Source organism: Brachybacterium sp. B718/18, from assembly GCF_055454375.1.
Genome location: NZ_JBVDDO010000001.1, coordinates 390,448 through 446,294 on the forward strand (window position 1 = coordinate 390,448; position 55,847 = coordinate 446,294).

Here is a 55,847-nt window from a genome sequence, read left to right on the forward strand (position 1 = left end):
CTCCCGGAGGTCCTCGCCGGCATGGGCGAGGACGTCGACGCGGCGCCGGGCACCGCCGCGGGCCACCACCCAGTCCTCGCCCTTGGTGTCCAGGGCGGGCTTGACGGTGAGGGTCGCGAGGCCCCGCTCGTCGTAGTTGTAGGCGGTCTTGATCAGCGTGTCGGACTTGCCGGAGTTCATCGCTCCGTACTTGAAGTGCAGCTTGGCCATCGGGCCGGGTCCCTCCCGGGGATCGGGGTCGTGGTCAGAACTGGTCCATGACGGCAGGCCGCGGACCGGAGAGCAGCGCGTCGAGCAGTGCGCGGGCCGGGGCGTCGGCCCGGGCGCCGAGGCCCAGCCGTTCGGCGTCGGCGATCGAGCGCCCGCCGATCAGCAGCAGCGCGGCGGCATGCACGTCGAGATGTACAGAGCCGGACACTCCGCCGACGTCGGACCCGTCGGCCGCACCGTCCAGGTCCACCGCGACCCGCCCGTCGGCGATCCGCACGACGAACTCGCCCGCGGCCCGGGCGGTGCCGGCGGGGACCGTGTCATCGGTGACGACGAGGCGCAACGTGCCCTCGAGCCCCGCGGGCGCCGGACGGGCTGAGAGTGCGGCGGCGGTGTCGATGACCCGCACCATCACCCAGGGCTGCAGCTGCGGATCCATGCGCGTGCGCCCTCCGGGGAGGGCGTCGAGCAGGGGATCCTCGGCCCGCACGCGGATCCGCGCCTGCTCGGTCACCGTGGACCAGGTGCCGAGCGAGCGGAGCAGGGCGAGGCGGTCCTCGCGGGTGCGGCCGAGCACCTCGTGGACCTCGAGGCCGATGCCCTCCTCGCCGCCTGTGCGGGTGAAGGAGAGGTAGCCGCGGTCGGTGCCGTCCTCGCCGGCCAGCAGCACCGCCTCCCAGGTGCCGCCCGGGTGCCCGGTCGGGAACAGCGGCCCCTCCCGGGTCAGCATGCCGTTGTCCCCGGCGGTCAGCTCGCGGTAGAGGACGCGGACCCGCTCGAAGGACTCCGCGGTCACGGGCTCGAGGCGGGTCCCGGGCACGGGCCGCAGGCGCTGCAGGTCGAGCAGCGGCACCTGGATCTTCTGCACCTGGGTGACGATCTGATAGCCGAGCGCGCGATAGATCGCGACGTTCGCCGGGTAGAGCATCGAGAAGGCCATGCCCTCGGCGGCGCAGCGGGAGATCACCGCGGTCATCAGGTCGCGGAAGAGCCCGCCGGCACGGTGCGCGGGATGCACGGCGACCCCGCCGATCCCGCCGCAGTCGGCCGTGCCGCCGCCGAGCGCGATCCGGTCCCGACGGATCTGCGCCCCCGCGGCGATGACCCCGTCGGCCCCGCCCGGCAGATCGGCGGACGAGATGCCCAGCGGGATCAGCCCGGGGGAGAAGGGACGGGCCTCCTGCTCGGGGACCGGGCCGCCGCCGAAGGCGAGTCGGGTGAGCCGCTGATAGGGGAGGAGGTCGTCGGCGGTGAGCTCGCGTGCACGCATGCCGAGGAGTCTAGGGGCGGTGCTGTTGCATACTGACCTCGGCCTGATCCCGACCGAGGAGGCGCCGTGAACCCACGCCGAGACCGTCCCACGACGGGGACGCCGCGCCCGGCCTCGCGCAAGCCGTACACGCGCCCGAACCGCGCGCAGCGGGCGGGCCGCGAGGAGCTGTTCAAGCGCCTCTCCGCCGGGGACCCGCGCTCCGAGCAGAACCCGCAGCGGCGCATCCCCGTGGGCCTGTCGACCTCGTCGGTCTTCCCGGCCGGTGTCGAGGAATGCTTCCGTCTCGCGGCCGAGATCGGCTACGACGGGATCGAGGTGATGGTCTCCTACGCCAAGGACAGCCAGGACCCGGACCGGCTGCGCGAGTACGTCGAGCGGTACGAGCAGCCGATCCTCTCGCTGCACGCCCCGACCCTCTTCCTGCTCCAGGGCCTGTGGGGCCGGGATCCATGGGTGAAGATCGAGCGCACGGTCGAGCTGGCGAAGGAGCTGGAGGTGCCGACGGTGGTCGCGCACCCGCCGTTCCGCTGGCAGGGCTCCTATGCGAAGGAGTTCGTAGCGGGGGTGGCCGAGCTCGAGGCGCGCCACGGCATCGCGATCGCGGTCGAGAACATGTACCCGTGGCGGCTCGGCGTGCGGGAGCTGATGACCTACCTCCCGGACCACGACCCCACCGACGAGGACTACGAGCACGTGACCGTGGACCTCTCCCATGCCGCGACCGCGGGCGACGACGCGCTCGCGATGATCGATCGTCTCGGGGACCGGCTCACGCACCTGCATCTCGCCGACGGCTCCGGACGCACGACCAAGGACGAGCACCTCCCGCCCGGCGAGGGCAACCAGCCGTGCGCCGAGGTGCTGCGCCGTCTCGCGAACCGCGGGTGGCAGGGATCCGTGCTGCTCGAGGTCTCCACGAGCGGCAACGCCGAGACGCGCGAGCAGGTGCTGCGCCAGTGCCTGCTGTTCGCCCGGCACCACCTCGGCCACCACCTCGACGACGGCGACCAGGGCGAGGACTCGCGGGGTGGGGCGCCGCAGGGCGGGGGAACCGACCGGGCCGAGGGCGGCGACCCCGCCTGAGCGACGTGGGATCCGCCACCCCGTCGGACACCCTCCAGGGGCGGGTGTGACAATGGCCGATGCATGCGCCGGGCGGCCATGCGACGAGACACGGCACGGAACGAACGAGGTACAGCGCGCAGATGGCCAGTGGGAACGGGAACACGGGATTCGTCCATCAGAACGCGAGCCTGCTCTCGGTGGAGATGTCGCTGCCGCAGGTCACGGTCACCTCCGACGAGATCGACGAGATGCTCGCGCCCGCCCGCAAGCGGCTCCGTCTGCCCAGGGGCGTGCTGCAGCGCGTGGCCGGCGTCTACGAGCGCCGCTGGTGGCGTGATCGGGAGAACGGCTGGCGGCAGGGCGTGGTCCTCGCCGCTGAGCGCGCCATCGCCAAGGCCGGGATCGTCCGCGACCAGGTGGACCTGATCATCAACGCCTCGGTGTCCCGCCAGCACCTCGAGCCCGCGGTCGCCACGACCGTGCACCACTCGCTGGGCCTGCCCACGAGCGCGATGAACTTCGACATCACCAACGCCTGCCTGGGCTTCGTCAACGCGATGACCATGGCGGCCGGCATGATCGACTCCGGCCAGATCCGCTACGCGCTGATCGTCGGTGCGGAGGACGTCGAGCGGGCCCAGCGCGGCACCATCGATCGGCTGAACTCCAAGACCGCGGTGCGCGAGGATTTCAACAACCAGTTCGCGGCGCTCACCCTCGGATCCGGGGCCGCGGCCGCCGTGCTCGGCCCGGCCGACGCCCACCCCGAGGGTCACCGCCTGATCCGCACCGAGGCGCGGGCCGGCACCCAGCACCACGAGCTGTGCATCGGCGACATGCACGACATGCGCACCGACTCCGCGGGACTGCTGGAGAACGGGATCAGCCTGATCCTCGACACCTGGAAGGCCGCCAACGAGGCCGGTCACGACTTCCGCTCGATCGAGCACATCATCCCGCACCAGGTCTCGATGGTGTACACCCGCAACTTCTCCACGATCACCGGGGTGGGCATGGATCGCATCCCGGTGACCTTCCCCGACTGGGGGAACATCGCCGCCGAGGCGGTGCCGATGACCCTCGCCCACCACCAGGGCAACATCGCGCGCGGGGAGCGCGTGCTGCTGCTCGGCGTGGGCTCCGGACTGAACACCGCGATGATGGAGGTCCAGTGGTGACCGAGCGACAGAGCGGCCGCCGCCGCGCGCAGGCCCCCGAGATCCCCGCCCTCCCGGGCGTCGACGCCCGGCTCAGCCGGACCCTCGAGGTGCGCGACCACACCGGCACGCCCCGCCGCTGGCACCTGCTGGATTCCGCCCCGTGGCTCGCCGAGCGCGGCATCGCCCCGCGTGGCACCCTGCTCGCCGTCCACGGCAACCCCACCTACTCCTTCCTGTTCCGCTCCCTGATCCGCGAGGACATCCCCTGGCGGGTCATCGCCGTGGACCAGCTGGACATGGGCTGGTCCGAGCGCACCGGCGTCACCCGCCGGTACCAGGACCGCATCACCGACCTGTCCCTGCTCACCGACGCGCTCTCCCTGCGTGGCCCCGTGGTGACCGTCGGGCACGACTGGGGCGGTCTGATCTCCTCCGGCTGGGCGCTCGACAACCGGCACGACCTGGCCGGGATGGTCCTCACCAACACCGGGGTGCACCAGGAGATCGAGGAGGCGCTGCCGAAGGCGCTGCAGCTCGCCTCGGCCCCCGGATTCCGCACCGCCTCCACCTCCCTCACCGACGCCTTCCTGCGCACGACCCTCGCGCTGTCGTCGCCGCCGCTGCCGAAGGAGGTCCAGGACGCTTATCTCGCCCCGTACCGCGGCCGCTCGCGCCGCCTGGGCATCGACCAGTTCGTCGCCGACATCCCCGCCGCCGCGGACCATCCCTCGCGCGCGACCCTCGAGCGGGTCGCCCAGGGCCTCACCGAGCTCCACGTCCCGACCCTGATGGCGTGGGGGCCGCGGGACATCACCTTCTCCGACCGCTTCCTGCGGGACCTGCTGACCCGGGTGCCCCATGCGGACGTGCACCGCTTCGAGGGCGCCTCCCACCTGGTGTGGGAGGACGCCGACGTCGCGGGCCTGGTCGCGGACTGGCTGCGCGCCCGTTTCGGCGAGTCCGAGAAGCCGCTGGATCCCGCGGCGAGCACCGCCTGGACACCGGTGTCGGCCGCCGCCGAGCCCGCCCCGGAGCGGCACGTCGGCGAGCCCATCGCACGCCTCGCTGCCGATCCGCGGCACGCCCACAGTCCCGCCGTCGTCGAGATGGACGGCGGGGACGGCGAGCCGCGCGAGATCTCCTGGTCGCTGCTGAACCGTCGGGTGGACGACATCGCCGCGGGTCTCCTCGGCCACGGCGTGCGCCCCGGCGACCGGGTGAGTGTGCTGATCACCCCCGGCGCCGATCTGACCGCCGTGCTCTACGCCTGCCTGCGCATCGGCGCCGTCGCGGTCATCGCCGACGCGGGCCTCGGGGTCGCCGGACTGTCGCGCGCCGTCATCGGCTCGCACCCGGACTGGATCATCGCGATCCCGAAGGCCCTCGCCGCCGCGCGGGCGCTCGGCTGGCCGGGCCGCCGGATCAGCGTCGAGCAGCTGCCGACGCTGGATCGCACCGCCTTCGGCGTCGAGACCTCGATCGCGCAGCTCGCCCGCTCCGGCTCGCTGATGCGCGATCTGGGCGCGCCTCTCGAGGCGAGCTGGCCCGATCCCGAGGACGACGCCGCGATCCTGTTCACCTCCGGCTCGACCGGGCCCGCGAAGGGCGCCGTCTACACCCATCGGCAGATGAGCGCGATGTTCACGGCGGTCGGCGACACCCTCCAGCTGGACCCGGAGCGGGGACTGGTCGCGGGCTTCGCGCCCTTCGCCCTGCTCGGTCCGGCGCTCGGCGCCCCCACCGTGGTGCCGGACATGGACATCACCCGGCCCGGGGAGCTCACCGCCTCCGCGCTGGCCGATGCGATCGCGGCCCTCGGCGAACCGGCCGTGTTCACCGCCCCCGCCGCGCTGCGCAACATCCTGGACACCGCGAAGGACCTCGACGAGCACGGCCGGGCCGCCCTCGCCTCCGCCGCGAGCTTCTTCTCCGCCGGCGCCCCGATCCCCGCGCACCTCCTGCGCGGGCTGCGGGACCTGATGCCCCACGCCCGCGCGCTCACCCCCTACGGCATGACCGAGTGCCTCGCCGTCGCCGCGATCGACCTCGAGGGCATCGAGGCCGCCGGGGAGGGCTCCGGCGTGTGCGTCGGCACCCCTGTCCCGCGGGTGCAGGTCGCGATCGCCGCGATGGACGCCGAGGGCCGCACCACCGGCGAGATCACCACCGCGCCGGGCGTCACCGGTGAGGTGCTGATCCGCGCCCCCCATGTGCGCGACCGCTACCTCATGCTGTGGGGCACCACCCACGCGTCGATGCGCTTCGCGGGATGGCACGCCTCCGGCGACGTCGGCCACCTCGACGAGGCCGGACGACTCTGGATCGAGGGCCGCGCCGCGCACGTGCTCGCGACGGCCGCCGGTCTGCTCACCCCCGTGCAGGTGGAGGAGGCCGCCGAGTCGGTGCCGACGGTGCGCCGCGCCGGCGCCGCCGTCGTCGGCCCCCGCGGCACCCAGCAGATCGTCGTGATCCTCGAGACCGAAGACGGCTACCGGCCCGGAAAGGCGGGGAAGCCCCGCGCCGCCGAGACCTCCCTGCAGGAGGCAGTGCGCCGCGCCGTGCGCGACCGCACCGGGGCCGAGGTCGTCGCGGTGTTCACCACGCGAGCCCTGCCCACCGACATCCGCCACAACTCGAAGATCGATCGCGCCGCGCTGTCCCGCTGGGCGGGGCAGACCCTCCGCGGAGAGCGGGCGGACTCCTTGTGAGCGGGATGAAGGTGCTGGTCACCGGCGCCTCCGGGATGCTGGGCGGTGCCGTCGCGAGCCTGCTGCGGGATCGTGGGGCGGAGGTCTCCGCGTTCCAGCGCCGCCCGGCCGGGATCCGGGGCGTCACCGACGTGCGCGGCGACCTGACCGATGCGGAGGACGTCCGGCGCGCCGTCGACGGGGTCGACGCCGTCGTGCACCTCGCGGCGAAGGTCTCGATCTCCGGACCGGAGGAGGAGTACCGGGCGATCAACATCGGCGGCACCTCCCACGTGGTCGAGGCACTGCGCTCCCGGGGCGGCGGCGCGCTCGTGAACGTCTCGTCGCCGTCGGTCGCGCACCTGGGCCGCGCCATCGAGGGGCTCGACGCGACCGCGGCCGATCCCGAGCGGGCCCGCGGCCCGTACTCCCGCACGAAGGCCTCCGCCGAGCTGCTCGCGATGGCCGCCGACGGGTCCGACGGACTGCTCGTGACCAGCGTCCGCCCGCACATCGTGTGGGGTCCGGGGGACACCCAGCTGGTGGGGCGGATCGTGGACCGTGCCGCGAGCGGGCGACTGCCTCTGCTCGACGAGGGCATGGCCCTGATCGACACCACCTATGTCGACAACGCCGCCTCCGCGATCGTCGCGGCGCTGGACCGCATCGAGGACGTGCACGGCGAGAGCTTCGTGGTCACGAACGGGGAGCCCCGCACCGTCCGCGACGTCTTCCACGGCTGGTGCGACGCCGCCGGCGTGCCCCGGCCCCGTCTGCGGGTGCCCGGAGCCGCCGCACGCCTCGCCGGTCGGGTCATCGAGCGGCTGTGGGAGGTGCGGCCCGGAACCGACGAGCCGCCCATGACCGAGTTCCTCGCCGAGCAGATGTCCACCGCTCACTGGTTCGACCAGCGGCGCACCCAGGAGCGCCTCCACTGGAGGCCCGAGGTGTCCCTCGACGAGGGCAACGAGCGCCTCGCCGCCTGGTTCCGGGAGCACCCCGTGCGCGGCTGACCCTCCCCGTCCCGCGCGCCCGGCGCCCCGTCCCCTCGTTCCCGTCCCCTCGTTCCCGTCTTCTCCCGTTCCTACGTCCTGGAAGCGCAGCCCATGAGCGACACCGCCAGCCCCGCAGCCTCGTCCGACGCACCCCGAGGAGCGGCGACCGATCCCGAGCAGGGCTCGGACGTTGAGCACGATTCGGACGTTGAGCACGATTCGGACGCCGAGCTGCTCGCCGAGGTCGAGGCCGAGATCGTTGCCGCACGCGCCGCCCGACGACGCGCTCCTGCCCGCACCACGGGCCTGGTGCTGCTGATCGGCGGCCTCGTGGGCTGGCTCGCGGCGTTGACGCTGATGATCGACAAGGAGTACCTGCTCGAGAACCCGGGCGCCTCCCTCTCCTGCGACATCAACCCGTTCATCTCCTGCGGCAACGTGATGATGACCTGGCAGGCGAGCGCTCTGGGCCTGCCGAACCAGGCGATCGGCCTGGCGGGCTTCGCGATCATGGGGGCGATCGGCGCGCTGATGATCTCCGGCACGACGCTGCCGCGCTGGTTCCGCTGGGCACGGCTCGGCGGCATGACCTTCGCCTTCGGGTACATCCACTTCCTGGCGATCTCGGCGATCTTCGTGATCCGCGCCCTGTGCCCGTGGTGCATGGTGGTGTGGACGGTCACGGCGCCGATGTTCTTCGCGACGCTCGCCCACACGATCGAGGCGGGGGACCTGCGCCTCCCGACGCCCCTCGCCCGCGTGCTGCGGCACTGGGTGGTGCTGACCCTCGCCTGGTACCTGCTGGTGATCCTGGTGATCGCCGCCGGCTTCTGGCGGCAGTGGCTCGCGACCTTCGGGCTGATCTGACGAACTGATCTGAGAGCCTGATCCGATGGGCTGATCTGACAGGCTGATCAGAGCCCGCCCCTCAGCGGGCGGCGCGTCGAGCCCGGCAGATCTCCATGACCATGCGCTGCACCGACCAGCGGGGATCGCGGCCGGCACCCTTCACCTCATGATCCGCGCGCGCCACCGCCTCGAGCGCCCGGGCGAGGGAACGGTCGTTCCAGGCCCGCGCCTCGCGTCCGAGGTTGCGCAGCATCCAGTCCGGCATGCCCAGGGTGCGGGCGCTCGCGTTCGGGGCGGTGACCTTCGCGAGCGAGCGCATCTTCGAGGCGATCGCGGCGACGATCGGCACGGGATCGGCCCCGGCGAGCTGAGCCTGCTGGAGGAGCTGCAGCGCCTCCTGCTCGCGCCCGGCGATCGCGGCGTCGGCCACGGCGAAGGCGGTGGACTCGACACGACCGGCCGTGAGGGCGTGGACGTCCTCGAGGCTCACCACCGGTGCCTGCTGCCCCGGCTCGGGCATGGAGTCGTGGATGAGCTGACGGCTGATGGCGGCGAGCTCGGAGAGATCGGTGCCGAAGGCGTCCACGAGCGCGCCGAGAGCCTCCGGCTGGATCCGGCGCTCGGCGCGGGCGAACTCCGCGGCGACGAAGGCCTGCTTGTCCTGCAGGCGCTTCACAGGGCTCGCGTCGACCCGCGGCACCCCCGCCTTCTTCAGCGCGTCCAGCAGCTTCTTCCCGCGGTTGCCGCCGCGGTGGATGAGGACCAGGGTGACATCCGATTCGGGCCGCGGCAGGTAGTCGAGCAGCTCGCCGACCAGGGCGTCCGGGGCGGACTGCAGCTCGGGCACCACCACGAAGCGCGACTCCCCGAAGAGCGACGGGCTCGCGACCTGCGCGAGTGCTCCCGCCCCCGCGGACTCGCCCACCAGCTCGTGGACCGCGACCGAGGGATCGGCCTCCTGGGCGAGGCGCCGCAGCCGCTCGAGGGCGCGCGAGGCGATCAGCGGCTCGGTGCCCTGGAGGAGCACGATCGGGGCGAGGGGGACGCTGTGCCACTCGACATCGCTCACGGGAGCTCCTGACTGCTCGGGGACCCGCACGATCCTAGCGGGCGGGGCCGACGGAGCGTGGCGCCCCGGGGTCGTCGGCGGGGAGGACGACGGTGCCGTGTCGGTCGGTGCGCACAGCCCGGGTGCCCGTGTCGGCGAGCAGGTCCAGGAGGTCGTCCGTGGGATGGCCGAAGGTGTTGTCGGCGCCTACGGTGATCAGAGCGAGGTCCGCGTCCAGCTGGGCGTACAGACCCGGATCCTGACGCCGCGAGCCGTGATGGGCGACCTTGAGGAGGTCCGTCGGCCCGGGATCGAGCGCCGCCAGCTCGGCCTGCGCGACGGGCTCCAGGTCGCCGAGACTCACCAGGCGCGTGCCGTCGGGCCAGCGCACGGACAGGGCGAGTGAGCAGTCGTTCGCGGCATCGCCCTCCCCGGAGCCGTCCTCACGGGCAGCGGCCGATTGTGCCGCCTCCGCGCTCGGCGGCCACAGCACCTCGAGCGCGAGCCCGTCCCGCTCCCAGGCGTCCCCCGTGCGGGCGGCCCGCGCGGCGGGACCGGGCACGACCTGCCCGGCGGCCTCGGGCAGCGGACAGATCCACTGCTCGGCCGGGAGGCGGGCACCGGAGAGTGCGGCCCGGCCCCCGGTGTGGTCCGCATGCGGATGGGACAGGACGAGCAGGTCGATCCGCTGCACCCCCAGCCGATCCAGGCACTCGCGCAGCGGCTCGGGCTCCGGTCCGGTGTCGATCAGGACGGTCACCGCCCGCGCCGGCGGCCCGATTGAGCGCAGCAGCACCGCATCCCCCTGGCCGACGGCGCAGGCGGCGACGATCCACTCCGGGGAGCTCGTCCCGGGCAGCACCACCCGTCCGACGGTCGGTGCCAGCAGGGCGACCAGTGCGGCCGCGCTCGCCCAGCGCACCAGCCGTCGTCGACGGCCAGCGATCGCGAGGGCGAGGCCGAGGATCGCCGCGATCGCGAGGAGCACCCCAGCGGTCCCCTCGGGCACGGAGATCCGTGAGCCGGGCAGGGCGTCCGCCGTGCGGGCCACGAGCAGCACCAGGTGAGCGCCGCCCGCGGCGACCGTGAACAGCACGGCGGCGACCCCGGGCAGCACCGGGCCCAGCACGAGGGCGACGAGGCCGATCACGGTCGAGGGCACGACGAGGGGCCCAACGATCATGTTCACGGGGACTGCCCAGACGGACACCTCGGGGGAGAGCAGGATCAGCAGCGGGGTGCAGGCGAGCTGGGCGACGAGGGGCACGGCGAGGACGAGCGCGGTGGTCTCCCCGATCCGCTCGCCGCTCATCGCGACCAGCGCGCGGCCGAGCGGGGGCGCGGCGAGAAGGATCGCGGCGGTCGCGAGGGCGGAGAGCAGGAAACCGATCGAGGCGGCGGTGACGGGGTCGAGCACCGACCACAGCGCGATCGTCAGCGCGAGGGCCGCGACGGGGGAGGCGCGCACCCCAGCGAAGCGGGCGGCGAGGAGCGGCGCGGCCATGGTCGCGGCGCGCTGCACGCTCGGCTCGTCCCCGACGATCCACACGTAGCCGGCCATCGCCAGGCCTGCCAGGGCGATTCGCGGCCGTCGGCGCACCCCGGCGAGCAGCAGCGGCCCCAGCACCGCGGCGAGCACCAGGGCGATGTTCGCGCCGGAGACCGCGACCAGGTGCGAGATCCCGGCGCGCTGCATGATCTCCTCGCTGCGAGCGCTCAGGCCCGCGGTGTCCCCGGTGGTCATGCCGCGGGCGAGCGCGGCCTCGTCCGGGGGCAGGTGGGAGGTCGCCTCCCTCGCCTCGGCGCGCAGCCGGTGCCGCAGTTCCTGGGCGTGGCCCACCGGACCGCCCCGGCCGAGCACCGTCACCTCGTGCGCGCGCAGGACCAGCAGGCCTCCCGAGGCGGAGAGGGTGCCGCGCACGAGGAGGTGGTCGCTGTCCCGGGCCCGGCCGAGGTCTTCGGCGGCCGCTCCGTCGGCGCGCAGCAGCAGGGGGACGGAGGCGGGCAGGCGGCTCTCCTCACGGCCGATGCGGACGGTGCCGCGGACGGTGCGCGCCATCGTCTGCAGGCCGCCGCGACTCCACGCGGGTCCGCTCGTCGGCGCTGCCGGGTCTCCACCGGCGACGAGCGTGAGCTCGACGATCCGTCCCGACGCGGCGGCGTCCTCGAGCGCGGTGTCGGTGCCGCTGTGCCGGAGCAGGGCGGGGAACAGCAGCGCCCCGGCGAGGACCACCACGGCCACATGCGCGAACAGACCTTGTGCGGTGCTGGTGCCGCCGGTCAGCAGGATCGCGGTGAGGACGAAGGCGATGAGGACGGCGCACGCGGCGATCGCGGCGGCGGCCCCCGCGGTGACGCCGAGGACGGCGAGAGCCCAGACGGCGGTGGCGCCGGGGAGCAGAAGCAGGTCGGAGCGGCGCATCGGGAGCTCACACGGTGGCGAGAGGACGGATCTTCTCGAGGGTCGCGGGGCCGATCCCCGAGACCTCGAGCAGGTCGTCGACTGAGGTGAAGGGGCCGTTCGCCTCGCGATGGTCGACGATCCGCTGCGCGATCGCGGGGCCCACCCCGGGCAGCTCGTCGAGCTGCTGCACCGTCGCGGTGTTGAGGTCGATCGGAGACGCTGCGGAGGCGGGGGCGCCGTCTCCGGCGCCGGGCTCCCCGGAGGACCCCGCCGGGGCCGCGGCCACGGGCGGCGGCTCCTCCCCGGGCCGGGGGACGTGCACCTGCTCGCCGTCGGTCAGGGGCCGGGCGAGATTGATCGCCGAGAGGTCCGCCTCCTCGGTGGACCCCCCGGCCGCGCGCAGCGCATCGTCGACGCGGGACCCCGCGGGCAGGCGCACGAGACCCGGCGCCGTGACCGCGCCGGAGACGTGCACGACCACCTCGTCGGTGCTCTCCGCTTCGTTCCCGGCCGAGTCCTCCGGGGCGGTCGGGGGCTGCGCTGAGGGAGTCGCGGACGTCGCCCCGCTCCCCGCACTGCTCCCGGCACCGCTCGCCGTCTCCCCGGCGCCCGTGGGTACCGCCGCGCCCGTCACGGCGGTCTCGTCGAGGGGGACGGCGGTGCCGGCGCTCGAGAGATGGATGACGCCGCCCCCGATGAGCACGAGCACCGCGAGGCCGACGAGCGCCGCGGGCGTCGGCGCGGGGAGGCGGCGCAGGCGGGAGGGCCGCTGCGGGGCGTGGTCGCGGAGACGGACCATCGGCTCGTCCGCATCGAGCGGCTCCGGCTCGTCGCGCGGGACGGTTCCGGGCCCCGCCGGCGCCCGCCGGTGGCGCGCGGCCCGCCGGGACCCGCGCCCTGCTTCTCGTGATGATCCCATGGCGCGACCGTAGATCGGGGCACCGCTGAGCGCGTCCGGAGCGTGACGGTTGGGGACGGACCGCCCTTGGGGAGGAACAATCCGGGCCGCCGGTGGCGTCCGGGATGCCGATGGGGGAGGGGGCCGCGGTTGTCCCGCGGCCCCGGGGACGCAGCCCGCCCCGTCGGATCATCGCGCGCAGCGGACCCGGACGCGGAAGAGCCCCGCATGCCGGGGCATGCGGGGCTCTCCCGAGGCGTGGTGCCGGGTGATCAGGCCTGGACGGAGGCCACCAGCTTGGCGAGACCGGACTTGCGGTTCGCGGCCTGGTTCTGGTGGATGACGCCCTTGGAGACGGCCTTGTCGAGCTTGCGCGTGGCGAGCTTCAGCGCCTCGCCGGCGGCGTCGGCGTCGCCCGCGGTGACGGCAGCGCGCACCTTGCGCACGTAGGTCTTGAGCTCGGACTTGTACGCACGGTTGCGCAGGCGCGCCTTCTCGTTCGTCTTGTTCCGCTTGATCTGGGACTTGATGTTTGCCACGAAGACTCTTCTCTTGTGATGCTCTGGTGGATCTCCCGCGGCGGCCGAGGACCGGCATCGACGGGGACGGCGGTGGGGATTCGCCTGGAGACGTCGGTACCGGGACGCTGCCACGAGTACTCATCCGGGTCGCAGATCCCTCGACCCTGACACGGCGGGTCGATGGCTTGCGCACACCGAACGGTATGTCACACATACGGAGAGGGACTCTAGCAGAGCGGGACCCCGCCACGAACCCTATGTGCGGCGTGTCTCGTCGATGATCGGCCTGGTCATCGGCCTCACCAGCCGTGCACCTGGCGCACCGCCTCGGCGACGCGGTCGTAGCGGTCGCGGTCCAGCCGGGCCCCCTCGCGGCGCACCGTCCCGGGTGCGATCCGGAGCAGCCGGTCGGCGCGCACCTCGGAGGGGCGCCCCTGCGCGTCCCAGTCCCCGGCGCCGATGTCCACCCACGTCGCACCGTGCTCGTCGGTGGAGACCCCGCCGGTGGCGGCGCGGTCGCGGGAGGTGAGCATCAGGGCGATCAGCACGTCACCGCTGCCGTCCCGTCCTCCGACGGCGGCGTCCTCGTGACCCAGGACCAGCACCGGGCGGTCCTTCCCACGGGTGATGTCCTCCTCGAACGGCACCCAGGCCCAGGCGATCTCGCCCGGATCGGCGTGATCGTCCTCCCGGGGCGCGTACTCGAGCGCGAGCGGGTCGGAGCCGGTGCGGTCGTGCAGCGCGCCGGCGCTCTCGGCGTCGTCCGAGGATCGCTGTCCCGCGGACTCCGGTCCGGGACGGTCCGGGGTGTCGGTCCGGCGGGCCGGGGAGTCGGACGCGCCCGGGCGGCGCGCCTCCTGCGGAGCGTCGCGTCGGCCCTCCCGGACGGTCTCGAGCGCCTCCCGCCCGAGTCGCGTGACCCCGCGACGGATCTGCGGATCGCGGGCGAGGGTGCGGGCGAGGGAACCGAGCCGGGACAGCAGCGACATGGGTCGTCTCTTCCTGGGCGCTCTCGCCCGAGCCGAGGTGGGGACGGTGTTAGATGGTACGCATGACCTCCACCCCGCTGTTCCGGAGCGTCGACCCCAGCGCGGGCAACGACGAGATGTTCGCGCCCGACGGCGTCGTGCGCCCCACCTACGCCGCCCTGCACGAGGCGCTCTCGGGGCTCGGCCCCGAGGAGTTCCGCGCCCGCTCCGAGTCGCTCGCCCGCAGTTATCTCGACCAGGGCATCACCTTCGACTATGCGGGGGAGGAGCGCCCCTTCCCGATCGACGCGATCCCCCGGGTGATCGACGCCGAGGAGTGGGCGCGCGTCTCGCGGGGCATCGCGCAGCGCGTCCGCGCCCTCGAGCACTTCCTCGACGACCTCTACACCGAGGAGCGCGCGGTCGCCGACGGGGTGATCCCCGAGCAGCTGGTTCGCTCCTCGACCTATGTCGTCGACGCGATGCGCGGCTACCGGCCGCCGAACGGCGTGCGCATCCATATCTCCGGCATCGACCTCGTGCGCGACGGCTCGGGCGAGTTCCGCGTGCTCGAGGACAACGTCCGCACCCCCAGCGGGGTCAGCTACGTCCTCTCCAACCGCCGCGCCATGGCGCAGACCTTCCCGGAGCTGTTCACGAGCCGCCCCGTGCGCCGGGTCGGCGAGTACCCGGGCCGGCTGCTCTCCGCCCTGCAGGCCGCCGCCCCGGACACCGCGGAGGAGGACCCGACCATCGTCGTCCTCACCCCGGGCCGCTTCAACAGCGCGTACTTCGAGCATTCCCTGCTCGCACGGACGATGGGCGTCGAGCTGGTCGAGGCCGGCGACCTCGTGGAGCGCAATGACCGCATCTACATGCGCACCACCGCCGGACTGCGCCGCGTCGACGTCATCTACAAGCGCACCGACGACGACTTCATCGACCCCGAGGTGTTCCGCCCCGACTCCATGCTCGGCGTGCCCGGTCTGGTCCGGGCGATCCTCGCGGGCACGGTCGTCGTCGCGAACGCGATCGGCAACGGCATCGGCGACGACAAGCTGACCTACACCTACGTGCCCGACCTGGTGCGCTACTACCTCTCGGAGGAGCCGATCCTCCCCAACGTCGACACCTGGCGCCTCGAGGAACCCGAGTCCCTCGCCGAGGTGCTCGACCGGCTCGACGAGCTGGTGGTCAAGCCCGTCGACGGCTCCGGGGGGAAGGGCATCGTGATCGGTCCCGCTGCGAGCACCGCGGAGCTCGACGCCCTGCGGGAGCGGCTGCGCGCCGACCCCCGAGGCTGGATCGCGCAGCCCGTCGTGCAGCTCTCCACCATCCCCACCCTCGTCGAGGACGGGCCCGAGCCGCGCCACGTGGACCTGCGCCCCTTCGCCCTGAACAGCGGCGACGACGTGTGGGTGCTGCCCGGTGGACTGACCCGGGTCGCCCTGCCTCGCGGCGAGATGATCGTGAACTCCTCCCGCGGCGGCGGCTCCAAGGACACCTGGGTGCTCGCTCCCGAGCGCTCGGCCCCGGGGGCCGGACCCGCCGCCGGCGAGGTCCCGTCGGCCGTCTTCGCGGAGGAGGGGATCGAGGACCCCACCGACCTCGACGGCGACGAGTTCGACGACCCCCGCGAGGAGGCAGCCGAGCCGAGCGTCCGCGAGCCCGCGCCGGTCACCGCCGCGATCCCGCTGATCGACGTGGAGGACGCCCTGGACCTGGAGACCGACACCGCGCCGAAGGGGGCCGAAGATGCTCAGTAGGATCGCCGACTCGATGTTCTGGATCGGCCGCTACGTCGAGCGAGCCGACCAGACCGCTCGCATCCTCGACGTGGGGCTGCAGTCCCTCACCGAGGACCCGGACCTCGGGGTCTCCGACTCCTGCCGCGCGCTGTACGAGATCTTCGGGATCCAGCGGCCGGCCGAGGAACAGCTCACCGTGCAGGAGGTGCTCGAGGACCTGGTCACCGATCGTGCGAACCCCTCCTCGGTCGCCGGGGCGCTGCAGGCGGCGCGGGAGAACGCGCGCGGCGCCCGCGAGGTGCTGTCCACCGAGGTGTGGGAGTCGCTCAACGCCACCACCCTCGGCCTGCCCCGTCAGCTGTGGCCCTCCCGGATGCACGGCGCCTTCCAGTACGCCACGGACCGCTGCGCCGTGGTGACGGGCCTGATCGACTCCTCGATGACCCGTGACGAGGCATGGCTGTTCCTGCGCATCGGCCAGCTGCTCGAGCGGGTGGACATGCTCGCCCGAGTCCTGCAGGGGCACGACCTCGAGAACACCACCGACGCCTCGACCGTGCTGCTGCTGCGCACCTGCAGCGCCCACGAGGCGTACATCCGCTCCTACCGCGGGCGGGTGCGGGCCTCGCGCGCGATCGAGTTCCTGCTGCTGGACTCGATCTTCCCGCGCTCGGCCGCGTACTGCCTGATGGAGGTCGACGAGGCGCTCGACACCCTCGCCAAGCTCCACGGCTCGACCTTCGACCGTATGGGCACCGAGGAGCCGGGACGGCGGATCGTGGGCCGCGCCGCGGCGAGCCTCCGCTTCCGCTCCCTCGAGGACCTGGTCGCGGACTTCGAGGAGGAGATGGAGCAGCTGCAGATGGTCACGGGCGCCGTCACCCGCGCCCTCGGCGCGACCTACTTCCATCCCGCGAGCTGAGCGAGGGGCACCCCGGACCCGACGAGCCGGTGTGACGTCGGCCCGTCGGCGCCGGGGCGAGGCGGCGGCGGGAGCCGACCGTGAGACGATGGACCGATGCCCGGCGCACGCGCGCGCCCGGATCCCCGTACGAGAGGACGAATGCCGGTGACCCCGAGGATCGCTGCCGATGAGGCCCGGGACATCGTGCCCGCGTCGACGCCCCAGGAGCGGCTCCGCAACTTCTGCATCATCGCCCACATCGACCATGGCAAGTCGACGCTGGCCGACCGGATGCTGCAGATCACGGGGATCGTCGACGAGCGCGCGATGCGCGCCCAGTACCTCGACCGCATGGACATCGAGCGCGAGCGCGGCATCACCGTGAAGAGCCAGGCCGTGCGCATGCCGTGGCAGGTCGACGGCGTGAACTACGCCCTGAACATGATCGACACCCCCGGCCACGTCGACTTCACCTACGAGGTCTCCCGCTCGCTGGCCGCCTGCGAGGGCGCGATCCTGCTCGTCGACGCCGCCCAGGGCATCGAGGCGCAGACCCTCGCGAACCTGTATCTCGCGATGGAGAACGACCTCACCATCATCCCCGTCCTCAACAAGATCGACCTGCCCGGCGCGGACCCGGAGAAGTACGCCGCGGAGATCGGCCAGCTGGTGGGGGTCGAGCCGGAGGACGTGCTGCGGGTCTCCGGCAAGACCGGCCAGGGCGTGCCCGAGCTGCTCGACCACGTGGTGCGGACCCTCCCCGCTCCCGAGGGACAGGTCGAGGCGCCCTGCCGCGCGATGATCTTCGACTCCGTGTACGACACCTACCGCGGCGTGGTCACCTACGTCCGCGTGGTCGACGGCTACCTGCGCGCCCGCGACCGGATCGACATGATGTCCACCGGTGCCCACCACGAGCTGCTCGAGATCGGCGTGAGCTCCCCGGAGCCGCATCCCACCACGGGCATCGGCCCCGGCGAGGTGGGCTACCTGATCACCGGTGTGAAGGACGTGCGTCAGTCCAAGGTGGGCGACACCATCACCACCTCGGTGCGCGGGGCGACCGAGGCGCTGGCCGGCTACTCGGACCCCAAGCCCATGGTCTACTCCGGGCTCTTCCCGATCGACGGTTCGGACTACCCGGCGCTGCGCGACGCCCTCGACAAGCTCAAGCTCAACGACGCGGCCCTGAACTACGAGCCGGAGACCTCGACCGCTCTCGGCTTCGGGTTCCGCGTCGGATTCCTGGGCCTGCTGCACCTCGAGATCATCCGCGAGCGCCTCGAGCGCGAGTTCGACCTCGACCTCATCTCCACTGCGCCCTCCGTCGTCTACCACGTGCGGATGGAGGACGGCACCGAGGTCGAGGTGCTGAACCCCTCCGACTTCCCCACGGGCAAGGTCGCGGAGATCAGCGAGCCGATCACCAAGGCGACCATCCTGGTGCCGAGCGAGTTCATCGGCGCCGTGATGGAGCTGTGCCAGTCCAAGCGCGGCCAGCTCGGCGGCATGGACTACCTCAGCGAGGACCGCGTCGAGCTGCGCTACACCCTGCCGCTCGCGGAGATCGTCTTCGACTTCTTCGACCAGCTGAAGTCGAAGACGCGCGGCTACGCCTCCCTCGACTACGACGTCTCCGGCTCCCAGACCGCCGATCTGGTCAAGGTCGACATGCTGCTGCAGGGCGAGCCGGTCGACGCCTTCAGCGCGATCGTCCATCGCGACAAGGCCTACAACTACGGCGTCGAGATGGCCGGGAAGCTCAAGAACCTCATCCCGCGCCAGCAGTTCGAGGTCCCGATCCAGGCCGCGATCGGCGCGCGCATCATCGCCCGCGAGAACATCCGCGCCATGCGCAAGGACGTGCTCTCGAAGTGCTACGGCGGCGACATCTCCCGCAAGCGCAAGCTCCTGGAGAAGCAGAAGGAGGGCAAGAAGCGCATGAAGAACATCGGCTCCGTCGAGGTGCCGCAGGAGGCCTTCATCGCCGCGCTCTCCTCCGACGCCGCCGAGGCCGGCAAGGACGGCAAGAAGAAGTGACCGCCCCAGCGGGACGGATCGCCGCGGTCTGCACGGTCGCGCAGCTCTTCCCGGTCCCCGAGCGGGGCCTGATGAGCGGCATCGACAAGAGGCCAGTGGACGGCCCGATCCGGCTGCTGACCCACGGCGTGCTCGGCGACGTGCAGGGCGATCGCGAGCACCACGGCGGGATCTTCAAGGCCGTCTACGCCTACTCGCGAGAGGTGCGCGAGCAGTACGCGGCCGAGCGCTCGCAGGCGCTGCCCGACGGCGCCTTCGGCGAGAACCTCGTCACCGCCGGTCAGGACACCGACGGCACCGTGATCGGGGAGCGGTGGCGCATCGGGTCGGCCGAGATCGAGGCGACCTGCCCGCGCAATCCCTGCGGCACCTTCGCCGCCTGGATGGGGGACCGCCGCTGGGGCCGACGCTTCACCGAGGGCGGCCACGCGGGCGCCTACTTCCGGGTGCTCGTCGAGGGGGAGACCCGTGCCGAGGACGCGATCGAGGTGGTCTCCCGGCCCGAGCACGGTGTGAGCATCGCCGACTCCTTCCGGGGGCTGTCGCCCCAGCAGGCGCGCGCTCTGCTGGACTGGGCACAGGACACCTCCACGGTGCTCTACGACTCCCTGGTCGGCGCCGCGCAGAACGCCCTCATCCGGGCCGACGGGGACGCCCGCTTCCCGGACCGCCTGCGCTCCACCGGCCGCGGACTGGGGCTCGGGATGGGGCTGTGACAGCCGGGGCGACGGCGATGACGGAGACGGCGGGCAAGGACCTCTCCGTCTACGTCCACGTCCCCTTCTGCGCCGTGCGCTGCGGCTACTGCGACTTCAACACCTACACGGCGACCGAGCTCGGCGGCGGCGGATCGCAGCGCGAGTACCCCGACAACGCCCGGGCCGAGATGGATCTGACCCTCGCGGCGGACCGCACGGCCGGCTACGAGTACGACGAGATCTCCACCGTCTTCTTCGGCGGCGGCACCCCCACCCTGCTGCCCGCTGACGACCTCGTCGCCATGCTCGATCACCTGCGCTCCCTGATCCCGCTGGCCCGCGGGGCGGAGGTCACCACCGAGGCGAACCCCGACTCGGTTACCCGCGCCTCGCTCTCGCGCCTGGCCGAGGGCGGGATCACCCGCGTCTCGATCGGGATGCAGTCCGCCGTCCCCTCCGTGCTCGCGACCCTGGACCGCACCCATGACCCCGAGCGGGTGCCGCAGGTGGTGCAGTGGGCGAAGGACGCCGGGCTGCAGGTGAGCCTCGATCTGATCTACGGCACGCCCGGCGAGACCCTCGCGGATGTCGAGACTTCCGTCCGGGCGGCGCTCTCCTGCGAGGTCGACCATCTCTCCGCCTACTCTCTGATCATCGAGGGGAACACCGCGATGGCGCGGCAGCTGCGCCGCGGCGAGCTGCAGGCCCCCGACCCCGACGACATGGCTGACAAGTACGAGCTCGTCGACGATCTGGCGAGCGCGGCCGGACTGTCCTGGTACGAGGTCTCCAACTGGGCCCGCACCTCGGAGCACCGCTCCCGCCACAACCTCTCCTACTGGCAGGGCGGGGACTGGTGGGGGATCGGCCCCGGCGCGCACCGCCACCGGGCCGGCCTGCGCTCCTGGAACGTCAAGCACCCCAGCCGCTACGCGCGGATGCTCGCCGACAGCGAGCTGCCAGTGGCCGACTCCGAGCAGGTCGCCGCGGAGGACCGCCTCGTCGAGCGGATCATGCTCGAGCTGCGCATCGCCGACGGCCTCGCGGTCGAGGTCGTGCCCGCGGAGCGCAGGGACATGCTCGCGGTGCACCGCGACCGGGGCCATCTCGATCCCGAGGCCCTGGCGCACGGCCGGGCGGTGCTGACGCGCCCCGGGCGTCTGCTCGCCGATGCCGTGATCCGCGACCTCGTGCCCTGAGCCCATGGTCGGTCGTCGCCGCCGGGACACCGGTGCGTCGGATCCGGTGGCTGCCGGGTCCGTCGGCGCGCGGACTGGCTCCATGACGCCTGCGACCGGATCCCGCCCGACCACGATCGACGAGTACCTCGACGCGCTGGAGGAGACCGCGCTCAGCCGGATGTGCGCGCTGCGGGCCCTGGTGCGCGAGGAGCTGCCCGAGGCGACCGAGGCGGTCACGTGGGGAGCGCCCGCCTTCCTCCACGCGCGCGGCACCATCCTGCTCGTCGTCAGCGCACATCCCGCCCATGCGAACTTCACCGTGACCCCGAGCGCCAAGGAGGCGTTGGCCTCCGAGCTCCAGGGGCTCGAGACCGGGAAGGGCAGTGTGAAGCTGCCGTACGCGGATCCGCTCCCGGAGCAGGTGCTTCGTCGCCTCGCCCGGCGCCGTCTCGCCGAGTTCGAGCAGGACGCCGTCCCCTGGATGTGACGCGCCGCGGCGGAGCGACGCGTCCGCCCCGGCTCCGTGCGGCACGACCGACCACAGCGACGAGCCCCCGCGACCCTGTCGGGTCCCGGGGGCTCGTCGTGCTCGGCGGAGCGAACAGCTCAGCGTGCGGAGCGGGCGATCACTTCACGAGGCGGATGTTCAGCGGGTAGTTCCACCACTCGCCCTGGTTCGCCTTCACGGCGCCCAGGATCGCGAAGACGATGTGCAGGATGGCCGGCACCGCCACGAGCACATACAGCACTGAGCCGATGCCGAAGGTGACGATCGCGATGATCGTGATGACGATGCTCAACGCGATCTCGGCGATGAACACGGCGATCGCGGCGTTCAGAGCCTCCGCGGCGTTGAAGCGGATGAAGCGGTTGCGGTCCTTGTAGACCAGGAAGATGATCAGCGGCCCGAGCCATCCGAGGAATCCGGCGCCGATCACGTAGCCGACGATTGTGGAGAGCTGCGCGAACATCGACCACAGCTTGGCGTCCGAGTCGCTCGCGGGCTGACCGGGGAGCGGGCCGGGGTAGACGCCCTTGATATGGGCGGGGGCCTGGTCGAAGGACATGGGGGCTCCTGAGGTGGGATGGGCGGGCTGCTGCGGGGCGGGGCCCGCCGTCGCGGCCTGCGGGGCGGCGTAGGCCGGCTGGGGCGACGGAGCGCCCGAGGGCTGGGTCGCCCCCGCGTGCGGGTCGGAGGCCGCGGGCGCCGCGAACGGGTCGGATGCTGCGGGCGCCGCGAACGGGTCGGCCGACGGGGCCGGCTCGGCCGAGGCCCCGACGGGCTGGGTGGATGCGGCCGGGAACTCCGGTGCGGCGTAGGCCTCGGACTCGCGGGCGAAGGGATCGTGCGGGTGCTCGGACTGGCTCATGGTGGACTCTTTCCTCGGGCCGACCCGGATGGACCGGCAACTGTGCGTTGTGGCCAGCCTAACGACCGCTCTGCGCGTCGTCACCGGGGTGGGCCTCCCCGGTCACCGGGGGTTTTCCCCCGCGACCTTCGTCGCGCCCCGGGCGTTCAGTCCACGGTCACGAAGTCGATGAGCTCCTCGATGCGCCCGGACAGCGTCGGCTCGACATCGGCGTAGGAGCGCACGGTCTCGAGGATCCGCTTCCAGCCGAGGCCCACGTCGTGCTTGTCCCCATGCGGCCAGCCGAGGGCGGCGAGGGTCCCGATCTTGATGTCGGTGCCCTTGGGGACGTGGGGCCATCGGTCGAGGCCCACCCGCGCGGGCTTCACGGCCTGCCACACGTCCACGTACGGGTGGCCGAGCACGATTACGTTCCCCGCCGCACCGGGCAGGCGCATCACCTGCTGCGCGATGCGCGACTCCTTGGAGCCGGTCACCAGGTGGTCCACCAGGATCCCGAGGCGCCGGGTGGGGGAGGGAGCGAACTCCTGCACCCGTTCGACGAGGTTGTCGGCGCCCTCCAACTGCTCGACGACGACGCCCTCGATGCGCAGGTCATGGCCCCACACCTTCTGCACCAGCTCGGCGTCATGGGTGCCCTCGACCCAGATCCGGGAGGCGCGGGCGGTGCGGGCCCGTGCGCCCTCGACATACACCGAACCGCTCGCAGAGCGCTTGCGCACAGGCGCCTGCTGGGCGACGGCCCGGGTGAGCACGACGGGCTTCCCGTCGATCATGAACCCGGGACCCAGCGGGAAGGTGCGGCGCACCCCGCGGCCGTCCTCGAGCTCGACCACGAGCTCCCCGGCGATCTTCTCGACCCGGGTCACCGCCCCGGTGAAGCCGGTCGAGGCCTCCTCGACCACGAGATCGCGGCGGGCGGGCACCTCGGTCGCCACGGGGCGGCGGCGATGGTGGGTGGGCGGGGTCGAGGACAGCACGTCTCGGCCGTACCGGTCGGGGAAGGAGGAGGCTGCAGGCACGCCCGGCACGATACCCCCGTGGCGAACGCCTCCCGGGAAGCACCGCGCGGGGCGCGTAGGATTGGCACTCGGCGGCCCCAAGTGCCAGCCCGTCGGCCGTCCGACGGGTCCGCACCGCGGCCCGCCCGCAGCACAGCACATCGGAGCCAGCACATCGGACCCACAGCGGGTCCCCGCCCGTCGGAGGTGAGAGGAACGGACAGCCGCAAGCTGCAGATCCTCGGCGCCATCGTCGAGGACTACGTCGCCACCCGCGAACCCGTCGGGTCGAAGTCCCTGCTCGAGCGCCACGAGCTCGGCGTCTCCGCCGCGACGGTGCGCAACGACATGTCCGCCCTCGAGGAGGAGGGGCTGATCCACCAGCCCCACACCTCCGCGGGCCGCGTCCCCACGGACAAGGGCTACCGGACCTTCGTCGACCACGTCGCGACGGTCAAGCCGCTCTCGCCGCCCGAACGCCGCGCGATCCACGCCCTGCTCGAGCAGTCCGGGGACGTCGAGGAGCTCCTCGCCCGGACGGTGCGCCTGCTCGCGCAGCTCACCCAGCAGGTCGCGATGGTGCAGTACCCGGCCCGCCGACAGGCGCGGGTGCGCCACGTCGAGCTGGTCAAGGTCGCCGAGTCCCTGCTGCTGGTGGTGCTGATCCTCGAGTCGGGCCGCGTGGACCAGCGCACCATCCCGGTGACCCCGGGGCGCGACGCCGAGTACTACGCCGGTCTGCGCGACGCGCTGAACCGCACCGTCGCGGGGCGCGAGGTCACCGACCTCTCCGCCCCGCTCGGGGACCTGCTCGAGACCGTCAGCCGCCCGGACCGCGACTCCGCCCGTGAGGTCGCCGAGGCGCTCGTCGCCCTCGCCGCGGCCCGGGTCGAGGACCGGATCATGCTCGCGGGCACCGCGAACCTGGCCCGCAGCGCGGAGGACTTCGCCCGCGACGTCGAGCCCCTGCTGGACGTCCTCGAGGAGCAGCTGGTGCTGCTGCGGCTGTTCACCGAGATGCACGCCTCGCCGGGCGCGGTCGAGGTCCGCATCGGATCCGAGCTGCGCGAGTCCGCGCTGACCCAGGCCGCGGTGGTCGGGGCCGGCTACGGCGCGGGCTCCCATCTGGCGATCCTCGGCCCCTCCCGGATGGACTACGTCACCGGCATCTCCACGGTGCAGGCGATCGCGCGGTACGTGTCGCGCTACCTCGAGTGATCGCCGTGCGGAGGTCCGTCTCCGCCTCTCTGTCTCTGCTCCCACCCACCCCGCAAGGACCCCACTGGTGAACGACGACTACTACGAGCTCCTCGGCGTCTCCCGCGACGCCTCGACCGAGGAGATCAAGAAGGCCTACCGCAAGCTCGCGCGCAGCCTCCACCCCGACGTCAACCCCGATCCCGAGGCGGCGGAGACCTTCAAGAAGGTGTCCCAGGCCTACGAGACGCTCTCCCATGCGGACAAGCGCCGCCAGTACGACATGGGCGGCGGCCCGGGCATGGGCGGCGGCTTCCCCGGCGGCTTCGGCGGCGGCGCCGGCTTCGACATGGGCGACATCTTCGACATGTTCGCGGGTGCCGCGGGCATGCGCGGCCGCGGCCAGGGCCCAGTGCCCCGTCAGCGCCGCGGCGGCGACGTCCTGCGCCGCATCCGCATCGACCTGCGCGACGTCGTCTTCGGCACCGAGCAGAAGGTCACCTTCCGCACGGCGGCGCTGTGCGAGCGCTGCTCCGGCTCCTGCTGCGAGCCGGGCACCAGCCCCACCCGTTGCACCGCGTGCAACGGCTCCGGCCACGTGCAGCGCGTCGCCCAGTCGCTGCTGGGCCAGATGGTCACGATGGCGCCCTGCCCCACCTGCGGCGGGCACGGCGACGTCATCGAGTCCCCCTGCACCGGCTGCTCCGGGCACGGCCGCACGGCCTCCGATCGCGAGGTCACCGTGCGCGTCCCCTCGGGCGTCGAGCACGGCACCCGCATCCAGCTGCGCGGCGAGGGCGAGGTCGGCGAGGCCGGCGGACCCTCCGGCGACCTGTTCGTGGAGCTCTCCGTCTCCGAGCACGACACCTTCGACCGCGACGGCGACGACCTCGTCACCACGATCGCCGTGCCGATGACTTCCGCGGCGCTCGGCGCGACGGTTCCGCTCGAGACCTTCGACGGCATCCAGGAGATCGACGTGAAGCCCGGCTCGCAGCCCGGCGACCAGATCACCCTCAAGGGCCTCGGCGTCACCCCGCTGCGGCGTGAGCGCCGCGGCGACATCCGGGTGGTCCTCGACGTCGACGTCCCCACCTCGCTCAGCGACGAGGAGCGCTCACTGCTCGAGCAGCTCGCGGCGCTGCGGGGCGACGAGACCACGCGCAGGAAGGGCCACGGCCCCTTCGCGAAGCTTCGCGACCGCCTGCGCGACCTCTGAGCGGAGCACCACGCCGATGCCCACGACCCCGCCCGGCTTCCTGATCCTCGACGACGCCCTCGCGGGCACGCGGGAGGGCGATGCCCTCCTGCTCACGGGGGAGGAGGGGCGGCATGCCGCGAAGGTCGCCCGGATCGGCGCGGGGGAGACGGTCCTGCTCACCGACGCCCCGGGCCGCCAGGTCCTCGCCGAGGTGACCGCCGCCCGCAAGGAGCAGCTGGATCTGCGCCTGCTCGCCGACCCGAGCCCGGCGATCCAGCGCCTGCCGCGGCTCACCCTGGTCCAGGCCCTCGCCACCGGAGGCCGCGACGAGCAGGCCGTGGAGTCCGCGACCGAGCTCGGCGCGGACCGCCTCGTCCCCTGGATCGCCCAGCGCTCGGTCTCCGTGTGGCGCGGGGAGAAGCTCGCCAAGGGCCGGGCGAAGTGGGAGTCCACGGTGCGTGCGGCGGTCAAGCAGTGCCGTCGGCCCGGGATCCCCGAGGTGGGCGAGGCGGTGACCACGAAGGAGCTGCTGCGCCAGGTGCGCGAGCTCGCGGGGGATGGCGCTCTCGTGCTCGTGCTGCATGAGCAGGAGTCCGTCGGCTTGATGAGCCTGTCCGAGGAGCTGAGCGGGGCGAGCGAGGCCGGTGTCGAGGAGATCCTGGTGATCGTCGGCCCTGAGGGCGGCATCGCCCCCGAGGAGCTCACCGGCCTGCACGAGGCCGGGGCCCGCTCGGTGCTGCTGGGCCCCGAGGTGCTGCGCTCCTCGACCGCTGGACCCGCCGCGCTCGCGGTGCTCAGCGCGATGGTGGGTCGCTGGGGCTGAACGACCTGGGGGAATCTCCTGTGCGGCGCGCCGCGCCGTGGAAGGATGCTTCGGGTGATCATCGCCGAGAACCTGGTCAAGGAGTTCAGCCGTCCTCGACGAGCAGTGGGCCGTTTCGCGGGGGTCCGGTCCTTCTTCAGTACCGACAAAGTCGTCTCGCGCGCCGTGGACGACGTCTCCCTGCGGATCGATGACGGGGAGATCGTCGGATACCTCGGGCCCAACGGCGCCGGGAAGTCCACCACCATCAAGATGCTCACCGGCATCCTCGTGCCCACCTGGGGCCACGTCGAGGTGGAGGGGATCGTGCCCTGGAAGGACCGCCGCGCGAACGCCCGCAACATCGGCGCCGTGTTCGGCCAGCGCAGCCAGCTGTGGACGGACCTGCCGCTGCGGGAGTCCCTCGAGCTGATCGCGAAGCTCTACGGCCTCTCGCCGGAGGAGCACCGTCGCTCGCTCGACGGCTTCGTGGACCTGCTGGACATGGGACCGTTTCTCGACACCGCAGTGCGCTCGCTCTCGCTGGGCCAGCGCATGCGCGGCGACATCGTCGCCGCGATGCTGTACCGCCCGCCGGTCCTTTACCTCGACGAGCCGACCGTGGGCCTGGACGTCGTGGCCAAGGCCCGGATCCGCGACTTCATCGCCGAGCAGAACCGCACCGAGGGCACCACGGTGCTGCTGACCACCCACGACATCGCGGACATCGAGCAGCTCGCCCGGCGCGTGGTGATCATCGACGAGGGCCGCATCCTTTACGACGGCGGCCTGGACGCCCTCCGCGCCCGCTACGCGCCCTTCCGCGAGATCGTGGTCAGCGCCCCGGAGATTCCCGAATCCATCTCCCTGGAGGGGCTCGAGCTCACGCGCCTGGTGCCCGCCGGGGACGAGCTGCGGGGCACCTTCCGCTTCGATCCTGCCGTGCTGCCCGCCCCGACGGCGATCGGGCGCCTCACCGGGGCGCTGGAGATCACCGACCTCTCCAGTCGGGAGCCCAGCGTCGAGGACGTGATCCACCGGATCTACACCGACCGGGGCGTCGCGCCGTGAGCGCGAGCGCCGTGGCCCGCGCCGGCACCCGCCTACCCGCCGCGCAGGTGCGGGCCGGCCTGAGCGCCTCCGTCGGCCACGCCGCCCGGGCCCAGTTCGCCTTCCGCGCCTCCACCTGGACAGGCATCGTGGGATGCACTCTCCAGGTGGTGCTGGTGCACCTGGTGTGGACCGCGGTCTACGGGGGTCGCAGCGATGTGGCCGGGGTGGCGCAGGGCGATGCGGTCACCTACGCGGTGCTCGGCGTGCTCACCACCACGGTGTTCCAGCCCTTCGCCTTCGACTCACTGCTGGGCCGGCTGCGCACCGGAGCGATCGCCTTCGACGTGATGCGCCCGATCTCCGCCGTGCCGGTCGCGCTGGCCCGCCAGCTCGGCGGCGCGATCGGCCAGCTCCCTGCCGTGGTGACCGCCCTGATGGTGGGCCTCGTGCTCGGCGCGATCGCCCTGCCGGGCAGCTGGCTCTCCGGCCTCGCCTTCCTGCTCTCCCTCACCCTCGGGTTCGTGCTCTCGCTGCTGGTGAACTTCACCGTGGGGCTGGTGGGCTTCTGGACGCTCGAGACCGGCGGCGCCTTCATCATCTACCGCATGCTCGCCCAGTTCTCCTCGGGGGCGCTGATCCCGCTGTGGTTCATGCCGGACTGGCTGAGCGGCGCCCTGGCCCTGCTGCCCTTCTCCGCGCAGGTGTTCGTGCCGCTGTCGATCTACGTCGACACCGCGCCGGGGTGGCACACCGCGGGCGCGATCGGGCTGCAGCTTTCGTGGATCGTGCTGATCGCGGGACTCGCCTCCCTGGTGTGGTCCCGAGCGATCCGTCGGCTGGTGATCTTCGGTGGCTGAGGCGAGGGCGCCCCGCGGGACGGTGGCCGACAGGGCGGGGACCGGGACCCTCGCCCGGCCCGTGCCGCTGTGGCGCACCTACACGATCCTCCTCGGCGCCACCTGGCGCAGCATGCGCGTGCACCGCGTGAACCTCGTGATGACGTTCCTGGGCAGCGCCGCCCTGCAGGGCACGCAGCTGGCCTTCATCGGCGTGCTGCTGGGCGCCTTCGGCACGATCGCCGGCTGGAGCGTGGCCGAGGTCGCGTTCCTGTACGGTCTGCGGCTCACTGCCCACGGCGTGTGCACCATCAACTTCGGCCAGCATCGGGGGAGCGCGCAGGTGGTGCGGGACGGCGACTGGGACCGGTACCTGCTGCGTCCGGCCTCGCCGCTCATCCAGCTGCTCACAAGATTCTTCAACCCGGGAACGCTCGGGGACCTGGTGCTCGGGCTCGCGATCCTCTCGGTCGCCGCGACCCGGCTGGAGCTGGACTGGTCGCCGTGGATGATCGCCTTTGTGGCCGCTGCCGCCGTGAGCGGCGGACTGGTCGAGGCAGGGCTGCAGATCGGGATCTCCGGGCTGGACTTCCGCATGGGTCCCACCACCCGGATCAAGGACACGATCGATCGCGTCCTCACAGATTTCGGCGCCTACCCGATGACGATCTTCGGCACCGTCGGGACCTGGATGCTGACCTTCCTGCTGCCGCTCGCCTTCATGGCCTATCTCCCGGCGACCGTGGTGCTGGGCCGCACCGAGGAGCTCGTCGTCCCCGAGATCCTCGCCCGGCTCTCCCCGTTCGTGGGCCCGGTGATGCTGGTGGCCGGGGTGCTGGTGTTCCGTCGGCTGTCACGCCACTACACCAGCCCCGGGCACTGAACGGGCCCCGTCGGCGCGCTGCGCGACGGGGCCCGGAGAAGCGAGTCGCTTCAGGCGACGGGCGCGAGCGCCTTCTCCTCGAGGGTCGCGAGACCGCTCGCGAGAGCGGCGGCCTTCGCCTCGGTGACGAAGAGCTCGCCCTCGACGGAGAGGTCATCACGGAAGCCCAGGCCGATGGAGCCCACGACGTCCGCGCCCACGCGGGTCATGAGGGTCTCGAGCAGCGGCAGCACCTCGCCCGCGTCGCCCCAGCCGTAGCCGACGAGGACCACGGGGAGGTCCTTCCACTCGGCGAAGAGGTAGTCGATGGCGTTCTTCAGCGCACCCGGGTAGGAGCCGTTGTACTGCGGGGTGAGGATCACCAGGGCGTCGAGCGCAGCGACGCGGTCGGCCCACGCCTGACCGTGAGCGGTGGTCTTCTCGGCACCGGACTTGGGGCTGGCCGGCTCGTCGAACGCGGGCAGCGCGATCTGCGCGAGATCGAGGTGCTCGATCTCGAAGCGATCGCCGGCGAGGGACTCGACCCACTGGGAGACGGGGGAGGCCACGCGACCGGGGCGGGCGGAGGAGGTGAGAATTCCGAGAGTCGTCATAGTTTCAACAACATCTCACAGTCGGCCGGTGATTCCGCGAACTGTGGCGACATGTGTCACGCCGTAGACTCGATGCCATGACCTCCGCGCCGTCCGAGCCCTCCGTCGCCCCCGCCGTCGATCCCGACTGCGTGTTCTGCCGGATCGTCGCGGGCGAGATCCCCTCGGACCGCGTCCACGAGGACGAGCGGGTGATCGCCTTCCGGGACCTGCATCCGCAGGCGCCGCTCCATGTCCTCGTCGTCCCGCGCGCGCACTCGCGGGACGTGCGCGAGCTCGCCGCGGCCCCGGAGCTGCTCGCCCATGTCGTCGAGGTCGCCGGCTCCGTGGCCGCCGAGCACGCGCGAGGCGACTTCCGCCTGGTGTTCAACACCGGGGAGAGTGCCGGTCAGACCGTCTTCCATGTCCATGCCCACGTCCTGGCGGGAGAGCTCGCCGAAGGAGAACTGTGACCTCTGACGTCACCCCGGCCCCCGGCCGCGCCCCCGCGGTGCTCGAGCGCCGTCTCGCCATTCCCGACCACCTGAGCCCCTTCCAGGTGCTCGGGGAGAACGACCAGGCCCTCGCGGCTCTCGAGGACGCAGTCCCGGACACCGACGTGCACGTGCGCGGTCACCAGGTGACCCTGCGCGGCACCGAGGATGCGCTGCGTCGCAGCGAGCACATCGTGCGCAGCCTCATCGAGCTCGCGGGCACCGGCCAGGCCGTCACGGCCGAGGCGGTCCAGCGCGCCGCGAACCTCTACGGGGACGAGCGTGCGGAGGGCCGCCGTCTCGAGGAGGTGCTCTCCCGCACGATCCTCTCCAGCCGCGGCCGGACCATCCGCCCCAAGACCCTCGGGCAGCAGAAGTACATCGAGGCGATCGAGTCCTCGACCGTCACCTTCGGGATCGGCCCCGCGGGAACCGGCAAGACGTACCTCGCGGTCGCGATGGCGGTGCAGCAGCTGCTCAGCAAGCAGATCAACCGCATCATCCTGACGCGGCCCGCCGTCGAGGCGGGGGAGCGGCTGGGCTTCCTGCCCGGAACCCTCAACGAGAAGATCGACCCGTACCTGCGCCCGCTCTACGACGCGCTGCACGACATGCTCGACCCCGATTCGATCCCGCGACTGATGGGGGCGGGGACCATCGAGGTCGCCCCGCTCGCCTACATGCGCGGGCGCACCCTCAACGACGCCTTCATCATCCTCGACGAGGCGCAGAACACGACGCCCGAGCAGATGAAGATGTTCCTCACCCGGCTCGGCTTCAACTCGACCATGGTGGTCACCGGCGACGTCACCCAGGTGGACCTCCCAGGCGGGCAGAAGAGCGGTCTGCGGGTGGTCGAGCAGGTCCTCGGCGGCATCGACGACATCTCCTTCTGCCGCCTGTCCTCCCGCGACGTGGTCCGCCACCGGCTGGTGAGCGACATCGTGGAGGCCTACGGACGCTGGGAGGTCCGCCCCGGCGGGAACCGCGACTACCGGCGGCGCGAGGGGTCGGGGAGCTGAGATGACCATCGAGATCCGCAACGAGACCACCGCCGTCGTCGACGAGCGGGAGTTCGTGGAGCTGGCCCGCTTCGTGTTCGAGCGGCTGCACCTGCACCCGGCGACGGAGATGTCGATCCTCTTCGTCGACGAGGAGGCGATGGAACGCCTGCACGTGCAGTGGCTGGACCTGCCCGGTCCGACCGACGTGATGAGCTTCCCGATGGACGAGCTGACGCCCGGCAGCGCGGAGCAGCCGTCCCCCGAGGGACTGCTGGGCGACGTGGTTCTCTGTCCGAGCGTCGCGGCGAAGCAGGCGGCGGAGGCCGGTCACAGCACCGAGGAGGAGCTGCTCCTGCTCACCGTGCACTCGATCCTGCACCTGCTCGGTTACGACCACATGGAGGCCGAGGAGCGGAAGGTCATGTTCGACCTGCAGCGCACCCTCCTGCTGACCTTCCTGGCCTCGAAGGAGAGCTCCTGAGCGGCATGCCCGGGCAGGGGGCGGTCCGATGACTGCGGCCGTGGCCCTGCTGATCCTCATCCCTCTCGCGGCGGCAGCCCTGGTGCTGGCGGCGGTGCTCACCGCGGTCGACGCCGCGCACCTGTCGGTCTCCCGCAGCGCCCTCGAGAGGGACAGCGCCGAACTGCCCGAGGCGGTGCGTGCCCGGGTGCTGGGCCAGCACACGGACTCGGCCCGCACCCTCGCCGCGGTGAGCCTCGGCCGCACCCTCGCCGAGGCGGTCGGCCTGATCGCCATCACCGCCGCGTCCTTCCTCGGACTGAGTGCGGCGGGGGTCGAGGGCTGGGTCCTGCCCGCGCTCCTGGCCCTCGCGATCTCCGCGCTCCTGCTGCTGATCATCGCGGCGGCCTCCCCGCGCACCATCGGCCGCCGGCGCGCCGAGTCGGTGCTCCTGTCCACCCACCGGCTGGTGCAGATCGTGCGCGGCGTGCTGTGGTTCCCCGCGGGGTTGCTGGTCAGCGTCGGCGCCGGGGTCGCGGCGCGCCCCCACGGGGGCGAGGGACCCGAGGACCCGGCGCGCACCGCCCGACGCGGCGTGGACCGGGCCCTCGAGGACGAGCACGTGGGGGACGGCGAACGGGACATGATCCAGGGCGTCTTCGAGCTGCGCGGCACGATGGTGCGCGAGCTGATGGTCCCCCGGCCCGACATGATCACCGTCGCCGCGACGGCCACGGCGACGGAGGCGATGCGGCTGTTCGTCCGCTCCGGCTTCTCCCGCATCCCCGTGATCGGCGAGGACGTCGACGACCTCCGCGGCATGCTCTACGTCAAGGACGTGATGCGGGCGGTGCACGCCCCGTGGGACCCGCGGCCCGACCGCCCGGTCACGGAGATCATGCGCCGCGCCCGCTTCGTGCCGGAGTTCGTGCCGGCCGACGAGGTGCTGCGGCAGATGCAGACCAGCCGGGTGCACATCGTCGTGCTGGTGGACGAGTACGGGGGCGTCTCCGGCATCGTCACCATCGAGGACGTCCTCGAGGAGATCGTGGGCGAGATCGCCGACGAGCACGACCCCGTCGCCCCCGAGGTCGAGGATCTCGGCGACGGCCGCTTCCGCGTCCCCACCCGTGCGTCCCTCGACGAGCTCGGCGAGCTGTTCGGACTCGACCTCGACGACGCCGACATCGACAGCGTCGGCGGACTGCTCGGCAAGGTCACGGGGCGCGTGCCGATCGTGGGCACCCGTGCCGTCGTCTTCGGCCTGGCCCTCGAGGGGGAGCGGACCGCCGGTCGGCGCAAGCGCCTCTCGACCGTCATCGCCCGCCGCGCCGAGGAGGACGAGGTCGCGCCGTCGGCCGCCTCCCCGGCCGAGCCGCCCGCCGCCGAGACCGACCCGCAGACCCCCTCGTCCGAGCTCGCCGTGAGCCGCGACGAGCGCCCCGACCCCCACCCGCACCCCGCCGCCGCGGGGGATGCCGCACGCCAGGAGAGCCCCCATGAGCGATGACCACGAGCCCACCGACCCGACCGACGCCGTCTCCCACGACGAGCAGGCACCCGCCGGGGAGACGACCGCTCCGCACCGGGCGGGCTTCGTGGCGCTCGTCGGCCGGCCCAACGTCGGCAAGTCCACTCTGACCAATGCGCTGGTGGGGGAGAAGGTCGCGATCACCAGCTCGAAGCCGCAGACGACGCGGCGGGCGATCCGCGGGATCGTCACCTCCGAGGCCGCCCAGATCATCCTCGTCGACACCCCCGGGGTGCATCGCCCCCGCACCCTCCTCGGCGAGCGGCTGAACGACCTGGTCCGCGAGACCCTCGGCGAGGTCGACGTGGTCGGCTTCTGCCTCCCCGCGGACCAGAAGATCGGCCCCGGCGACCGCTTCATCGCCCAGGACCTGGTGGAGATGCGCCAGGGCCGCCGCGGGCCGCGGGTCATCGCGATCGTCACCAAGATCGACCTGGTGGGCCGGGACCAGCTCGCCGAGCACCTGATGACCGTCGACCAGCTGATGGGCTTCGACGAGATCGTGCCGATCTCCGCGGTGAAGGGCGAGCAGATCGACGTGCTGCTCGAGGTGATCGCCGCGCAGCTGCCGGAAGGGCCGCAGCTGTACCCCGACGACCAGCTCACCGAGGAGTCGCGCGATGACCGCATCTCCGAGCTGATCCGCGAGGCGGCGCTCGAGGGCGTGCGCGAGGAGCTGCCCCATTCCATCGCCGTGGTCGTCGAGGAGGTCGTCGAGGTCGATCCCGACGGCGACCAGTTCACCCCGGTCGAGCCGGGCACCGGTCGCCTCGTGGTGCGCGCGACCCTGTTCGTGGAACGGGACAGCCAGAAGGGGATCATCATCGGCCGCGCCGGATCCCGGCTCAAGGACGTCGGCTCCCGGGCCCGCGCTGAGATCAACGCACTGCTGGGCCGCAAAGTGCACCTGGACCTACGGGTCAAGGTCGCCAAGGAGTGGCAGCGCGACCCCAAGCAGCTGGGTCGCCTGGGGTTCTGACGTGCGACGGCGGAGCGGCCGGCGAGGGCGGCGGCCCTGCGGCGGGGAGGCCGCCGGGGCCGCATCGCGGGGTGGATCTCGCGCTCCGGATCCTCGGCGCGGTCGTGCTGGTCGGCGGTGGGGTGCTGTGGATCCGGATGATCGCGGCGGTGGTGGGATCGCGCGTCGATCCGGGGAGCGACCCTCACGGCTACGGCCTGATCCTCGGCACGATCTCCGGGATCCCGCTCGGCCTGGCCGCCGCGGTCTGAGCGGGCCTGCTGGCCCGCGCGGCCGACGGTCCGTCGTGCTGGCCGCGGCGTTCGGGGTGTGGTTCCTGGTCACGGCGGTGCTGGTGGTGCTGATCCTGACCATGCCCCGGTCGCAGCCGCCGGGCGGCATCTTGCCATCGCCGTCGCTGTCGTCGTCACTGTCGCTGTGGCCGTCGCAGACACTGTCGGCATCGTCGTCGGCGCCGGCGCTGGTCGTGACGGACGGGGCCGCGACCGCGCCCCGCGCAGCGCCGTTCGCATCGTGACCCGACCGGAGCCGACCCGTCGACGGTGCTACCGTGACCGCCATGCGTGGATCGCTGCTCCTGCTTAGCCGCCGCGACGGGACCTGAACGCCGGGACCCCGCCGCGGCTGATGTTGTGTCCGGCGACCGGTACCCCAGCGAGAAGGACCTCCCGTGAACTCCACCCCCAGCACCACCGCGCCGAGCATCGCCGCCACGGCCGATCCCGCCATCCCCGTCGTCGGCCCCTCCGGCGGCTCCCCGCAGCAGCCTTCCGGCATGCCGACCCACAAGTACCTGCCCTTCCACGAGCAGATCCGCGTGGACCTCCCGGACCGGACCTGGCCCGACAACCGCATCACCCGTGCCCCGCGCTGGTGCGCCGTCGACCTGCGGGACGGCAACCAGGCCCTCATCGACCCGATGAACTCCGAGCGCAAGCTGCGCATGTTCGAGCTGCTCGTGCAGATGGGCTACAAGGAGATCGAGGTCGGCTTCCCCGCCGCCTCGAAGACCGACTTCGACTTCGTGCGCACCCTCATCGACGAGGACCGCATCCCCGAGGACGTCTCGATCCAGGTCCTCACCCAGGCCCGTGAGCACCTCATCGAGCGCACCTACGAGGCGATCGCCGGGGCGAAGCAGGCCGTCGTCCACCTCTACAACTCGACCTCGATCGTGCAGCGGGACGTGGTCTTCCGCGCCGACGAGGACGGCATCCTCGACATCGCCGTGCAGGGCGCCCTGCTGTGCAAGAAGTACGAGGAGACCGTCCCCGACACCGAGATCACCTACGAGTACTCCCCGGAGTCCTACACCGGCACCGAGCTCGAGTACGCGCTGCGGGTCTGCAACGCCGTCATCGAGGTCATCAAGCCCACGCCCGAGCGCAAGATGATCATCAACCTCCCGGCGACCGTCGAGATGGCGACCCCCAACGTCTACGCCGACTCGATCGAGTGGATGCACCGGAACCTCGACCGCCGCGACTCGCTCGTGCTGTCCCTGCACCCCCACAACGATCGCGGCACCGGCGTCGCCGCCGCCGAGCTCGGCTACCAGGCCGGCGCCGACCGCATCGAGGGCTGCCTCTTCGGCAACGGCGAGCGCACCGGCAACGTGGACCTGGTGACCCTGGGCCTGAACCTGTTCAGCCAGGGCATCGACCCGCAGATCGACTTCTCGGACCTCGACGAGGTGCGCCGCACCGTCGAGCACTGCAACCAGATGCCCGTCCCCGAGCGCAGCCCGTACGGCGGTGACCTCGTGTTCACCGCCTTCTCCGGCTCCCACCAGGACGCCATCAAGAAGGGCCTCGAGCGCATGCAGTCCGATGCCGACGCCGCCGGCAAGGACGTCGAGGACATCGTCTGGCGGGTCCCGTACCTGCCCGTGGACCCGAAGGACCTCGGTCGCTCCTACGAGGCCGTGATCCGGGTGAACTCCCAGTCCGGCAAGGGCGGCATGGCGTACCTGCTGCGCACCGAGCACGGCCTGGACCTGCCTCGCCGCCTGCAGATCGAGTTCTCCGGCATCGTCCAGCGCAAGACCGACTCCGAGGGCGGGGAGGTCAGCCCCGAGCAGCTCTGGGACGCCTTCACCGACGAGTACCTCCCCTCGCCCGACGCCGGACGACGATGGGGCCGCTTCGGCTTCCGCGCGGTGCACCAGGAGTCCACCGGGGACGGCGCCGACCGCATCACCGTCACCCTCGTCGTCGACGGCGAGGAGCATCAGGTGACCGGTATCGGCAACGGCCCGCTGGACGGCTTCGTCAAGGCTCTCGCCGAGCGCAAGATCGACGTGCGCATCCTCGACTACGCCGAGCACGCCCTCACCGAGGGCGACGACTCGCTCGCCGCCTCGTACATCGAGTGCGAGATCGGCGACCGGATCTTCTGGGGCGTCGGCATCGACGGGTCCATCACCCGCGCCTCCCTCGAGGCGATCATCTCGGCCCTCAACCGCGAGCAGCGCGCTGGCGCCTGAGCCTCGCCGGTCCGGGGCGGACCGGGAACACCGCGGTCCGTCCCGGAGGCCCTCAGGTCTCGCCGTGCAGGTCGTCCTCGGTGAGCACCGGGATCTCGCTCGTGACCGTCGCGTGGGTGGGCGTGGGCAGGTCCCAGCCCGGTGGCTCGTCGACCGGCGGGGCGGTGTCGGGCTGAGCCGCACGGCCCGTCACCGTCACGCCGGCGCTCGCAGCGACCACGAGGAGCGCCGCGGCGAGACGCAGCGGCGTCGCCTGCTGACCGAGCAGGAGCAGACCGGCCGCGAGGGCGATGACCGGTTCGAGGCTGAGCAGGATCCCGAACACGTGACGGGGCAGGCGGCGCAGCGCCGCGAGCTCCAGGGTGTAGGGCAGGACCGAGGCGAGCACCGCGGTGCCGACCGCGAGCGCGAGCAGGCGCAGGTCGAGCAGGCCGGTGAGCGCCCCGGGTGCGCCGAGCGGCAGCACCGTGAGCGCGCCGATCGCGAGGCCGAGCGCGAGGCCGTCCTGCCCGGGCACGGTCTGCCCGACCTTCGCGCTGGTCAGCACGTACAGCCCCCAGAAGACGGCGGCGACCAGCGCGAAGAGCACCCCGATCGGATCGAGGTCCGCGGCACCGAGCAGGGACTCGAGGCCGAACAGGCCCACTCCACCGACGGCGAGCAGCACCCACAGGTAGTCCATCCGCCGCGTCGACAGCGCGGCGGCGACCACGAGCGGTCCGAGGAATTCGATCGCCACGGCGGTGCCCAGCGGGATCCGCTCGATCGCCGCGTAGAAGCTGCCGTTCATCGCCCCGATCACCACGCCGAAGGCGAGGATCGACCGCCACTGCGAACGGTTCAGCCGCAGGGGGCGGGGCCGCACGATCACGAGCAGCACGATCGCGGCGAGGCCCAGGCGCAGTGCGGTGGTGCCGAAGGAGCCGATCGCGGGGAACAGCTGGGTCGCGAGCGCGGCGCCGAACTGCAGCGAGAAGCAGGAGCCGAGGATGAACAGCACCGGCGTGAGCGGCAGCCCGCGCGGGGCGCCGAGGGCGCTCGGCGCCGGGGCGGACGCGGTGGGGGAGGAGGTCACCGGACCACTTTGCCCCCACCGGTCCACTCAGGTCCAGCGACTGTTCCCAACGTGTACCGTGAAGCAGATCCGAACGATCGACGGAGGTGCCCGTGCTCAATCTCCATCGCCTGTTCCTGCTGCGGGAGCTGAGCAGATTGGAGACCATGTCCGCGATCGCGCGCGAGCACTCGCTGTCCCCGTCGGCCGTCTCCCAGCAGCTCTCCCAACTGGAGCGGGAGGCGAAGGTCACCCTGTTCGAGCAGTCCGGCCGACGCGTGTCCCTCACCGACGCGGGGGTCCGTCTCGCCCGTCGGGCCGAGGAGCTGCTCGGGCTCGTGGAGACGGCCGAGGCGGAGCTCGTCTCCGCCCAGGGCGAGGCCGGGGGAGTGCTCCGCATCGCCTCCTTCCAGACCCCGCTGATCGTGCTCGCCCCCGTGGCCGTGAGCGTGCTCGAGCAGCGTCATCCCCGGATGCGCATCGAGATCGCCCAGCGCGAGGTCGAGGCGGCCTACGAGGGTCTGCTCGCCCACCGCTTCGACGTGATCCTGGGCGAGGACTATCCCGGCGGTCAGCAGGTGGTGCGCCGCGGGACCGACCGCGAGGAGCTGCTGCGCGACCCCCTGCTCCTGGTGCTGCCCGATCATGGCCCGGCCTCCGAGGTGCGCCGCCTCGCCGACCTCGCCGAGATGCCCTGGGCCCTCGACCCGGAGGGCACCCGCACCGGGGCGTGGGAGCGCACCTACCTCCGAGCGGCCGGCGTAGAGCCGTGGGTCCGCTTCGACACCCCCGACCCGCTGCTGCAGGTGCACCTGGTGCGCTCCGGGCACGCCGTCGCCTTCGTGCCCGGACTGATCGCCGCGGAGCACCTCGGGGGCACGCGGGTGCTGCGCCTGCCCGGTGACCCCCACCGCGGGCTGTACACCGCCGCCCGCGCGGGCGCCCGGGAGCATCCGTCGCTGCTCGCGTTCCGGGCGGCGCTGCTCGAGGCGGCGGAGGCCCTCGGCGAACTGCCCGGCCTCGACGAGCTTCCCGCGTGATGCCTGGAGACGCCGGACTCAGCTGATCCGGCTCCGCAGCTCGGGGACGCCCTCCCCCGCGAGCTCGTCGAGGGCTCCGGGCCGCCCGGCCATCGCCATCACGAGGCTGAGCAGCGGGCCGCGGACCGACGGACCCTCCCCGGAGGTGAAGGATGCGTCGTCGGCCTCCAGGTACAGGCCCCGCACCGCCGTGCGGCTGTTCACCGCGAAGTCCTTGATCGCGAAGTACCGGGCGACCTCGAGCACCGCCGTCGGATCGGGCTCGAGCGCGATGCCGAGGGGACGAGCGATGTCCTGGCCATGGACGATCACCTCGCCGAGCCAGGCGGGATGGTCTCGTGTCGGCGCGATGGTGAGATCCACCGCGTCGTGGAACCGGCGTCGGGTCTCCTCCGGGGTGCTGCCGAGGTTCTCGGCGAGGCGACGGGCGTTGTGCGTGTCGGGGTCGAAGCCGGCGAGGACCATGCTCCGCAACCATCCCCAGCGCCCTGTGTGCGCCCCCGCCGTGAGGTGCGCGGTGACCTGCTCGACCGTCCAGACGGTGCAGAGCGATCCGCTGCGCCACTGCGGTGCGGTGAGGGTGTCCAGGAGCGTTGCGAGGCGGGCGCGCTCGGCATGGATCAGGGTCCAGTGCTGCGTGGCGGAGAGGGTCATGTCGGGTGCTCAGCCGACGGGCGGGAAGGACGCCTTCGCGGCCTTCGCGATGCGGTTCAGCTGGCGCCGATCGGAGATCGCGCCGAGCACGGCGCCGAGGCCCGGGATGGCCTTCCCGAAGAGTCGCGCCGAGCGCAGCCCGAACCGCTTCAGCAGGCGACTCCCGATGGCGGACACGATCTCGGACTGCGGACTGGCCGGTAGGCGGGAGGCGACGGTGCGGGCGGCGGCGCCGGTGATCGGCCCGAGGCCGATGGACCGCAGCACCTCCCCGGACTCCTCGCCGACGAGGGCGGCCAGCACCCGGATCCGGATCTCCGGGTCCGCGAGGTCATGGCCGCGGACCGCCGCGATCGCGCCGACCATCCGGGTGGACTGGATGTAGAACTCGAGGACGTTGGTGGGCAGCAGCAGGGGCAGGGTCACCACACCGCCGAGGCCGGTGAGGAAGCCTCCGGCGGTCACGCCCCGCCGGTGGGAGCGGATGATCCGGCGCACCGCGAGCTCGGGCCGACGCCGGGCGCGGCCCCGCTGGGCGCGGCGCGCCACCTCGGCCGCCGAGGAGTAGGTGAGCTTCCCGTCCAGGCCGATGTCGCGGACGGTGTCGACCATCCGGTCGATCGCCCCACCGGAGCCCGAGCGGTCGGAGGCACTGCCGCGCCGCGCCTCGTGCATCGCATCGCGGGCCATGGACGTCGCCGAGTCGTCGCGGCGCAGCGTCGAGAAGATCCCCATCGCAGTTCCTTCCGTGGGTCGGGTGTCGTGGACCGACGCTACCGCGTCACAGGGCGCGGCACGGCGCGGCCCGCCTGCGGGCGTCGGTCGGCCCCACGGCGTAGATTCGGGCTCACCATGCAGAACAAGCTGTATCGAGACGATGCGATCGTCCTGCGCACGCATCCGCTGGGCGAGGCCGATCGCATCATCACGCTGCTCACGCGGCGGCACGGGAAGGTCCGCGCCGTCGCCAAGGGGGTCCGCCGCACCGGGAGCCGCTTCGGTGCGCGCCTGGAGCCGTTCACCCTCGTGGACCTGCAGCTGCATGCGGGGAAGAACCTCCACACCGTCACGCAGGCCGTGACCCTCGAGGCCTTCGCCGGTCCGATCACTGCGGACTACGACCGCTACACCGCCGCGAGCGCGATGCTCGAGACCACCGACCGGCTCACCGACGAGACCGTCGACCCCAGCCAGCGGGGATTCCTGATGCTGGTCGGGGCGCTGCGCTCGATGGGGGAGGGGCGGATCCCGCCGCCGCTCGTGCTCGACGCCTTCCTCCTGCGCACCCTCGCCCTGTCCGGCTGGGCCCCGGAACTGCGGGTCTGCGCGACCTGCGGGGCCCCGGGCCCGCACCACGCGCTCGACGTCCGTGCCGGCGGCCTCGTCTGCACCCCGTGCCGTCGACCCGGAGCGGTCGCGGTGCGCCAGGCCGCCGTCGAGCACCTGATCTTCCTGCTCGCCGGGGACTGGGAGAATGTCCTGGCCGCCGAGCCGACGATCCAGCAGGAGGCCGGCCGGCTCATCGCCGACACCATCACCTGGCACCTCGAGCGCTCCGTCCGCTCGCTCCACTACGTCGACCGCTGACGCCGAGCCCGACCCGGCCGCGGTGCACACCATCCGCCCCGCCCGCCGACCGACCCGAAGGATCCCGATGCCCGCCGCACCCGCCTCCGGCCCCCTCGAGCCCTTCGAGCACCCCAGCGGTGCCCGCCCGCCCCGACTGCCCGCCCCGACCATCCCCGCGCATGTCGCGGTGGTCATGGACGGCAACGGCCGCTGGGCGAACCGGCAGGGCCTGCCCCGCACGGCCGGGCACGAGGCGGGGGAGGCGGCGCTGCTGGACGTCGTCGCGGGGGCGCTCCAGATCGGCGTGACCCACCTGAGCGCCTACGCCTTCTCCACCGAGAACTGGAAGCGCTCCCCGGACGAGGTGCGCTTCCTCATGGGCTTCTCCCGCTCCGTGCTGCGCCGGCAGCGGGACACGCTGAACTCCTGGGGCGTGCGGATCGTGTGGATCGGGCGCGAGCAGCGCCTCTGGGGCAGCGTCATCAAGGAGCTGAAGGAGGCGGAGGAGCTCACCCGCGGGAACACCCGCATGACGCTCTACATGTGCGTGAACTACGGCGGCCGGGCCGAGATCGTCGACGCCGTGCGGGAGATCGCCGAGGAGGCACGGGCCGGGCGGCTCAAGGCCTCCGGCATCACCGAGCGCACCCTCGCCCGTCACCTCATCGACCCCGACATGCCCGATGTCGACCTGTTCCTGCGCACCAGCGGCGAGCAGCGCACCTCGAACTTCCTGCTGTGGCAGTCCGCCTATGCGGAGATGGTCTTCGTGCCCGAGCTGTGGCCGGACGTCGACCGCCGCGTGCTGTGGCGGGCGATCACCGACTACGCCCGGCGCGACCGCCGCTACGGCGGGGCCGTCGACGTGCCGGAGGCGTCGCCGACACTCTGAGCGCCGAGGTTCGGCGGGGCGGTCTCCGGGCGGTCAGGCGCGGTCGCCGGCCTCGGCCTCGACGGCCGACTCCGTGACCGTCTCCCTGGCCGACTCCGTCGGGGCCGTCGTCGGGGGGACGGGAGCGATCAGGCCCCCGGTCCGCCGTCGGTGCCACAGCAGCAGGGCGACGAGCAGCACCAGCAGGGCCAGCACGGCCACCGCCGCCCAGGGCGAGCGCAGGAACAGCTCGACCCAGCCGGCGAACACCACCAAGCCCACTGTGGCGTAAATGAGCGCCCAGGCCAGACCGCCGATCGCGAGAGCCGGAAGATAGCGACGCGGCGGCATCCCGGTCAGTCCGGCCGCGGCGTTGGCGGCGGTCTGGAAGCCGACGGTGAGGAAGCTCAGCGCCACCACCGGGGCACCCCAGCGGTTCACGATCCCGGTCGCCCGCACGACGCGCTCGGAGGAGAGGAAGGAGGCGACCCTGCCACGATCGGCGGCGCGCCGCGCCCCGCGGCCGAGCAGGTACGTGCCGCCGGCGCGGATCCAGATCACGACGTACAGGAACCCGACCGCGGGCAGCAGCGGCAGCGACTGCACCCAGTCCATCATGCGTGGGGGCCTCCGTCGGCGGTCCCGCTCTCCTCGGGTGCCTGCGACCCGTCTGCCGTCGCGGTGCCGGCGTGCTCGGTGCACAGCCCGAAGACCTCGAGGGTGTGGTCGAGGTCCGTGAAACCGTGCTCGCGGGCGATCGCGCCCATCGCGGCCTCGAGGGAGGGGTCGGTGATCTCGACGGTCTTCCCGCACTCGCGGCACACCAGGTGGTGGTGGTGCCCGGAGTCCTCGCACTGGCGGTACAGCGACTCGCCGTCGGCGGCGACCAGCACGTCGAGCCGGCCCGCCGTCGAGAGCGCCTGCAGCGTCCGGTAGACGGTGGCGAGGCCGACGGACTCGCCGTCGGTACGCATCTGCTCGTGGATCTGCTGGGCGCTGCGGAAGTCGTCCTGCTGCGAGAGCGTCTCGAGGATCGCGGCGCGCTGGCGAGTGTTCCGTTGCATGGATCGATTGTGCGCCATCGGGCCCGGGACCTCCATTCTTGGTGATCTGACCGACGCCCGCGATGCGTCAGGTCGTTGCGCGGGTCTCCTGGTCAGCGGGCACCTGCTCGAGGTCCGGCAGGCGCGGTCCGCGACCGGGGATGATCGCCCTCGTGCTGAGTGCGAGGATGTACACGCCGATCGTCAGCAGCACGATGACCCCGCCCGGCGGCAGGTCGACGTACACCGTGAGCAGCAGCCCGCCGAGGGCGCAGATCACGGCGATGACCATCGCGGTGCGCATGGTGCGGGCGAAGCCGACCACCAGCTGCTGGGCGGCGGCGACGGGGACGATCATCAGCGCCGAGACCATCAGTGCGCCGACGATCCGCATCGAGAGGGTGACGGTCAGCGCCGCCATCAGGGCGATCAGCACGTTCACCAGCCGCACCGGCAGGCCGGAGGCGCGGGCGAACTCCTCGTCGCCCGTGACCGCGGAGAGCAGGCCCGAGAGGCCCACGCCGATGCCGAGCACGACGACGGCGAGGACCACGGCGATCACGGCGTCGGGGGCGGTGACGGTGGAGAGCGATCCGAAAAGGTAGCCCATGAGGTTCTGGGAGGTGCCGCCGGCGAGCTGGATGATCACCACGCCCCCCGCGATGCCGCCGTAGAACAGGATCGCGAGCGCGACGTCCCGGCTGGTGTGCCCGATCTCGCGGACGTACTCGATCGCGACCGCGCCGAGCACGGAGGCGATCAGGGCGCCGGGGATGGCGAGGAGATCCGCGGGGGAGGCGGCGGTCCAGGCGCCGACCAGCCAGCCGACGGCGACGCCCGTGAGCGCGACGTGGCCGAGGCCGTCGCCGAGCAGGGACAGCCGCTTCTGCACCAGGTAGGTGCCGACGACGGGGGCGGTCAGACCGATGAGCACCGCGATGATCAGCGGGTAGCGCAGCAGGTCCGAGGTGAGGATGTCGAGGGGGGAGATCATGCCGGGTGGATCTCCTGTCCGAGGCAGTCGGCGTGGGCGTCGGGGATCGCGGGGTGGTCGTGGCTCGAGTCGACAGGCAGCTGGGCGGTCTCGGCGCCGTCGTGGATGACGCGGCCGTGGTCGAGGACGATCACCCGATCGAGGTCGTCAGCGAGCGGGCCGGTCTCGTGCAGGACGACGAGCAGGGTCGTGCCCTGGGCGGCGAGCTCGCGGAACAGCCCCGCGATGAGCTCCTGGGTAGGGAGGTCCACGCCCGCGAAGGGTTCGTCGAGCACGAGCAGTCGCGGGGAGCGCACCAGGGCGCGGGCGATCATCACCCGGCGGCGCTGGCCGCCGGACATGCGGGTGATCGGCCGATCCGCGAGGTGCGGCAGGCCGACGGCCTCCAGGGCGCGCATCACCCGTGGGTCGCGGTTGCGGGCGGTCCAGCGGCGAGCCCCGAGCAGGCCGGTCGCGACGGTCTCGCGGGCGGTCGAGGGGATCGATCCCGACTCGGCGGAGTCCTGTGGGACGTAACCGATCGCGTCGTGCGCGCGGCCGTCCCGCACGGGCCGGCCGAACAGGCGTGCCCGGCCGGACTCGAGGGGGAGCACGCCGACGATCGCGCGGAGCAGCGTCGACTTGCCGGAGCCGTTGGCGCCGAGCAGTGCCACCCGCTCCCCGGAACGGATCGAGAGGGAGACGTCCTCGAGCACGCGCTGTCCCCCGCGCACGACGGTCGCGTCCTCGACCTCGAGGACGGGGGCGTCGGCCGGGGCGGCCGGCGGGGTGGTGTCGGTCGCTGAGATGTCCGCCGGGGAGCCGGCGCTCACTGCCAGCTCTCCACGAGCTTCCGGGCGTTCTCGCGCATGACCTGAGGATAGTCGGCGTCCTCGGAGAGCTGCGTCTCGAGGTTGTCGAGCTCCTCGCTGGTGATCCCCACGTTCTCCGCGAGGGTCTGGGCGACCTTGGGGGAGGCGGTCGTCTCGAAGAAGACGGTCGTGACGCCCTCGGCGTCGATCACCTTCTCCAGCTCGAGCAGCCGCTGCGGGGAGGGCTCGGTCTCGGGGTCGATGCCGGAGATGCCCACCTGGTGCAGGTCGTAACGAGCGGCGAGATAGGAGTAGGCGGCATGGCTGGTGATGAAGGTCCGGGTCCCCGCGACGGCGCCGAAAGACTCGGCCAGCTCCGCGTCGAGGGCCTCGAGCTCGGTGCGCAGGGCGGCGGCCCGCTCCGTGTAACCGTCAGCGCCCTCCGCGTCGAGCTCGCCGAGCCGCTCGGCGAGGGCATCGCCGATCTGGGCGATGCGCAGCGGGTCGTGCCACAGGTGCGGGTCGGTGCCGCCGTGGTCGTGCCCCTCGTGATCCTCCTCGGTCGACTCCCCGCCGGCATCGGAGGCGGTGTCGTCGGCGTGCTCCGCGTCGTCTGCGTGCTCGGCGTGCTCCTCGGCGCTCTCGCCCTCGTGCTCGGCCTCGGTGTCGCCGAGCTCGGTGACGAGCAGCTCGACGACCTGGGAGATGTCCAGCACGTTGTCGCCGGGCCCGCTCGCGATCGCGTCGTCGATCGCGGTCTGGTAACCGGGAATCTGCAGCACGAGCGCCGCCTCCTGCACCTGCATCACCTGGCGCACGGACAGCTCGAGCCCGTGGGCGTCGGCCCCCGGCGTGGCGAAGTCCACGGAGGTGACGCGATCGCCACCGATCCGCTCGACCAGGAAACGCAGCGGGTAGTTCGAGGTCACGACCACGGGGGTGCCGTCCCCGGACTCCCCGCCTCCGCCGCAGGCGGCGAGGGTCAGCGCGCCCCCGCCGAGGACGGCGAGGGAGAGCAGGGAGCGGCGGGAGAGCGCAGGCACGAAGGACATGACAATCATTCTCACCATCGGTCGGGGTCGCGGGCAAGTCGGCGGGGCCGCGGGTGCGCACCGTCACAGCACGGCCCTGGCTATGCTGGTCTGGTTCGAATCCACCCCGTCACCAGGAGTCTCCCCGTGGCCAAGGCCCCCGCCAGCACGCTGGACAACGTCATCGCCCTCGCCAAGAAGCGAGGCTTCGTGTTCCCGGCCGGTGAGATCTACGGCGGCACCCGCTCCGCCTGGGACTACGGTCCGCTCGGCGTCGAGCTCAAGGAGAACATCAAGAAGCAGTGGTGGCAGACCTTCGTGCGCTCCCGCGGCGACATGGTGGGCCTGGACTCCTCGATCATCCTGCCCAAGCGCGTGTGGGAGGCCTCGGGCCACGTCGCGACCTTCACCGACCCGCTGGTCGAGTGCCGGAGCTGCCACAACCGCTTCCGGGAGGACCATCTGCTCGAGGCCTTCGCCGAGAAGAAGGGCCGTGCGCCCGAGGGCGGCCTCGCCGAGGTCCCCTGCCCGAACTGCGGCACCCGCGGCGAGTACACCGACCCGCAGCAGTTCTCGGGCCTGGTCAAGACCTACCTCGGTCCGGTCGACAGCGAGGCCGGACTGCACTTCCTGCGCCCTGAGACCGCGCAGGGCATCTTCGTGAACTTCCTCAACGTGGTCACCGCCTCCCGCCAGAAGCCCCCCTTCGGCATCGGCCAGGTCGGCAAGGCGTTCCGCAACGAGATCACCCCCGGAAACTTCATCTTCCGCACGCGCGAGTTCGAGCAGATGGAGATCGAGTTCTTCACCCCGCCGGCCGAGGCCGACGCGCACTTCGCGGCCTGGGTCGAGGACTGCTGGAACTGGTTCGTGGACCTCGGGATCGACCCCGACAACATGCGCCGCTTCGACGTCCCCGAGGACGAGCGCGCCCACTACTCGGCGGGCACCATCGATCTCGAGTACCGCTTCGGCTTCCAGGGCAGCGAGTGGGGCGAGCTGATGGGCATCGCTAACCGCACCGACTTCGACCTGAGCAGCCACACCGAGGGCTCGGGCACGAAGATGCAGTACTTCGACCAGGCCGCCAACGAGCGTTACACGCCGTACGTCATCGAGCCCAGCTTCGGCCTGACCCGCTCGATGATGGCCTTCCTGGTCGACGCCTATCGCGAGGACGAGGCCCCCAACGCCAAGGGCGGGGTCGACACCCGCACGGTGCTCGCCCTCGACCCGCGCCTCGCGCCGGTCAAGGCCGCGGTGCTGCCGCTGTCCAAGAGCGAGGACCTGGTGCCCCGCGCGGAGGAGCTCGCCGCCCGTCTGCGAGCTCGTTGGAACGTCGAGACCGACGTGACCCAGGCGATCGGTCGCCGCTACCGCCGCCAGGACGAGATCGGCACCCCGTTCTGCATCACGGTCGACTTCGAGACCGCCGAGGACCAGGCCGTCACGATCCGCGAGCGCGACACCATGCAGCAGGAGCGCGTGGCGCTGGACCAGGTCGAGTCCTACCTCGCGGAGCGCCTCGTCGGCGCCTGAGGCCGGCCCGCTCGCGAGGCTCGGGTGGCGTCGACGTGGCACAGTGCTCCCATGAGTGACGCTCCGGGCCTCGCGCTGTCCGCCGCCTACCACGAGGAGGTGGTGGCGCCCCTGCTCGAGCGGTCGATGCCCGGCGTTCCGTACGCCGCGGCGCGACTGGGATCCGGCTCGGACGTGCTGGGCTTCGACGACGCGCAGTCCCGCGATCACGACTGGGGGCTGCGGCTCACCCTGCTCGTCGAGGACGGTGCGGCCTCCGAGGTCGACGCCCTGCTCGAGCGGGAACTGCCTGCGACCTGGCGCGATCGTCCGGTGCGCTTCGCGACCACCTGGGACCCGGTCGTGCGCCAGCGCGCCGAGGTCTCAGGTGCGGCGGACTTCGCCGCCTCGCGCACGGGGATCCTTCCGCAGCGGCTCGCTGGCCCCGAGCCCGTCGGCCTGACGGACTGGCTGCAGCTGACCGGGCAGGCGGCCCTCGAGGTCACCGCGGGACCGGTCTTCCACGACGGCACCGGGGCGATCTCGCGGATCCGCGAGCGGCTCGCCGGGTATCCGGAGGACGTGCGGCGCTATGCGATAGGCGCCGACTGGACCCGCATCGGCCAGGAGTTGCCGGACGTGGGGCGGGCGGGCCTGCGCGGGGACGAGGACGGGTCCGCGGTGATCGCCGCCCGTCATGTCCGCACCCTGCTCCATCTGGCGCATCTGCTGCATCGGCGCTGGGCGCCCTACGGCAAGTGGCTCGCCCGCTCCGCCGCCGCGCTGCCGGGAGGCGACGCGCTGCGCAGCACGGCGCTCGAGACGCTTTGCGCTCCCGACTGGCGCACCCGTCAGCGGGCGCTCAGCGCGGCGATCGAGCTGCTCGCCGCGGTGCAGGGCCGAGTCGGCCTGCCCACCCTCGACCCCGCAACCGAGCCGTTCTTCGACCGCCCCCACACCGGCCTGCGCGGGCTCCCGGAGCAGCTCGCGGAGACCATCACCGATCCCACCGTCCGCGCGCTCCGGCCGGGGATCGGCACCGCCGAGCAGATCAGCGACCACGTCAGCGTGCTCGTGGACGCGGAGCTGCGGCGTCGCCTCGTCGGCGGCTGAGCAGGCGGGACCCGGGGGGCGGGTGCCCGCGCACGCGTGGCGCGCCGGACTGCTCCGCTCTGAGCGGCTCCGCACAGAGCTGATCAGCTCCCGACGGAGAACGCCCCAGCCGGGCGGTGCGCGGCGGAGGCTGATGGCATGACCACAGCATCTCTCGCCCAACCATCGGCCGATCCGCAGTCGGCGTCGGCCGCATCGGACTCGTCAGCCTCATCCCTGACCACCGCCCACCTCCTGCACCAGCGGGTGCTCCTGCTGGACCGGGAGCTCGACCAGGAGAACGGCGCCGCCCTGAGCGCCCGGCTCCTGCTCCTCGCCGCGGAGGACCCGAGCTCCGACATCACCCTGCTCATCAACTCGCCGGGCGGCCTGGTCCCGGCCATGCTCGCGATCGGCGACCTGGTGGATCTCGTGCCCTGCGACGTGCGCACCGTCGCGCTCGGCATGGCCTACAGCGCCGGGCAGTTCCTGCTCACCCAGGGCACCCCCGGGAAGCGGTACGTGCTGCCGCACGGCCAGGTGCTCATGCATCAGGGCTCGGCCGGCTTCGGCGGGAGCGCCGCGGACATCGAGCTGCAGGCCGAGGACCTGCGCCGGAGCCGCGACCTGCTGATCCGTCTGACCGCGGAGCGCACCGGGCAGAGCGAGGAGACGATCGCCCGCGACTCCGAGCGCGACCGGATCTGGGATGCCGAGGGCGCGGTCGCCTACGGATTCGCCGATCACGTGGTCTCTGACGTCCGCGAGATCCTGCCGTTCGGTCTGCCCGGCGCGGGCAGCCGCCCGGCAGGGATCGGCGGTGCACGATGAGCGGCTACACGATCCCGTCGGTGATCGAGCGCACCCGTACCGGGGCCGAGCGCAGCGCCGACGTCTTCTCCCGACTGCTCAGCGACCGCATCGTCTACATCGGCACGCCGATAGACGACGGCGTCGCGAACACCGTGATCGCCCAGATCCTGCACCTCGAGAACGATGCCGCCGACGCTCCGATCCACCTCTACCTCAACTCCTCCGGCGGCGACGTCCAGGCCGTCCTCGCCCTCTACGACACGCTCAGCTACGTGCGCAGCCGCATCGCGGTGACCTGCATCGGCCAGGTCGTGGCGGCGCCAGTGCTGCTCCTGGCCGCGGGGACACCGGGATTGCGCTGGGTGCTGCCGCACACGCGGGTGGTGCTCCATCCGCTGGAGGCGCAGGGCCGCGGCGCGGTGCCGGACCTGATCCTCGCGACCGAGGAGGTGCAGCGGCTGCGGGGGAGCCTCGAGTCGCTGATCGCCGAGCACTCGGGACAGACGTCGGAACGGGTCCGGCAGGACCTCGAGCGCGAACGGGTCCTCGATGCCGCGGCGACGGTCGCCTACGGGCTGGCCGACGAGGTGCTGCTCAGGCGGCCGCGAGCAACCTGACCCCTGGACCCTCCGTCCGCATCCCGGCGGGATGCGTGCCGGGGTGCCCGGGGGCGAGCGTCGAGGCGCGCGGCGTCGAGCGGAGCCCGAGCACCGGGGCACCGACGAGGGCGCCGTCGGCTACTCGCAGCAGGAGCAGCGGCAGGTCGATCCCGAGGGCGCCGAGGATCGCCGCAAGCAGCTCCGAGGACGGATCCTTCCGCCCCCGCTCGACGTCGGAGAGGTGCTGCATGGACAGCCCGGCCGCCGCGGCGACCTCGGCGAGGGTGCGGCGCTGACGATGCCGTTCGGCGCGCAGCTCCGCCCCCATCAGCTCCCGCAGCAGCGGGTCGAGGTGCCGGTCCATGCCGGGAGACTACGTCGGCGGAAAGCCGGGGGAGCGTCGCTCCGCTCTCGGCGGAAGACCGTCCGGTAGGCCGCTGCCCGCGCGCCGCGAGCGCCGACCGGTCCCGGTCACAGGATCGCGGCCAGCAGATGCGGGGCGACCAGCGTGCCGAAGGCCCGCAGCACCCGGCGCTGGTCCTCCGCCGGAGCGCCGACGGGCAGCACCAGCGCGATCTCGTCGGCCGCGTGCACCACCGGATCCGCGAGCAGCGCCTGGGCGACGGCGAGGGGCTCGTCCACCACCACCCGGCTGAACACCGCCGCGTGCCCGCCGATCTCCGGGGCCCTGTGCTCCGCCAGGACGGCGGGCGACGCGGCGCGCTCCCGAGGCAGCAGGGAGACGAAGCGTTCGAGCTCCTCCTCCGTCTCCACGGGCACCATCTGCCGCGAGACCATCACGTGGCCCTCGCCGTGACCGGCCGCGCGGGACGCCTCCCGATAGGCCTCGAGCGCCTCGAGCTGCAGCACCTCGAAGGAGCGGCCCGACCCGTCGTCGGGCGCCATGGTCGCGAGCTGCAGCCCGAGGCCCGCCCGTCCGGCCATCGCGGCCCGCTCGGGGCTCGCCGCGCCATAGGCGAGACGGCGACGCAGCCCGAGGACCTGCGGCTGGATGCGCAGCGGCGTGCCGGGGTCGACCCCCTCGATATGGGCGTCGGCGCCCGCGACGATCTCCCCGTCCACGAAGGAGAGCAGGTCGTGGAGCACCCGGTCGACGTGGTCGGCGCGGTCGACGGCGAGAGCGCCGAAGGCGCGCGCGTAGATCGCGTCGTGCGCCGAATAGCCGGAGCCGAGCCCCGCCCGGAGCCGACCGTTAAGGAGCAGATCGGCGGTGGCGAGGTCCTCGGCGAGGCGGCCCGCGTTCTCGAAGCGCAGCGGGATCACGGCGGTGCCGAGCTCGATGCGGCGCGCATGCTGTCCAAGAGCCGCGAGCACGAGGAGCGGGGAGGGCGAGGCATCCTGCAGGTGGCGCACACGCAGGTAGGCGACGTCGAGGCCCAGCTCCTCGGCGAGCAGGATCAGGTCGCGCCCGTCGTCGAGCTGCGCGCTGTCGATCTGCGCGAGGACGCCCAACTTCGGGGGATCTCGGAGCTCGGTCGCGGTCATGGCGGGACTCCCTTCGCACGGTCGGCGCCGACCGGGAGGGGACGGCTCCGTACTCCATTGTCCACCGGCACGGGGGCACCCGACGGGACCGAGGCCCCGGATCGTCCCTCCCCAGCGCCGGCTGATGCACATCACCACCCTCGATCCTCCCGCAGCGGCGCGCGGGGTGGGAGAATCCCAGGACGATGACCACGCTGACCGACGCCCTGCCCGACGCTCCTGCCGCGACCTCCGCCGAGGCCGCCCCCGGCCCGGAGCGCACTCGGCGACCCCTGCGGATCGGTCGTCTCACCGTCGACACCCCGGTGATGCTCGCGCCGATGGCGGGCGTGACCAACATGGCCTTCCGCGTGCTCTGCCGCGAGTTCGGCGCCCTCCACAGCGCGGACGACGGCGGCCTCTTCCCGACTGAGATGGTCACCACCCGCGCCCTGCTCGAGGACCATCGGGAGTCCTGGCGCCTGCTGCGCATGGCGGACCGCGAACGGCCCCGCTCGGTGCAGCTGTACGGCGTGGACCCGGCGGTCGTCGGCCGCTCGATCGAGATCATCCTCGAACGCGACGGCGCCGACCACATCGACCTCAACTTCGGCTGCCCGGTCCCCAAGGTGACCAAGCGCGGCGGGGGCGGGGTGCTGCCCTGGAAGGACGAGCTGTTCACCCGCATCCTGCGCGCGGCGGTCGACGCCGCCGGCGACGTGCCGGTCACCGTGAAGACCCGCAAGGGCGTGGACGACGCCCACCTCACCTACCGCGATGCGGGCCTGATCGCGCAGGAGGTCGGCGCCGCCGCCATCACCCTCCACGGCCGCACCGTCAAGGAGCAGTACTCAGGCACCGCGGACTGGACCGCGATCGCGGACCTCAAGGAGACGGTGACCGACATCCCGGTGCTCGGCAACGGCGACGTCTGGTCCGCGGAGGACGCCCTGCGGATGGTCGACGAGACGGGGGCCGACGGGGTCGTCGTCGGCCGCGGCTGTCAGGGCCGCCCGTGGCTCTTCGGTGATCTCGCTGCCGGGTTCGCGGGCAGCGCTGAGCGGGTCCGGCCCGGCCTCGGCGAGGTCGCGCGGATCGTGCGCCGCCACGCCGAGCTGCTCGTCGAGTTCTATGAGGACGAGGGCCGCGGTGTGCGCGACCTGCGCAAGCACGTCGCCTGGTACTTCAAGGGATATCCGGTGGGCGGGGAGATGCGCCGGCAGCTGACGGCGATGGACTCCCTCGCCGATCTCGACGCGAAGCTCGCCGAGCTGGATCTCGACGCCCCCTATCCGGGTGCCCCGGTCGAGGGGCCGCGCGACCGCGCGGGCCACGGGCGGAACGCGACGGTGCCCGAGGGGTGGATGGACTCCCGGGAGCTGTCGGACGAGCACCGTGCCCGCCTCCACGAGGCCGAGCTCGACATCTCGGGGGGCTGAGCCGATGAGCGTGGACCTGACCGCGTCGGCCGCCGTCGACGCACCGACCCCGCCGCCCGGCTACACCCCCGCGGATCTCGAGCGCTGGGCGCCCGAGTCGCCGAAGTCGCAGGCCCGCACGCCGTTCCAGCGCGATCGGGCCCGGGTGCTGCACTCCTCGGCGCTGCGCCGGCTCGGGGCGAAGACGCAGGTGCTCGGTGCCGGGTCCAACGACTTCTCCCGCACCCGCCTCACGCATTCCCTCGAGGTCGCGCAGGTGGGCCGGGACATCGGTGCGGAGCTCGGCTGCGACCCCGACGTCGTGGACGCCGCCTGTCTCTCCCATGACCTCGGCCACCCGCCCTTCGGACACCACGGCGAGAAGGTGCTCGACGCCCTCGCCGCGGACTTCGGCGGCTTCGAGGGCAACGCGCAGACCCTCCGCCTGCTCACCCGGCTCGAGCCCAAGGTCATCGGGGAGGACCGTCCCTACGGTCTGAACCTCACCCGGGCCGGGGTCGACGCGGCGATCAAGTACCCGTGGACCCGCGGGCAAGGCCCGGACCCCGCCTCCCCGAAGTTCGGCGCCTATGCCGACGACCTCGACGTCTACGAGTGGGCGCGGGTCGGGGCGGTGCCGGGCCGGAAGTGCTTCGAGGCGCAGGTGATGGACCTCGCCGACGACGTCGCCTATTCCGTGCACGACGTCGAGGACGCCGTGACCGGCGGGACCCTCGACCTGCGCGCCCTGCACGACCCGATGGAGCGGGCCGCCGCGCTGTACGTGGTCCAGGACTGGTACATGCCGGGCGAGTCCCTCGACGCCCTCGACGAGGCGCTCGGCCGGCTCGAGGCCGAGCCCTACTGGATGCTCGACTTCTCCGGCACGATGCGCTCGGCCGCCGCGCTCAAGGACATGGCCAGCCAGCTGATCGGCCGCTTCACCCGGTCGGCGATCGCGGCGACCCGTGCCGAGCACGGCACCGCCCCGCTGTCCCGGTACCGCGGAGACGTGATCGTGCCCGAGGAGACCCATCTCGAGATCGCGGTGCTCAAGGGCCTCGCGGCCGCCTACGTCATGGCCTCCGCCTCGCAGCAGCCGGTCTACGAGGCGCAGGAGGAGATCCTCCGCGACCTCTACGCGCAGCTGTGGAACACCGGGACGACGCATCTCAGCCCCCTGTTCGCCGAGCTGTGGGAGGCGGCGGAGGACGACGACGCCCGCCGCCGGGTGATCGTCGACCAGATCGCCTCCTACACCGACGTCACGGCGCGGCGCCTCCACGAGGCGCTCTTCGACCGGGAGGTCACCCACGTCACCGCCGCGGACACCCCGTTGCCCGGCCTCGGCGCGGAGCTCTGAGCGGGTGGGGCAGGGTCTGATCCGTCGCAGCGACGTCGAGCTGGTGCGCGAGCGCGCCCGCCTCGACGAGGTCGTGGGGGAGCACGTCACGCTGCGCACCGCGGGGATCGGCTCGATGAAGGGCCTGTGCCCCTTCCACGACGAGAAGACCCCGTCCTTCAACGTGCGCCCGCAGCTCGGCCACTGGCACTGCTTCGGCTGCGGCGAGGGCGGGGACGTCATCTCCTTCGTGCAGAAGATCAGCCATCTCAGCTTCGTCGAGGCGGTCGAGATGCTGGCCGGCCGCTACGGCGTCCAGCTGCACTACGAGGAGGGCGACGGCAAGGGCGGGGACCGGCCCGACTTCGGCACGCGCCGTCGCTTGATGGACGCCCACGCGATCGCCGAGGAGTTCTACCGCGAGCAGCTCGCCACGCCCGCCGCGGAGGTCGGTCGCCGCTTCCTCGCCGAGCGCGGCTTCGACCGGGACGCCGCGGAACGCTTCGGCGTCGGCTTCGCCCCCGAGGGCTGGGACGCCATCACCTCCCACCTGCGCGGCCGCGGATTCACCGAGGCGGAGCTGACCGCGAGCGGCATCGTCTCGCAGGGCCAGCGCGGGGTCTACGACCGGTTCCGCGGGCGCCTGATCTGGCCGATCCGCGACATCACCGGGCACACCATCGGCTTCGGGGCCCGGCGGCTGCTGGAGTCGGATCAGGGGCCGAAGTACCTCAACACCCCCGAGACCGCGATCTACCACAAGTCCACCGTGCTCTACGGCCTGGACCTGGCGCGCAAGGACATCTCTGCGCAGCGCCAGGTGGTCGTCGTCGAGGGCTACACCGACGTGATGGCCGCGCATCTCGCCGGAGTGCCGACGGCGGTCGCCTCCTGCGGCACCGCCTTCGGCGCGGAGCACGTGAAGGTGGTCCGCCGGGTCATGGGCGACACCAACGCGTCCTCCGGGTTGCGGCTGAACACCGACGGTCGCGGGCTCGCCGGCGAGGTCGTGTTCACCTTCGACGGCGATGCGGCGGGGCAGAAGGCGGCGCTGCGCGCCTTCGAGGAGGACCAGCGTTTCGTCGCGCAGACCTACGTGGCAGTCGAGCCGCACGGCATGGATCCCTGCGAGCTGCGGATGGAGCGCGGCGACCAGGCGGTCGTCGACCTCATCGCCGCCCGCAAGCCGCTGTTCGAGTTCGCGATCCGCTCGGCGATCGCCCAGGTCGACCTGGACACCGTCGAGGGCCAGGTGGCGGCGCTGCGCATGGCGGCGCCGGTCGTGGCGCGGATCCGAGACCGGGCGATGCGGCCCGAGTACGCGCGTCGCCTCGCGGGATGGCTCGGCATGGACGAGCGCACGGTGCTGCGCGCGGTCCACGACGCGGCGCGCGGCGAGGGGCGCGGTGCCGGGGCGCCGACGGCGGCCGACGGGCGCGGGGGAGAGGCGCACGAGGGCGCGGGACGCGAAGGGCAGGCGGCGGCCGACGGGGCGGAGCGGGTGCTGCCGAGCGCGCGGCTCGCCGACGTGGTCAGTCCCCGCGACCCGGTGGGCCAGGTGGAGACCCAGGCTCTCGCCGTGATGCTGCAGTACCCGACGCTGCTGGACGCCCAGCGGGTCGAGGCGCTGCCCGATGACGCCTTCCACGTCCCGGCGCTGCAGGGTGTGTGGGACGTGATGCTCGCGGCCGGCACCCTCCCCGAGGCGGTCGGCGGTTCGCTGCATCCGGCGCGCTACCTCGAGCAGGTCCTCGAGATCGCGGGGGAGACGATCCGTCCGCTGATCGTGGAGATCGCCAACCTGGACCTGCCGGCGCGCGACGAGGCGGGTCTGCAGCGGCTGTCGACCTCGCTGCTGGACCGGCTCAGCGAGCTGTCGATCACCCGCGAGTACACGGTGCTCAAGCAGCGCCTGCAGCGCACCGATCCCTCCGATGCCGAGCGCTACCAGGAGATCCTCTCGCGACTCGCCCAGGTGCAGGGGCGCCGACGGGCGCTGCGCGCGGCGGAGGACTG

55 protein-coding genes (2 of these 55 only partly in view) are annotated in these 55,847 nt (G+C 72.6%); 35 read left to right on the forward strand and 20 right to left on the reverse strand.

Translation table 11 applies throughout. From position 1 onward, the window contains the following. Both ACZCAH_RS01895 and ACZCAH_RS01900 read right to left on the reverse strand, forming a co-directional pair. Positions 1-210, reverse strand: partial view of a thymidine kinase gene (locus ACZCAH_RS01895; RefSeq protein WP_464339459.1) — the start only. The gene continues 408 nt to the left of window position 1, outside the view; 210 of the gene's 618 nt are visible here — the first part of the coding sequence; it begins with the start codon at positions 208-210; its stop codon lies off the left edge, out of view. A gap of 34 nt (positions 211-244) precedes the next feature. After that, on the reverse strand, positions 245-1,480 hold the full coding sequence (locus ACZCAH_RS01900; RefSeq protein ID WP_464339460.1) for a GNAT family N-acetyltransferase: 1,236 nt from the start codon (positions 1,478-1,480) through the stop codon (positions 245-247). 66 nt (positions 1,481-1,546) lie between these two features. Here ACZCAH_RS01900 and ACZCAH_RS01905 point away from each other — a divergent pair, with 66 nt between their 5' ends. The 5 genes from ACZCAH_RS01905 to ACZCAH_RS01925 all read left to right on the forward strand — a co-directional run bounded on the left by ACZCAH_RS01905 (position 1,547) and on the right by ACZCAH_RS01925 (position 8,257). Then, positions 1,547-2,566, forward strand: coding sequence for a sugar phosphate isomerase/epimerase family protein (locus ACZCAH_RS01905; protein WP_464339461.1), 1,020 nt, complete (start codon positions 1,547-1,549; stop codon positions 2,564-2,566). A gap of 122 nt (positions 2,567-2,688) precedes the next feature. Next, positions 2,689-3,726: a 3-oxoacyl-ACP synthase III gene (locus ACZCAH_RS01910; RefSeq protein ID WP_464339462.1), complete on the forward strand. Its 1,038-nt coding sequence runs from the start codon at positions 2,689-2,691 to the stop codon at positions 3,724-3,726. After that, a complete protein-coding gene (locus ACZCAH_RS01915; RefSeq protein WP_464339463.1) occupies positions 3,723-6,416 on the forward strand; it encodes an alpha/beta fold hydrolase in 2,694 nt (897 codons plus the stop codon). Before ACZCAH_RS01910 ends, ACZCAH_RS01915 begins: the two co-directional genes overlap by 4 nt. A 5-nt stretch (positions 6,417-6,421) precedes the next feature. After that, entirely contained in the window at positions 6,422-7,408 is a 987-nt protein-coding gene (locus ACZCAH_RS01920; RefSeq protein WP_464339800.1) for an NAD-dependent epimerase/dehydratase family protein, read from the forward strand. 93 nt (positions 7,409-7,501) lie between these two features. After that, a complete protein-coding gene (locus ACZCAH_RS01925) occupies positions 7,502-8,257 on the forward strand; it encodes a vitamin K epoxide reductase family protein (protein WP_464339464.1) in 756 nt (251 codons plus the stop codon). Positions 8,258-8,318: 61 nt separating this feature from the next. On the opposite strand, the gene holA is transcribed toward ACZCAH_RS01925, so the two are convergent. The 5 genes from holA to ACZCAH_RS01950 form a co-directional block, all read right to left on the reverse strand. Further along, positions 8,319-9,308, reverse strand: a complete 990-nt coding sequence (gene holA / locus ACZCAH_RS01930; protein WP_464339465.1) for a DNA polymerase III subunit delta — start codon at positions 9,306-9,308, stop codon at positions 8,319-8,321. 34 nt (positions 9,309-9,342) lie between these two features. Further along, complete coding sequence (locus tag ACZCAH_RS01935; protein ID WP_464339466.1) at positions 9,343-11,709, reverse strand: ComEC/Rec2 family competence protein; 2,367 nt, start codon at positions 11,707-11,709, stop codon at positions 9,343-9,345. Positions 11,710-11,716: 7 nt separating this feature from the next. After that, the gene (locus ACZCAH_RS01940; protein WP_464339467.1) at positions 11,717-12,490 is read right to left on the reverse strand and encodes a ComEA family DNA-binding protein; all 774 of its coding nucleotides are present in this window, start codon (positions 12,488-12,490) and stop codon (positions 11,717-11,719) included. Positions 12,491-12,861: 371 nt separating this feature from the next. Beyond that, positions 12,862-13,128 (reverse strand): 30S ribosomal protein S20, encoded by a 267-nt coding sequence (gene rpsT / locus ACZCAH_RS01945; protein WP_464339468.1) that lies wholly within the window; start codon positions 13,126-13,128, stop codon positions 12,862-12,864. Between the two features lie 281 nt (positions 13,129-13,409). After that, positions 13,410-14,099 (reverse strand): type II toxin-antitoxin system PemK/MazF family toxin, encoded by a 690-nt coding sequence (locus tag ACZCAH_RS01950; RefSeq protein ID WP_464339469.1) that lies wholly within the window; start codon positions 14,097-14,099, stop codon positions 13,410-13,412. Positions 14,100-14,161: 62 nt separating this feature from the next. Between ACZCAH_RS01950 and ACZCAH_RS01955 the strand changes: the two genes are divergently transcribed. From ACZCAH_RS01955 to ACZCAH_RS01980, 6 genes are all read left to right on the forward strand, one after another. Then, entirely contained in the window at positions 14,162-15,844 is a 1,683-nt protein-coding gene (locus tag ACZCAH_RS01955; RefSeq protein WP_464339470.1) for a circularly permuted type 2 ATP-grasp protein, read from the forward strand. Beyond that, positions 15,834-16,748 (forward strand): alpha-E domain-containing protein, encoded by a 915-nt coding sequence (locus ACZCAH_RS01960; RefSeq protein WP_464339471.1) that lies wholly within the window; start codon positions 15,834-15,836, stop codon positions 16,746-16,748. Before ACZCAH_RS01955 ends, ACZCAH_RS01960 begins: the two co-directional genes overlap by 11 nt. 141 nt (positions 16,749-16,889) lie before the next feature. Continuing rightward, positions 16,890-18,770, forward strand: coding sequence for a translation elongation factor 4 (gene lepA, locus ACZCAH_RS01965; RefSeq protein ID WP_329746540.1), 1,881 nt, complete (start codon positions 16,890-16,892; stop codon positions 18,768-18,770). Beyond that, entirely contained in the window at positions 18,767-19,486 is a 720-nt protein-coding gene (locus tag ACZCAH_RS01970) for an MOSC domain-containing protein (protein ID WP_464339472.1), read from the forward strand. The genes lepA and ACZCAH_RS01970 overlap by 4 nt, the downstream gene beginning before the upstream one ends. A gap of 17 nt (positions 19,487-19,503) precedes the next feature. Further along, the gene (gene hemW / locus ACZCAH_RS01975; RefSeq protein ID WP_464339473.1) at positions 19,504-20,667 is read left to right on the forward strand and encodes a radical SAM family heme chaperone HemW; all 1,164 of its coding nucleotides are present in this window, start codon (positions 19,504-19,506) and stop codon (positions 20,665-20,667) included. A gap of 82 nt (positions 20,668-20,749) precedes the next feature. Then, entirely contained in the window at positions 20,750-21,136 is a 387-nt protein-coding gene (locus ACZCAH_RS01980; protein WP_464339474.1) for an iron chaperone, read from the forward strand. Positions 21,137-21,275: 139 nt separating this feature from the next. Here ACZCAH_RS01980 and ACZCAH_RS01985 read toward each other — a convergent pair whose 3' ends face one another. Beyond that, complete coding sequence (locus tag ACZCAH_RS01985; protein ID WP_464339475.1) at positions 21,276-22,019, reverse strand: DUF4870 domain-containing protein; 744 nt, start codon at positions 22,017-22,019, stop codon at positions 21,276-21,278. A 146-nt stretch (positions 22,020-22,165) separates the two neighbouring features. After that, a complete protein-coding gene (locus tag ACZCAH_RS01990; RefSeq protein ID WP_464339476.1) occupies positions 22,166-23,050 on the reverse strand; it encodes a DUF3097 domain-containing protein in 885 nt (294 codons plus the stop codon). A gap of 177 nt (positions 23,051-23,227) precedes the next feature. Here ACZCAH_RS01990 and hrcA point away from each other — a divergent pair, with 177 nt between their 5' ends. From hrcA to ACZCAH_RS02020, 6 genes are all read left to right on the forward strand, one after another. Then, entirely contained in the window at positions 23,228-24,238 is a 1,011-nt protein-coding gene (gene hrcA, locus ACZCAH_RS01995; RefSeq protein WP_464339477.1) for a heat-inducible transcriptional repressor HrcA, read from the forward strand. Positions 24,239-24,305: 67 nt separating this feature from the next. Then, positions 24,306-25,436, forward strand: coding sequence for a molecular chaperone DnaJ (dnaJ, locus tag ACZCAH_RS02000; protein WP_464339478.1), 1,131 nt, complete (start codon positions 24,306-24,308; stop codon positions 25,434-25,436). A 16-nt stretch (positions 25,437-25,452) separates the two neighbouring features. Beyond that, positions 25,453-26,241 carry a 16S rRNA (uracil(1498)-N(3))-methyltransferase gene (locus ACZCAH_RS02005; protein WP_464339479.1) on the forward strand — a complete coding sequence of 263 codons (789 nt, stop codon included), beginning with the start codon at positions 25,453-25,455 and terminating at the stop codon, positions 26,239-26,241. 54 nt (positions 26,242-26,295) lie between these two features. Beyond that, positions 26,296-27,291 carry an ABC transporter ATP-binding protein gene (locus ACZCAH_RS02010; protein ID WP_464339480.1) on the forward strand — a complete coding sequence of 332 codons (996 nt, stop codon included), beginning with the start codon at positions 26,296-26,298 and terminating at the stop codon, positions 27,289-27,291. After that, positions 27,288-28,130 (forward strand): ABC transporter permease, encoded by an 843-nt coding sequence (locus ACZCAH_RS02015; RefSeq protein WP_464339481.1) that lies wholly within the window; start codon positions 27,288-27,290, stop codon positions 28,128-28,130. The genes ACZCAH_RS02010 and ACZCAH_RS02015 overlap by 4 nt, the downstream gene beginning before the upstream one ends. Beyond that, positions 28,123-28,992 (forward strand): ABC transporter permease, encoded by an 870-nt coding sequence (locus tag ACZCAH_RS02020; RefSeq protein WP_464339482.1) that lies wholly within the window; start codon positions 28,123-28,125, stop codon positions 28,990-28,992. The genes ACZCAH_RS02015 and ACZCAH_RS02020 overlap by 8 nt, the downstream gene beginning before the upstream one ends. A 50-nt stretch (positions 28,993-29,042) precedes the next feature. Here ACZCAH_RS02020 and ACZCAH_RS02025 read toward each other — a convergent pair whose 3' ends face one another. Further along, positions 29,043-29,585, reverse strand: coding sequence for an NADPH-dependent FMN reductase (locus ACZCAH_RS02025; protein ID WP_464339483.1), 543 nt, complete (start codon positions 29,583-29,585; stop codon positions 29,043-29,045). A 77-nt stretch (positions 29,586-29,662) separates the two neighbouring features. On the opposite strand from ACZCAH_RS02025, the gene ACZCAH_RS02030 reads away from it, so the two are divergent. From ACZCAH_RS02030 to leuA, 8 genes are all read left to right on the forward strand, one after another. Beyond that, on the forward strand, positions 29,663-30,037 hold the full coding sequence (locus tag ACZCAH_RS02030) for a histidine triad nucleotide-binding protein (RefSeq protein WP_464339484.1): 375 nt from the start codon (positions 29,663-29,665) through the stop codon (positions 30,035-30,037). Then, on the forward strand, positions 30,034-31,080 hold the full coding sequence (locus ACZCAH_RS02035) for a PhoH family protein (protein WP_464339485.1): 1,047 nt from the start codon (positions 30,034-30,036) through the stop codon (positions 31,078-31,080). The genes ACZCAH_RS02030 and ACZCAH_RS02035 overlap by 4 nt, the downstream gene beginning before the upstream one ends. A 1-nt stretch (position 31,081) precedes the next feature. Continuing rightward, entirely contained in the window at positions 31,082-31,543 is a 462-nt protein-coding gene (gene ybeY / locus ACZCAH_RS02040; RefSeq protein WP_329748191.1) for an rRNA maturation RNase YbeY, read from the forward strand. A gap of 28 nt (positions 31,544-31,571) precedes the next feature. After that, positions 31,572-33,032, forward strand: coding sequence for a hemolysin family protein (locus ACZCAH_RS02045; protein WP_464339486.1), 1,461 nt, complete (start codon positions 31,572-31,574; stop codon positions 33,030-33,032). Further along, positions 33,022-34,032, forward strand: coding sequence for a GTPase Era (era, locus tag ACZCAH_RS02050; protein ID WP_464339487.1), 1,011 nt, complete (start codon positions 33,022-33,024; stop codon positions 34,030-34,032). The genes ACZCAH_RS02045 and era overlap by 11 nt, the downstream gene beginning before the upstream one ends. A gap of 71 nt (positions 34,033-34,103) precedes the next feature. Beyond that, the gene (locus ACZCAH_RS02055) at positions 34,104-34,283 is read left to right on the forward strand and encodes a hypothetical protein (RefSeq protein ID WP_464339488.1); all 180 of its coding nucleotides are present in this window, start codon (positions 34,104-34,106) and stop codon (positions 34,281-34,283) included. A 35-nt stretch (positions 34,284-34,318) separates the two neighbouring features. Beyond that, a complete protein-coding gene (locus ACZCAH_RS02060; RefSeq protein ID WP_464339489.1) occupies positions 34,319-34,549 on the forward strand; it encodes a hypothetical protein in 231 nt (76 codons plus the stop codon). A gap of 258 nt (positions 34,550-34,807) precedes the next feature. Further along, on the forward strand, positions 34,808-36,517 hold the full coding sequence (leuA, locus tag ACZCAH_RS02065; protein WP_464339801.1) for a 2-isopropylmalate synthase: 1,710 nt from the start codon (positions 34,808-34,810) through the stop codon (positions 36,515-36,517). Between the two features lie 52 nt (positions 36,518-36,569). On the opposite strand, the gene ACZCAH_RS02070 is transcribed toward leuA, so the two are convergent. Continuing rightward, positions 36,570-37,592: an EamA family transporter gene (locus tag ACZCAH_RS02070; protein ID WP_464339490.1), complete on the reverse strand. Its 1,023-nt coding sequence runs from the start codon at positions 37,590-37,592 to the stop codon at positions 36,570-36,572. A 92-nt stretch (positions 37,593-37,684) separates the two neighbouring features. On the opposite strand from ACZCAH_RS02070, the gene ACZCAH_RS02075 reads away from it, so the two are divergent. Next, on the forward strand, positions 37,685-38,611 hold the full coding sequence (locus ACZCAH_RS02075; protein ID WP_464339491.1) for a LysR family transcriptional regulator: 927 nt from the start codon (positions 37,685-37,687) through the stop codon (positions 38,609-38,611). Between the two features lie 18 nt (positions 38,612-38,629). On the opposite strand, the gene ACZCAH_RS02080 is transcribed toward ACZCAH_RS02075, so the two are convergent. Both ACZCAH_RS02080 and ACZCAH_RS02085 read right to left on the reverse strand, forming a co-directional pair. Continuing rightward, a complete protein-coding gene (locus tag ACZCAH_RS02080) occupies positions 38,630-39,265 on the reverse strand; it encodes a maleylpyruvate isomerase family mycothiol-dependent enzyme (protein WP_464339492.1) in 636 nt (211 codons plus the stop codon). Between the two features lie 9 nt (positions 39,266-39,274). Next, positions 39,275-40,000: an EcsC family protein gene (locus tag ACZCAH_RS02085; protein WP_464339493.1), complete on the reverse strand. Its 726-nt coding sequence runs from the start codon at positions 39,998-40,000 to the stop codon at positions 39,275-39,277. A gap of 117 nt (positions 40,001-40,117) precedes the next feature. Between ACZCAH_RS02085 and recO the strand changes: the two genes are divergently transcribed. After that, complete coding sequence (recO, locus tag ACZCAH_RS02090) at positions 40,118-40,852, forward strand: DNA repair protein RecO (RefSeq protein WP_464339494.1); 735 nt, start codon at positions 40,118-40,120, stop codon at positions 40,850-40,852. Positions 40,853-40,919: 67 nt separating this feature from the next. Continuing rightward, positions 40,920-41,726 carry an isoprenyl transferase gene (locus tag ACZCAH_RS02095; RefSeq protein ID WP_464339495.1) on the forward strand — a complete coding sequence of 269 codons (807 nt, stop codon included), beginning with the start codon at positions 40,920-40,922 and terminating at the stop codon, positions 41,724-41,726. A 33-nt stretch (positions 41,727-41,759) separates the two neighbouring features. On the opposite strand, the gene ACZCAH_RS02100 is transcribed toward ACZCAH_RS02095, so the two are convergent. The 5 genes from ACZCAH_RS02100 to ACZCAH_RS02120 form a co-directional block, all read right to left on the reverse strand. Continuing rightward, positions 41,760-42,323 (reverse strand): DedA family protein, encoded by a 564-nt coding sequence (locus ACZCAH_RS02100; RefSeq protein WP_464339496.1) that lies wholly within the window; start codon positions 42,321-42,323, stop codon positions 41,760-41,762. After that, the gene (locus ACZCAH_RS02105; RefSeq protein ID WP_464339497.1) at positions 42,320-42,769 is read right to left on the reverse strand and encodes a Fur family transcriptional regulator; all 450 of its coding nucleotides are present in this window, start codon (positions 42,767-42,769) and stop codon (positions 42,320-42,322) included. The genes ACZCAH_RS02100 and ACZCAH_RS02105 overlap by 4 nt, the downstream gene beginning before the upstream one ends. A gap of 67 nt (positions 42,770-42,836) precedes the next feature. After that, complete coding sequence (locus tag ACZCAH_RS02110) at positions 42,837-43,742, reverse strand: metal ABC transporter permease (protein ID WP_464339498.1); 906 nt, start codon at positions 43,740-43,742, stop codon at positions 42,837-42,839. Then, entirely contained in the window at positions 43,739-44,554 is an 816-nt protein-coding gene (locus ACZCAH_RS02115; RefSeq protein WP_464339499.1) for a metal ABC transporter ATP-binding protein, read from the reverse strand. Before ACZCAH_RS02115 ends, ACZCAH_RS02110 begins: the two co-directional genes overlap by 4 nt. Next, entirely contained in the window at positions 44,551-45,585 is a 1,035-nt protein-coding gene (locus tag ACZCAH_RS02120) for a metal ABC transporter substrate-binding protein (RefSeq protein WP_464339500.1), read from the reverse strand. The genes ACZCAH_RS02115 and ACZCAH_RS02120 overlap by 4 nt, the downstream gene beginning before the upstream one ends. 126 nt (positions 45,586-45,711) lie before the next feature. Here ACZCAH_RS02120 and ACZCAH_RS02125 point away from each other — a divergent pair, with 126 nt between their 5' ends. From ACZCAH_RS02125 to ACZCAH_RS02140, 4 genes are all read left to right on the forward strand, one after another. Next, positions 45,712-47,103, forward strand: coding sequence for a glycine--tRNA ligase (locus tag ACZCAH_RS02125; protein WP_464339501.1), 1,392 nt, complete (start codon positions 45,712-45,714; stop codon positions 47,101-47,103). Positions 47,104-47,154: 51 nt separating this feature from the next. After that, positions 47,155-48,195 (forward strand): DUF4037 domain-containing protein, encoded by a 1,041-nt coding sequence (locus ACZCAH_RS02130; RefSeq protein ID WP_464339502.1) that lies wholly within the window; start codon positions 47,155-47,157, stop codon positions 48,193-48,195. A 138-nt stretch (positions 48,196-48,333) separates the two neighbouring features. Next, complete coding sequence (locus tag ACZCAH_RS02135) at positions 48,334-49,005, forward strand: ClpP family protease (protein WP_464339503.1); 672 nt, start codon at positions 48,334-48,336, stop codon at positions 49,003-49,005. Then, positions 49,002-49,604 (forward strand): ClpP family protease, encoded by a 603-nt coding sequence (locus tag ACZCAH_RS02140; protein ID WP_464339504.1) that lies wholly within the window; start codon positions 49,002-49,004, stop codon positions 49,602-49,604. The genes ACZCAH_RS02135 and ACZCAH_RS02140 overlap by 4 nt, the downstream gene beginning before the upstream one ends. Here the strand turns inward: ACZCAH_RS02140 and ACZCAH_RS02145 are convergent. Next, positions 49,582-49,950 carry a helix-turn-helix domain-containing protein gene (locus ACZCAH_RS02145; RefSeq protein WP_464339505.1) on the reverse strand — a complete coding sequence of 123 codons (369 nt, stop codon included), beginning with the start codon at positions 49,948-49,950 and terminating at the stop codon, positions 49,582-49,584. The two genes, ACZCAH_RS02140 and ACZCAH_RS02145, sit on opposite strands and share 23 nt — an antisense overlap. A 107-nt stretch (positions 49,951-50,057) precedes the next feature. Further along, positions 50,058-51,092 (reverse strand): LLM class flavin-dependent oxidoreductase, encoded by a 1,035-nt coding sequence (locus ACZCAH_RS02150; protein WP_464339506.1) that lies wholly within the window; start codon positions 51,090-51,092, stop codon positions 50,058-50,060. Between the two features lie 185 nt (positions 51,093-51,277). Between ACZCAH_RS02150 and dusB the strand changes: the two genes are divergently transcribed. The 3 genes in view from dusB to dnaG are tightly spaced (at most 4 nt apart) and all read left to right on the forward strand, a layout consistent with a single transcriptional unit that may run on beyond the window. Beyond that, positions 51,278-52,510, forward strand: coding sequence for a tRNA dihydrouridine synthase DusB (gene dusB / locus ACZCAH_RS02155; protein ID WP_464339507.1), 1,233 nt, complete (start codon positions 51,278-51,280; stop codon positions 52,508-52,510). A gap of 4 nt (positions 52,511-52,514) precedes the next feature. Next, a complete protein-coding gene (locus ACZCAH_RS02160) occupies positions 52,515-53,852 on the forward strand; it encodes a deoxyguanosinetriphosphate triphosphohydrolase (RefSeq protein WP_464339508.1) in 1,338 nt (445 codons plus the stop codon). Between the two features lie 4 nt (positions 53,853-53,856). Continuing rightward, positions 53,857-55,847: the 5' portion of a DNA primase gene (dnaG, locus tag ACZCAH_RS02165; RefSeq protein ID WP_464339509.1), read on the forward strand. The gene runs 1 nt beyond the window's last position; only the first 1,991 of its 1,992 coding nucleotides appear in the window; the start codon lies at positions 53,857-53,859; its stop codon straddles the right edge of the window (only 2 of its three bases are visible, at positions 55,846-55,847).

Bases quoted from the DNA above. Each gene is read 5' to 3' on its own strand.
- ACZCAH_RS02120 (WP_464339500.1), bottom strand. From the start codon at position 45,585: ATGTCCTTCGTGCCTGCGCTCTCCCGCCGCTCCCTGCTCTCCCTCGCC.
- ACZCAH_RS02130 (WP_464339502.1), top strand. From the start codon at position 47,155: ATGAGTGACGCTCCGGGCCTCGCGCTGTCCGCCGCCTACCACGAGGAG.
- ACZCAH_RS01940 (WP_464339467.1), bottom strand. From the start codon at position 12,490: ATGGTCCGTCTCCGCGACCACGCCCCGCAGCGGCCCTCCCGCCTGCGC.
- ACZCAH_RS02080 (WP_464339492.1), bottom strand. From the start codon at position 39,265: ATGACCCTCTCCGCCACGCAGCACTGGACCCTGATCCATGCCGAGCGC.
- lepA (WP_329746540.1), top strand. From the start codon at position 16,890: ATGCCGGTGACCCCGAGGATCGCTGCCGATGAGGCCCGGGACATCGTG.
- ACZCAH_RS02095 (WP_464339495.1), top strand. From the start codon at position 40,920: ATGCCCGCCGCACCCGCCTCCGGCCCCCTCGAGCCCTTCGAGCACCCC.
- ACZCAH_RS02160 (WP_464339508.1), top strand. From the start codon at position 52,515: ATGAGCGTGGACCTGACCGCGTCGGCCGCCGTCGACGCACCGACCCCG.
- hemW (WP_464339473.1), top strand. From the start codon at position 19,504: ATGACGGAGACGGCGGGCAAGGACCTCTCCGTCTACGTCCACGTCCCC.
- ACZCAH_RS02085 (WP_464339493.1), bottom strand. From the start codon at position 40,000: ATGGGGATCTTCTCGACGCTGCGCCGCGACGACTCGGCGACGTCCATG.
- era (WP_464339487.1), top strand. From the start codon at position 33,022: ATGAGCGATGACCACGAGCCCACCGACCCGACCGACGCCGTCTCCCAC.
- recO (WP_464339494.1), top strand. From the start codon at position 40,118: ATGCAGAACAAGCTGTATCGAGACGATGCGATCGTCCTGCGCACGCAT.
- ACZCAH_RS01960 (WP_464339471.1), top strand. From the start codon at position 15,834: ATGCTCAGTAGGATCGCCGACTCGATGTTCTGGATCGGCCGCTACGTC.
- ybeY (WP_329748191.1), top strand. From the start codon at position 31,082: ATGACCATCGAGATCCGCAACGAGACCACCGCCGTCGTCGACGAGCGG.
- ACZCAH_RS02100 (WP_464339496.1), bottom strand. From the start codon at position 42,323: ATGATGGACTGGGTGCAGTCGCTGCCGCTGCTGCCCGCGGTCGGGTTC.
- ACZCAH_RS02150 (WP_464339506.1), bottom strand. From the start codon at position 51,092: ATGACCGCGACCGAGCTCCGAGATCCCCCGAAGTTGGGCGTCCTCGCG.
- dusB (WP_464339507.1), top strand. From the start codon at position 51,278: ATGACCACGCTGACCGACGCCCTGCCCGACGCTCCTGCCGCGACCTCC.
- ACZCAH_RS02145 (WP_464339505.1), bottom strand. From the start codon at position 49,950: ATGGACCGGCACCTCGACCCGCTGCTGCGGGAGCTGATGGGGGCGGAG.
- ACZCAH_RS02030 (WP_464339484.1), top strand. From the start codon at position 29,663: ATGACCTCCGCGCCGTCCGAGCCCTCCGTCGCCCCCGCCGTCGATCCC.
- ACZCAH_RS02110 (WP_464339498.1), bottom strand. From the start codon at position 43,742: ATGATCTCCCCCCTCGACATCCTCACCTCGGACCTGCTGCGCTACCCG.
- ACZCAH_RS02140 (WP_464339504.1), top strand. From the start codon at position 49,002: ATGAGCGGCTACACGATCCCGTCGGTGATCGAGCGCACCCGTACCGGG.
- ACZCAH_RS02005 (WP_464339479.1), top strand. From the start codon at position 25,453: ATGCCCACGACCCCGCCCGGCTTCCTGATCCTCGACGACGCCCTCGCG.
- ACZCAH_RS01935 (WP_464339466.1), bottom strand. From the start codon at position 11,709: ATGCGCCGCTCCGACCTGCTTCTGCTCCCCGGCGCCACCGCCGTCTGG.
- ACZCAH_RS01925 (WP_464339464.1), top strand. From the start codon at position 7,502: ATGAGCGACACCGCCAGCCCCGCAGCCTCGTCCGACGCACCCCGAGGA.
- ACZCAH_RS02025 (WP_464339483.1), bottom strand. From the start codon at position 29,585: ATGACGACTCTCGGAATTCTCACCTCCTCCGCCCGCCCCGGTCGCGTG.
- ACZCAH_RS02045 (WP_464339486.1), top strand. From the start codon at position 31,572: ATGACTGCGGCCGTGGCCCTGCTGATCCTCATCCCTCTCGCGGCGGCA.
- ACZCAH_RS01985 (WP_464339475.1), bottom strand. From the start codon at position 22,019: ATGAGCCAGTCCGAGCACCCGCACGATCCCTTCGCCCGCGAGTCCGAG.
- ACZCAH_RS02105 (WP_464339497.1), bottom strand. From the start codon at position 42,769: ATGCAACGGAACACTCGCCAGCGCGCCGCGATCCTCGAGACGCTCTCG.
- ACZCAH_RS01920 (WP_464339800.1), top strand. From the start codon at position 6,422: ATGAAGGTGCTGGTCACCGGCGCCTCCGGGATGCTGGGCGGTGCCGTC.
- leuA (WP_464339801.1), top strand. From the start codon at position 34,808: ATGCCGACCCACAAGTACCTGCCCTTCCACGAGCAGATCCGCGTGGAC.
- ACZCAH_RS01955 (WP_464339470.1), top strand. From the start codon at position 14,162: ATGACCTCCACCCCGCTGTTCCGGAGCGTCGACCCCAGCGCGGGCAAC.
- ACZCAH_RS02135 (WP_464339503.1), top strand. From the start codon at position 48,334: ATGACCACAGCATCTCTCGCCCAACCATCGGCCGATCCGCAGTCGGCG.
- ACZCAH_RS01910 (WP_464339462.1), top strand. From the start codon at position 2,689: ATGGCCAGTGGGAACGGGAACACGGGATTCGTCCATCAGAACGCGAGC.
- ACZCAH_RS01950 (WP_464339469.1), bottom strand. From the start codon at position 14,099: ATGTCGCTGCTGTCCCGGCTCGGTTCCCTCGCCCGCACCCTCGCCCGC.
- ACZCAH_RS01900 (WP_464339460.1), bottom strand. From the start codon at position 1,480: ATGCGTGCACGCGAGCTCACCGCCGACGACCTCCTCCCCTATCAGCGG.
- ACZCAH_RS01980 (WP_464339474.1), top strand. From the start codon at position 20,750: ATGACGCCTGCGACCGGATCCCGCCCGACCACGATCGACGAGTACCTC.